The organism is Pantoea sp. BR_17 (assembly GCF_041955125.1).
Taxonomy (GTDB): Bacteria; Pseudomonadota; Gammaproteobacteria; order Enterobacterales; family Enterobacteriaceae; genus Pantoea; species Pantoea stewartii.
Genome location: NZ_JAVAXT010000002.1, coordinates 346,029 through 403,494 on the forward strand (window position 1 = coordinate 346,029; position 57,466 = coordinate 403,494).

Here is a 57,466-nt window from a genome sequence, read left to right on the forward strand (position 1 = left end):
CGCAAAGCCGCCGGAGAAAGCGATGCCGCGAAGCGCCGGGCCGATTACGTCTCGCTGCAACAGCAGCTTCAGCAGAACTCGCCTTACGTGGTGATGCTGCAGGGCGAGGTACAGGTAGCGCTGCGCAAGAACGTAACGCATGCGCAACAGGGCATTGGCGTGACGCTGCTGAATTTTGAAGAGGTGCAGAAGTAAATTTCCGGGCGGCAACACGCAATCTTTACTGACGGCTGCCGCCCCGCTGGCTATGCTTGACGCATGACTGACTATTTGTGAGTACTGCGCTATGACCGCTCCCCTGCTTATCGCCCAAACCCCTGACGTTCAACTGCATTTGCTGCCGCAGATGGCAAACCGCCACGGCCTGATCACCGGTGCGACCGGCACTGGAAAAACCGTGACGCTGCAAAAGCTGGCGGAATCCTTTTCGTCGATTGGCGTGCCGGTATTTATGGCGGATGTGAAAGGCGATCTGACCGGTGTGGCGATGGCAGGCCAGAGCAGTGAAAAGCTGCAGGCGCGGCTGGCCAACATCGGCGTGACCGACTGGCAACCGCAGCGCAATCCGGTGGTGCTGTGGGACATTTTTGCGGAGAAAGGCCATCCGGTGCGCACGACCGTGTCGGATCTGGGCCCGCTGATGCTGGCACGGCTGCTGAACCTGAACGAGGTACAGAGCGGCGTGCTGCAGATCATCTTCCGTATTGCCGACGATCAGGGCCTGCTGCTGCTGGATTTTAAAGACCTGCGCGCCATGACGCAGTACATCGGCGATAACGCGAAAAGCTTTCAGACGCAGTACGGCAATATCAACAGCGCCTCGGTGGGTGCGATCCAGCGCGGGCTGCTGGCGCTGGAAGAACAAGGCGCGGAGCACTTCTTTGGCGAGCCGATGCTGGAAATTAGCGACTGGATGCGCGTCGACGGCGACGGCAAGGGCATCATTAACATCCTGTCGGCCGAGAAGCTGTATCAGATGCCAAAGCTATATGCGACCAGCCTGCTGTGGATGCTGTCAGAGCTGTATGAATACCTGCCGGAAGCGGGCGATCTGGACAAACCGAAGCTGGTGTTCTTCTTTGACGAGGCGCACCTGCTGTTTAACGATGCGCCGCCGGTGCTGCTGGAGAAGATCGAGCAGGTGATCCGCCTGATCCGATCCAAAGGCGTAGGGATCTGGTTCGTGACGCAGAATCCGGCGGACATTCCGGATACGGTGCTGGGCCAGTTAGGCAACCGGGTACAGCATGCGCTGCGCGCTTTTACCCCGCGCGATCAGAAAGCGGTGAAAACCGCCGCCGAAACCCTGCGCGCCAATCCTGCCTTTACGACCGTAGAGGCGATCCAGGCGCTGGGCACCGGCGAAGCGCTGATCTCCTTTCTGGATGCCAAAGGCAGCCCGTCGGTGGTGGAACGGGCGATGGTGATCGCTCCCGGCTCGCGCATGGGGCCGGTGAACACGGACGAGCGCAACGGACTGATCAACCATTCTCCGCTGTCGGGCAAATACGACACGGAAATCGATCGGGAATCGGCTTACGAACGTCTGCAACAGGGCGTGCAGGCCGCCAGTGACAAGGCCAGTGCGCCCGAAGCCAAAGGCAATGCCATAGCGGTCGACGACGGTATTCTGGGGGGATTAAAAGACATCCTGTTTGGCAGCACCGGTCCGCGCGGCGGCAAGCGGGATGGCGTGGTGCAAACCATGGCAAAAAGCGCGGGACGACAGATTACTAACCAGATTATTCGCGGCGTGCTGGGCAGCCTGTTTGGCGGTCGCCGTCGCTAAAGGTTGGTGGCAACCTGGCTGCCACCTTAACGCTACTTGTGTTTCCAGCTGGTGGACACCGGGTTGGTGACGGTGTTCTTTTCCTGCGTGTAGGTGCCGTTCTGCTGGGCAATCGCCTCGCCGGTATCGACAATCGCGTTCTGGATAAACACGTTCTGCTTATCGCCGCGCACAAAGGTCAGCTGATGGAAGGCGGTCTTATTGCCCCAGTCGGTGGACGGCAGCGAGATAAAGCGCACCGTGAAGGTCTCATCATCGAACTTGCCCTGCATCACGTACACGCCGTAATGGTTTTCCCCCTGCGAGATGATTTTATAGGTGCCGTTGTCGTAGTAATAAATTTCGGCATCGGGGAAGGGTTTTTTGTCGTACATTTTACGGTAATGCAGAACCTGCTTAATGGTGGGCTTTCCGAAGCTGACGGTCAGATTTTTTCCATCGGCAGAGGTGGTCAGCCCTTCTGCGTGCGCGCCAATGCCACTCATTAACATCAACAGACTTGCGGTTGCCGTTGCGATTGCTTTCACGTGAATTCTCCTGGTCTGGTTCCATGGATAGGGTGCGTCAACGTACGGAGACTGCTCCCGAAATGTACACTGCTGTAACTGTTTATAAGAGTGGTAATTTTTAATGTTATTAGTTTTTAGGAACAGTCTGATCAGCACATCGCCCGACATGTTAAGACAGAGCGGTTTAGTACCAGACTTAACTGCGCTTTTCGGCCTGCATCGGGCAACGTTGACTTACTCAGCAGGCAAGCTGCTAAGATCAGGATATGGATAAACAACGCGAACTAAAACGGACCAAACGCCTGGCGCTTTCGCTGCTGCTGCTGGCCACCATCACTTTTGTTGTCACGCTGTTTCTGCCGCCCAACTTCTACGTCAGCGGTATCAAAGCCATTGCCGAAGCTGCGATGGTCGGGGCGCTGGCCGACTGGTTTGCGGTGGTGGCGCTGTTTCGCCGCGTGCCGGTGCCGTTTATTGCCCGTCATACGGCCATCATTCCGCGTAATAAAGATCGCATCGGTGAGAATCTGGGCCGCTTTGTGCAGGAAAAATTTCTGGATACCGATTCGCTGCTGAATCTGATCCGCCGCCACGATCCGTCGCACATGCTGGCGACATGGCTGAGCGCGCCCGGTAATGCCGATCGGGTCGGTCGTCATCTGTTGCAGGTGATGCGCGGCTTTCTCGATCTGACGGATGACGCACGCATCCAGCACTTCATGCGCCGGGCGGTGCACAAGGCAATCGACAAGGTGGATCTCAGCCAGACCGGCGCGCTGATGCTGGAAAGCCTGACCAAAAATAACCGCCATCAGGAGCTGCTGGATGCCGCGGTCGATCAGCTGCTGCGGCTGCTGGATAAACCCAGTACCCGGGAATTTATTGCTAACCAGCTGGTGCGCTGGCTGAAGCGCGAGCATCCCATCAAGGCCAAAATGTTACCGACCGAGTGGCTGGGCGAGCACAGCGCAGAACTGGTGGCGAATGCGGTGGATTCGCTGCTGGATGATGTGGCGCTGGATCAGGGCCATGAACTGCGGCTGGGCTTTAACCGCGCGGTAGATCGCCTGATTGAGAAGCTGAAAAACGATCCGGAAATGGCGGAACGCGCCGAGGTGATTAAAGGCTGGCTGAAAGACGATCCCACGCTGAACCGCTATATCGGCGAGCTGTGGGGCGATCTGCGCGACTGGCTGAAAGCGGATCTCAACAGCGAGGCGTCAAAAGTGCAGGACAAGGTCCGCCAGGCGGCGCTGTGGCTGGGCGAAACCCTCGCCGCCGATGAAGGGCTGCGCAGCTCGATGAATCAGCATCTGGAAGACGCTGCCCGCAGCGTCGCACCGGAGTTCGCGGCGTTCCTGACGCGCCATATCAGCGACACGGTGAAAAGCTGGGATGCGCGCGATATGTCGCAGCAGATCGAGCTGAACATCGGTAAGGACCTGCAGTTTATCCGCATCAACGGCACGCTGGTGGGCGGCACCATCGGGCTGGTGCTGTATCTGCTGTCGCAGATTCCGGCGCTGCTGCCGGTGGTGAAAGGCTGGCTGGCCTGATTTAACACTGCCCTGTTCTGCTTAATTCAACTACATGATTAAAGGGAGGTAAACATCACCTCCCTTAGATGCGGCCTGAACGTGATTTACCTGAAGGACTTCACGATAATTTCAAGCAGTTGCAGTAGTGCAACCATGAGCTTCAGAAAAACGCGAGCGATTTCTATCCATCTCATACGCTGGCTCCTGTGGTCAGGAGCACTTACAGCCTGCGTACCTTTCCGCTGCCTGTAACAGGCTGATTAGGTTGATAATGCATGATGTGCCCCTGGAGGTTAAGGCACTGACGGCACCACCCGTTGCAGCCAGGACTTGTCGGTCATGAAACGCATCTTTCACAGCACGATGCGGCCTCAGAGCACATCAACATCAACCTGGAAAAGCATAATAAAAACACTGTATAAATAAACAGAAAAATACAATGATTGCGAGCGAATCCTCAAACCAATCCAGTCAGAGCGTACAATAAAGCATCACCTGCTTGCACCATGCCGGATTAATTCGTATAGTTCAAAACGTTGATAATGCATGATGTGCACCGCACGCAATCGTGCTGACGTAAACAAAAAACCTCGCCTCACCCGCGGGGTTTTTTGTTGTCTGCGCCAGAGAATAAACGGCGGTTATGCCTGATCCAGCGTCGCCTGCGCCACGGCCATAAACTGTTTTACCCTGTCCCGGTCCACATCGTTCCACCAGACGCCGTCCACCTTGAGCGCGCTGGCCACAATCACGCCCTGGGTGCGTCCCAGAATCTGGCAGACATTGGCGGGCGTGACGCCCGAACCCACCAGCAGCGGTAAGGCGGTGGCGGCGCGGATCTCGTCGATTTCGTCCAGCGTGGCGCTGTCGCCGGTACGCTGTCCGGTGGCGATAACCGCATCGGCTTCAAAGAAATCAACGTCGCGGGTCAGTTCCTGAATGGAGCGGTCGGCGACTATCGCATGGCTGCCGTGTTTAACGTGGCTGTCGGCAAACACCCGAATATGTTCGGCACGTAGCTGGCTGCGGTAGCGCAGCGCTTTGGCGGCGGCCCCTTCAATAAAGCCTTCGTTGGCAATATACGCATTCGCCCACTGGTTGACGCGGATAAAATCCGCCCCGCCCGCCAGCGCGGTGGCAAAGGCAGGCAGCGCGGCGTTCGCCAGCACGTTAATACCCAGCGGTACGCCAAAACGTTCGCGCACTTTTTCCGTAATTACCGCCATGAATGCCGGGGTTTCCGGACCAATATCCTCGGGTTTTGAAAAGGGAATATCGCCATGATTTTCCACGATCAGGCCGTGAACACCGCCGAGAATATAGTTTTCGGCATCGCGTAAGGCGCGCTCAATGATCGCGCTGACGGATTTGCCGCGATATTTTGGCGAGCCCGGAAACGGGTCACAGTGAATCACGCCAATAACGGCTTTGGGGCGGGAAAATATCGCTTGTATTGCGTCATTTTTTTCTGCTGATATAGCAACCATCGCGTCTTTATCCTGTTCAGGAAAACACTATGCGTGTTTATGTGGCTGGTAATATTACTGTCGATGAAACCTGGTCTGTCACGGATATTCCGGCTAAGGGCGCCTCTGTGCATGGTTATCACCGTTCGCAGGATATCGGCGGTAAAGGCGCGAATCAGGCGATCGTATTATCCCGCTGCGGCATTGAGACGGTTTTACTTGCCGCGACCGGTCATGACAGTAAAGGAAACTGGATCCGTCAGCAGCTTATACACGAGCCGGTGACGTTACTGCCTGCACAGCCTGTTGCGGCCCTGAGTGATACCTCACTTATTTTAAACAGCGCCGACGGCGATAACGCCATTATTACCAGTACAGCGGCGGCTGAGGCGCTGGATATCACGACGCTCAGTCACCATCTTGCCGGCGCGCGTCCGGGCGATCTGCTGGTCCAGCAGGGTAATTTCTCGCCCGGGAAAACCCACGCGCTGTTCAGCCTGGCGAAATCCCTTGGTCTGATCACCGTCTTTAACCCTTCGCCGGTGCACGCCGGTTTTCGCGCCTGCTGGCCGCAGGTAGATATTGCGGTAGTGAATCAGCATGAAGCCCAACAGTTAGCGCCCGGTGCCGTTAAAACGTTAGTGGTTACTCACGGCAGCGCCGGGGCCTGGCTGATTCAGGGCGAGCAGCGGACGTTTTGCCCGGCGCAGCCCGCTCATGCCGTGGATACCACCGGTGCAGGCGATACCTTTCTTGCCGTGATGCTGGCATCCGCACTCCTCCGTGGGGGCGAGATTGATAAGTTAGCACTTACTCACGCCAGCAAGGCTGCCGCGCTGACCGTCAGTCGGCATGGCACACGTCAGGCCTTTCCCACCGCAGAGGAGCTCGCCGCGCTGCTCCAGGCAGGCGGCGAGTCAGCGGTTATTTAAACATCGCGCGATAGCTGTCCACGTTGGCCTTGGTCACCACCGTGGCCGGCACCAGAATGGTTTTCGACACGGTTTTGCCTGCGGTAATCGCGTTCAGAGCCTTCACCGCCTCTTCACCCATCTTTTTCGGGTCCTGTTGCAGGACAGCCGTGACATACCCGCCATCAATGCCGCTGATAGCTTTAGAGGTCAGATCCCAGCCAAAGACTTTGATGTCTTTCTGGCGGCCCTGGTTTTCCACCGCCGCAATCGCGCCCAGCAGGGCCGGTTCGCCGGTCGCGTAGATGGCGGTTAAATCCGGGTTGCCGGTGATCAGGTTTTCTGCCGCCGTCATCGCCGTATCCTGCACGTTCTGGCCATCAACCACATCCGCGACGGTGATGCCTGGATGACTTTTAATGGTTTCTTCAAACCCTTTTTGACGCTGGTTCTGCACGGCTGAATTCAGCGCGCCCACAATGCCCAGTCGCGCTTTGCCGCCCATATTTTTCGCCACGCAGTCGACAAAATATTTACCAATAATTTTGCCGCCTTCCAGGTTATCCACGCCCACCTGTGCCGCCTGTGGGCCCGCCGGTAATACCGCATCAATCGCAATGACCGGTATTTTGGCGGCGGCCGCTTCTTTAATGGCCGGCATAATGCCGTTGACGTCAATCGCGTCCACCATAATGCCCTTCACGCCCTGCTGAATATAATTTTCGATCGCGTCGTTTTGCGATACGGGATTATCGTTGGCGTTAAAGATCACTAAATTTTTACCGCTGGCTTTCGCGGCTTCCTGTGCGCCCTGATTCATCTGATTAAAAAACAGGGCCTGCTGATTAATCTGAACCAGCGCATACGTCGTGGCGGCGTGCGCCAGTGAAAATAACGAACCCGCAGACAGTAAGCCGGTAGCCAGCGCAACCGCGCGCAGTTTTCTGGTGTTAAATGCCATCATCATAAAATTCCTCGTCGGGAATGTGCGATAACCAGTCGATCTCCGCATCGTAATGCAGAGGGATTATTGTTGGCGGGCAAATATCGTCTGAATGGCTGATTCAGCCAGGACCTGAATAACCGACTTTCTGTTCGCCGTCCATTATGGTGAACTTGTGAAAGGGATTAATCGGGTTTGGGAGTGACTCCCGGGTCATGCGGTAAACTGTCTCTACCATTCGCTTCCGGCAAAATTTTGTCAAGCGATTATTTTATCGTCAGCGGTCAGGGAAAATACTGTATTCGCTGCGCGTAACTGTGTTACTGATAGCCGATTGCGGGCAAGATGGCAGAAGATATGAGTAAAAAACGGGTGTTGTTATCCGACGTCGCAGCGCTGGCCGGGCTGTCAAAAGCGACCGTATCCCGCTATATGAATCAAAGCATTATGCTGCCGCAGGAAACCATCGACCGGATTGAAGCGGCGATTCGTCAACTGGATTATCGCGGCAACAGCCTGGCACGCCGTCTGAGCAAGGGCGGCAGCGAAACCTTAGGGCTGGTCTTGCCCGATATTACCAACCCCTTCTTTGCCGAACTGGCCGATGCCGCCGAAGAAGCCGCCTCGGCCCACGGCTACAGCCTGGTGCTGTGCCTCACCCGCAACCATCCTGACAAAGAGAGCCAGTTTATTCGCTGGCTGGATACCTGCCAGGTGGATGGCCTGCTGTTTACCACTAACCATCCTGATAACGGCCTGTTACGCAAAGAAATTAACCGCCACCAGCGCATCGTACTGCTGGATGAAGACATTCCCGGCAGCGTGGTGCCCAAGGTCTTTGCCGATAACGTGCAGGGCGGCCGGATTGCCACCGAAAACCTGATCGCCGCCGGTCACCGCCATATCGCCTTTGTCGGCGGGCCGGATGAGCTGATGAGTGTGCGCGAACGCTATCAGGGCTTTTGCACCGCGATGACGCAGGCGGGCCTGCACGTGCCGCCCGAATGGGTGATGTACGGCGAATACCAGCGTGAATTCGGTGAGCAGGCGCTGGAACGGCTGTTCAGCCGCGATGAGCGCCCTACCGCTGTCTTTGCCGCCAGTGATTATCTGGTGCTGGGACTGCTGGATGGCCTGCGCGCACGCGGACTCACAGCCCCTGAGGCGCTGTCGCTGGTGGGCTTTGATGACGCGACCTATGCCGACTTTACCCAACCGCGCATTTCTACCATCCGCCAGCCCGCGCGGGAACTGGGCCGCACGGCGGTTCACATCATGTTGCGCATTCTGAATGACGACCTCGCCGTGCCCGCCGAAACCCGCCTGCCGGTGGAATGGGTGGCGCGCGATTCGATACAAATGTGTTAACAACGTCCCAAAATGGCGCAAAAGTGCACAGTTTTAGCGCAAATAACGCGCTTTTTAATTTCACAGCGTTATAGTGAGTAAACCGGTTTACCTGAAATTAACATTTAAATGTTTTGCATTACAAAAGGTTAGACCGTGAATGTCGCGCCTGTTCCCAGGCTGGCACGGAAGCTGCAATGTCGTACTCGGCAAACAAATATCGTTGTAGCGCGTTGTTCTGTATGTAATGACAAAGGGTTTATCTTGCAGGTAAACCGGTTTACAAGGGCGTAAACCGTGCCGGATAACCTCTTTTTACCCACAGAACAACTTTCCCGTTAGCGGTGATGGGAGTGATCACATGCAGCAAATACAACCTGCCCCGGCACGGGTAGAAATGGTGAATATTACCAAGACTTACGGCGCGATACGGTCCCTGCGCGGCGTCAATCTGCAACTGGCCCCGGGCGAAGTGCTGGGCCTGGTGGGCGATAACGGCGCGGGTAAATCCACGCTGACCAAAGTGCTGTCTGGCGCAGTCGTGCCCACCAGCGGCACGATTCGTATCGATGGTGAAGACCAGCATTTCAGTAACCCGGCGGATTCCCGCCGCTGCCATATCGAGATGGTGTATCAGGACCTGTCGCTGTGCGACACCGTCGATGTGGCGGGCAACCTGTTTATGGGACGTGAGCCGATGAAGTCGATTCTCGGCATTCCGTTTCTGGACGAAGAAAAAATGCACGCTGACGCACGGGAAATGCTGAAAGGCCTGGGCATTTCAATCCCCGACACGCGCTTACTGGTGCGCAATCTCTCCGGCGGTCAGCGCCAGGCGATTGCCATTGCGCGCGCCGCCGCCTTCGATCCCAAAGTGCTGATTATGGATGAGCCCACCGCCGCGCTGGCCGTCGCCGAAGTCGAGGCGGTGCTGGAGTTGATCCGTCGGGTCTCGGCGCGTGGCGTGAGCGTCATCCTGATCACCCATCGCTTACAGGATCTGTTCCTGGTGTGCGATCGCATCATGGTGATGTACGAGGGCACCAACGTAGCGGAGCGCCGCGTGGCCGACACGGATCTGACCGAGATCGTCAATTTGATCGTGGGTGAGAAGTTTGTCGCCCGCTCGGCCGCCGCGCACTGAGCGAGGTAACAGGATGACTATTATGAATCTGAGCAGTTCCCGTATGGCGCAACACTCGTTGCCGCGCCGCCTGCTGCACAACCACTCTGGCGTGGTGAGCATCGCGCTGTTTTTTGTGTTCTGCTGCGTGGTGTTCTCCCTGATCACTGGCAACTTTCTCAGCAGTGCTAACTGGCTGAATATCATTCGCCAGAGCGCGCCGCTGCTGATCGTCGCCACGGCGATGACGCTGGTGATCACCACGGGCGGCATCGATCTTTCCGTAGGATCGACGCTGGCGCTGGTCGGCGCGTTGTCGGCTATCGCGCTGAATAACTGGGGCCTGCCCTGGCCGGTGGTATTGCTGGGTGGCCTGCTGCTGGGCGCGCTGGTAGGAGCCATCAACGGCTTCTTTATCGCCTATGAAGGCATTCCGGCCTTTATCGTCACGCTGGCGACGCTGGCGGTAGTGCGCGGCGTGGCGCTGCTGATTACGCAGGGCTATTCCATTCCCATCCCTGCCGACAGCCCGTTCGCTTTTATGGGCCGCGCCTGGGTACTGGGCGTGCCGATGCCCGCGCTGATCGGCATAGTGGTGCTGATCGTCGGCCATATCGTGCTGAATCATATGCGCTTTGGTCGCTATGTCACGGCGATTGGCGCGAATGCGGAAGGCGCGCGCCGGAGCGGGATTAACACCAAAGCCGTGACCATGAAGGTCTACATCATCAGCGGCATGGCGGCGGCGCTGGCGGGCATGATCATCACTGCGCGTCTGGGCAGCGGCTCCTCCAACCAGGGCGAAGGCTTTGAGTTACAGGTTATCGCGGCGGTGGTGCTGGGCAGTACCAGCCTGTTCGGTGGTTTCGGTACCGTTATCGGCACGCTGCTCGGCGCGCTGTCGATTGCCATCATCCAGAACGGCCTGATTTTGTCGCACATCTCCCCGTTTTATACGCAGATCGCCACCGGTACGATTATTTTGCTGGCCATCTGGCTGAACACCCGCATTCTCAATCCGACGCGATCGGCGGCGAAAGGATAGTTGATGAAACATTCTATTTTTCGCCATCCCGATCCGCTGCCGCTGGGCATCAACAGCGGCTATGTGATGACCGTACTCGGTCCGCTGCCGGTGAGTGAAATGGGCGTGACGCTGATGCACGAACATATTCTGCTGGATGCCTCCGGCAAGTGGGTGCCGCCCTGCTGCTGTGGCGATCGTCACCTGGCGGAAATGCCGGTCAGCATCGAAAACCTGGGCGAGCTGTCGCTTAACCCGCTGATCAGCCGCGATAACTGTCAGCTGTTTGATGTGGATTTGGCGATTGAAGAGCTGATGAAGTTTCGGGCACTGGGCGGCGAGACGGTGGTGGATCCCACCAATATCGGCATTGGCCGTGACCCGAAAGCGCTGCAGCGCATCGCGCGCCTGACCGGGCTGAACATCATTATGAGCACCGGGCTGTATCTGGAGCCATCTCATCCGGACTGGGTCAAAACGATCAGCATCGAAGCGCTTGCTGACAAGCTGATTTACGACCTGGGCGGCCGGGAAGAGAAACCTGAGGTGCTGGCCGGTTTGATCGGCGAAATCGGCGTTTCCAGCCGCTTTACTCCCAACGAGGAGAAATCCCTGCGGGCGGCGGGCCGCGCCAGTGCCGCGACACGGGTGCCGGTTGAGGTACATCTGCCCGGCTGGGAGCGATTAGGCCATCGGGTACTGGATATTCTGGAAGAAGAAGGCGCTGACCTGCGTCACGTGGTGCTGTGCCACATGAACCCCAGCTTTGCCGATAAGCGCTACCAGCGCGATCTGGCGCAGCGCGGCGCCTTTCTGGAATACGACATGATCGGCATGAGCTATTACTACGCCGATGAGTCCGCGCAGTCACCATCCGATGAAGAGAATGCCCGCGCCATTCGCGAGCTGATCGATGACGGCTTTATCGAACAGATTTTGTTATCGCAGGACGTGTTCCTGAAAACCATGCTGACCCGCTACGGCGGTCACGGCTATGGCTACATCCTTAAACATTTTGTCCCGCGCCTGAAACGCCACGGCGTTAGCGGCGAACAACTTGAAACCTTACTGATTGCTAACCCACAGCGCGTTTTTGGTGGGTAAGGGAGAAGCGTAATGCAGAAGAAAATTTTACTGGTCGGGGAATCCTGGACAAGCACATCCGTTCACGTCAAAGGCTTCGATCAGTTTGCCACCGCCACCTGGCACAATGGCGCGACCGACTTTATGGCGGCGCTGGCCGACAGTGATTATGCCATTACCTACATGCCCGCTCATGCCGCCGCGACCGAGTTTCCGCTGACGCCTGCGGGGCTTCAGCAGTGGGATGCGATTATTCTGTCCGACATCGGCGCCAATACGTTGCTGCTGCACCCGGATACCTGGCTGAAGAGCCAGCGCACGGCAAACCGCCTGACGCTGATCCACGACTACGTGGCGGCGGGCGGCGCGCTGATGATGATTGGCGGCTACTTTAGTTTTCAGGGCATCAACGGCGGCGCGCGCTATCGCAACACGGCGGTCGAGAAGGTGCTGCCGGTGCGCTGCCTGGCCTGGGATGACCGCATCGAAAAGCCCGAAGGGGCCTATCCCAGCGTGACCGAATCTCACGCGCTGTTTACCGATATGCCGGGCGACTGGCCATGGTTACTGGGCTATAACGAAGTGGAAATGCACCCGGAAGGTAAACTGCTGGCGACCATTGCCGGAACGTCACATCCGTTGCTGGCGGTGCGCGAATATCAACAGGGCCGCTCGCTGGTCTGGACCAGCGATATGTCTGCCCACTGGCTGCCGCAGGAATTTGCTCAGTGGCCGGGTTATCGCCAGCTGTGGATCAACTGCCTGGACTGGTTAACGGTGCGCGGCTGATGAGCGAGAGCCAGACGCTGGCGCAGCAGCTGTTGCGCTTTGACACCATTAATCCGCCGGGCAACGAAGCAGCCTGCATGCACTTTCTGGCGGACTGGCTGGCGGAACGGAGCTTTGACGTCACCCTGTCCACCTTCGGCGAAAACCGCCTGAACCTTATTGCCAGCCTGCCTGGCAGCCAGCCCGGACCGCAACTGGGATTTACCGGCCATCTGGATACGGTTCCGCTCGGCAATGCCGACTGGCAGCACGATCCGTTCGGTGAAATTGTCGGGGATAAACTGTATGGGCGCGGTTCGAGTGATATGAAGGCCGCCGTTGCGGCCTTTGCCGTCGCCTGCGTTACGCACCAGCAGGCGATTCGACAGGGTTCCGGCGTGGTGATGTTAATTACCGGCGGCGAAGAAACAGGCTGCGATGGTGCGCGGGCGCTGATCGACAGCGCTGACCTGCCCGAAGTGGGCGCGTTGATCGTCGGCGAGCCCACCGCCAACTATCCGGTTATCGGCCATAAAGGCGCACTCTGGCTGCGCTGTGAAACCCGGGGCAAAACGGCCCACGGCGCGATGCCGGAGCTGGGTATCAATGCCATTTATCTGGCGGCGGACGCGCTGGGCAAAATTCAGCATTTCTCACCCGGCGCGCCGCATCCGCTGATGAAGCAGCCGACCCTCAATGTCGGCCGCATCGTGGGCGGCCTGAACATTAACTCCGTGCCCGATCGCACGCAATTTGACGTGGATATCCGCAGCGCCCCCAATCTGCAGCACGCCACCATTCGTCAGCAGCTTACAACGTTACTGGGCGACAGCGTAACGGTGACCACGCTGGTGGATCTGCCCGCGGTGCTGAGCGAAGACAACCAGGCCTGGATTCAGTCGGTTTATCAGCACTGCCAGCCGTTACATAATGCCCCGCTGACACCGCGCATTGTGCCCTACTTCACCGATGCGTCCTTGCTGCTGCCCGCGCTGGGCAATCCGCCCTGTATTATCCTCGGCCCCGGCGAGCCGTCGATGGCGCACCAGACCGATGAACACTGTCTGCTGAGCCGGTTAGCGGAAGCGGAGGTGCTGTATGGTGCGTTGATTCACGACTGGATGACGTGATGAAGAGATGATGCATGCGCGGAGCGGCGTCAGCCCCGCTTTCCTGAGTCTTAATCTTTTCCTATACGGCGGTTTTTTTCACTTCAAACCTTTCCGCCTTTACGCTGCGCCGACACGGTCTGATATGGACGTAAAAGCCATCAGGGATTTCCCCTCTATAATGATTGCGGTGTTTCAGGCCAGAGAGAACATGATGAGACGGCGAGCATGCGTGATAAAGCGTTATGTGTCTGCATATCCCGATCCCCTTTTCGTGGAGGCAGGCGACGTTGCGGTGGTCAGCCACTGTGATCTGGCATGGCGAGGCTGGCTGTGGATAATTTTGCCCGGTGGAAAAGCAGGCTGGGCACCTCAGCAATACTTTTCGCTACGTAGTCCAAATCAGGTTATCTGTCGGCAAACCTACAGTGCGCAGGAACTGACGGTCAGTCCCGGTGAGCAGGTGAGCGTAACGACATCGCTGAACGACTGGTACTGGGCTGAACGCGCATCGGGCGAGTGCGGCTGGGTGCCTGGAGAATGCATCAGGCTGTTGGATGACTGACCGATGCGTAGTAGCTGCAAACAAAAAGGCCGCCCGAAAGGCGGCCTTTTTCACGGCAGGCGCTTAACGCCGTTTCACCAGCATAAACAGACTGATGGCAAAGAAGACGAAGCTTGGCAGTATCGCGCCGAAAATCGGCGGCAGGCCGTAGACCAGGCTGAGCGGGCCGAAAATCTGGTCCAGCACATAGAACAGAAAGCCGAAGCTGATGCCGGTCACCACGCGAACGCCCATTGAAACGCTGCGCAGGGGGCCGAAGATAAACGACAGCGCCATCAGCATCATCACCGCAACCGACAGCGGCTGGAAGATCTTGCTCCACATGTTCAGGCGGTAACGACCGGATTCCTGGCCGCTCTGCTTCAGGTATTTACTGTAATCGTAAAGGCCGGTAATCGAGAGCGCATCCGGATCCAGCGCCACCACGCCCAGCTTGTCAGGCGTCAGATTTGTTTTCCATTCGCCGCCCAGGCTTTGTGAGCCGGTAATTTGTTTGGGATCGGTGAGGTTCGATTCATCCACCTGCGACAGCACCCACAGCTTTTTGTCTTTATCCCATTTGGCCGAGGCCGCGTAGCGAACATTCTCTAAGCGGCGCGCGTCGTTGAAGTTATAAATACTGACGCCATCGATCTCATCGTCGCCTTTAATGCGCTCAATGTAGATAAAGCTGTTGCCGTCTTTTGCCCACAGGCCGTTTTGTGTTGAAACCAGCGCGCCGCCGTAGAGCTGCTGCGCGCGGAAATTACGCGCCATCTGCTCGCCCTGCGGGGCAACGAACTCGCCGATAGCCATGGTCAACAGGACCAGCGGAATCGCCGTTTTCATCACCGACAGCGCCACCTGCATGCGGGTAAAACCCGCCGCCTGCATCACGACCAGCTCACTGCGCTGCGCCAGCGTTCCCAGTCCCAGCAATGCGCCTAACAGGGCGGCCATCGGGAAGAAGATTTCGATATCTTTTGGTACGCTCAGCAAGGTGTAATAGCCCGCATCCAGCGCGCTGTATGCACCCTGGCCGGTCTTACGCAACTGATCGACGAACTTGATGATGCCGGACAGCGAGACCAGCATAAACAGCGTGAGCAGAATGGTATTAAAGATGGTTTTACCAATGTAGCGATCAAGAACGCGAAACATCAGATCGATCCTCCGCGTGAAAAGCGCGCGCGAATCCGGCGCGCAGGCACCGTATCCCACAGGTTGAGCACAATCGCTAACGCCAGGTAGCTGAGGTTAACCACCCACATCCAGATGGCCGGATCCAGGCGGCCTTTGGCTCCACTTGAACGCAAAGAACTTTGCAGCAGGAAGAAAATCAGGTACAGCAGCATGGCGGGCAGCATGGACAGTACGCGCCCCTGACGTGGATTGACCACGCTGAGTGGTACCACCATCAGGGCCATCACCAGCACAGAGAACACCAGCGTCAGACGCCAGTGAAACTCGGCCTTAAATTCCGGCGTGTTGTTGGCGTAGAGCGTGCTCAGGGGAGCCTGATCCACATCGTTAGGATCCAGCGTCGCCTGCTTATAGCCTATATAGGCCTGGTAGTTGGTGAAATCCGTAATGCGGAAATCACGTAACAACGCTGTGCCCTCAAAGCGAGTACCTTTGTCCAGGGTGACGATCTGCGAACCGTCTTTTTCCTGTTGCATATGGCCGCTGTCGGCCAGTACGACGGACGGGCGGGCATTGCCTTTTGGCCGTAGCTGCGCCAGGAAGACATGGCCGAAATGGTTGCCTTTTACGTCTTCCACGAACAGCACATTATTGCCGTCGCTGGAGGTCTGGAACTGCCCGGCCGCCATGGCCGCTGCGCCGGGGTTGGCCTTGGCGTTTTGCGTAACCTGATCCTGATAACGTGACGACCAGGGGCCGAGCCAGATGACGTTAATCGCGGCCACAATCGACGTGAACAGCATCAGAATCATCGCCGCTTTGACCAGCACCGCTTTGCTCAGCCCGCAGGCGTGCATCACGGTAATTTCACTTTCCGTATACAGCCTTCCCAGCGTCATTAAAATCGCCAGAAACAGGCTAAGGGGCAGAATAAGTTGCGCCATTTCAGGCACACCGAGTCCTAACAGCGTCAGAACAAGGTTTGTCGGCACTTCGCCATCCACCGCAGCCCCTAAAATCCTGACCAACTTCTGGCAGAAGAAGATCAACAACAGGATAAACAGGATAGCCAGCTGGCTTTTGAGCGTTTCCCGAACCAGATATCTAATAATGATCACGCTTAATACGCCTGTGAAAACTTGTCTTTTTGCAGGAAAATCGCTAATTTCAACGCTTATTAGCCATTTTTCTTCATAAATGGCCGAAGCCAGCGCTAAAAATGTATACGAATTGCATGTGGGTGGTGAAAAAACAACATGTTGTCACCCTGATTCATTACGACCGTCGACAGCATGCTAGCATGTTGCACCGATTAATAAATGAGTCATGAATGCGCTACATTCTAGCGGCAGCTACGGCTGTTGTCTTTAAGATTCAGGAGAGTGCATGGAGTTCAGTGTAAAAAGCGGTAGTCCGGAAAAACAGCGCAGTGCATGCATTGTAGTTGGTGTTTTCGAACCGCGCCGTCTGTCACCGATTGCCGAGCAGCTGGATAAAATCAGCGATGGCTATATCAGCGCCCTGCTGCGCCGCGGTGAGCTGGAAGGTAAAGTGGGTCAGACGCTGCTGCTGCATCATGTGCCGAATATCCTGTCAGAACGTATTTTGCTGATTGGCTGCGGCAAAGAACGCGAGCTGGATGAGCGTCAGTACAAGCAGGTGATTCAGAAAACCATTAACACGCTGAATGACACCGGCTCGATGGAAGCCGTGTGCTTCCTGACCGAACTGCACGTCAAAGGGCGCAACACCTACTGGAAAGTGCGTCAGGCTGTCGAAACCTCTAAAGAGGCGCTGTATAACTTCGACCAGTTGAAGAGCAACAAAGCCGAACCGCGCCGTCCTTTGCGCAAGCTGGTGTTTAACGTGCCGACCCGCCGTGAGTTAACCAGCGGAGAACGGGCGATTCAGCACGGCCTGGCCGTTGCGGCGGGCGTGAAAGCGGCCAAAGATCTGGGCAACATGCCGCCGAATATCTGTAATCCGGCTTACCTGGCTTCTCAGGCGCGTCAGCTGGCGGATGCCTACAGTAAACACATCTCAACCCGCGTGATTGGCGAGCAGCAGATGAAAGAGCTGGGCATGAACGCCTATCTTGCCGTCGGGGCCGGTTCGCACAATGAATCCCTGATGTCGGTGATTGAGTACAAAGGCAACCCGGATACCGATGCACGCCCCATCGTGCTGGTCGGTAAAGGGCTGACCTTCGACTCCGGCGGTATTTCTATTAAGCCTGCGGACAGCATGGATGAAATGAAGTACGACATGTGCGGTGCGGCATCCGTTTATGGCGTGATGCGCATGGTCGCCGAGCTGAACCTGCCGCTGAACGTCGTGGGCGTACTGGTCGGCTGTGAAAACATGCCGGACGGCAAATCCATGCGCCCGGGCGATGTGCTGACCACCATGTCTGGCCAGACCGTTGAAGTGCTGAATACCGATGCCGAAGGTCGCCTGGTGCTGTGCGATGCCCTGACCTACGTCGAGCGTTTTGATCCGGAAGTGGTCATCGACGTGGCGACGCTGACCGGCGCCTGCGTGATCGCGCTGGGCCATCACGTCAGCGGCCTGCTTTCGAACCACAACCCGCTGGCCCATGAGCTAATCAGCGCGTCAGAACAGTCGGGCGACCGCGCCTGGCGCCTGCCGATGGCCGATGAGTACCAGGAACAGCTGGAATCCAATTTTGCCGATATGGCCAACATCGGTGGCCGTCCGGGCGGCGCGATTACCGCCGCTTGCTTCCTGGCGCGTTTTGCGCGCAAATATAACTGGGCGCACCTGGACATCGCCGGCACCGCGTGGCGCTCCGGCAAGGCCAAAGGGGCCACCGGCCGTCCGGTGCCGATGCTGTCACAGTTCCTGCTGAACCGTGCAGGTCTGAACGGCGACGACTAAACGCCCGGGCAACCGAACCAACCGGGGTGGACGCCATGTCGCCCCGCTTTTCTTTTAGCAGGCAATTCGATGAAAAACGCAACCTTCTACGTGCTGGAAACCGATGCATCCCGCGACGGCTTAACCGCTGTGGAAGCGCTGGTGTGCGATCTGGCGGAAACACGCTGGCGGGCCGGTAAGCGAGTGCTCATCGCCTGTGAAGATGAGCAGCAAGCCATTCGGCTGGATGAGGCGCTCTGGCAGCGCCCTGCCAATGCCTTTGTGCCACATAATCTGGCTGGCGAAGGTCCGCGCTACGGCGCACCGGTCGAGCTGGCCTGGCCGCAGCGTCGGGGCAATTCACCGCGCGACCTGCTGATCAGCCTGCTGCCGCAGTTTGCAGATTTTGCTACTGCTTTCCATGAAGTGATAGACTTCGTTCCTTATGAAGAATCGCTCAAACAGTTAGCGCGCGATCGCTATAAAGCCTATCGCAGCGTTGGCTTCCAATTGAATACGGCAACGCCACCACAGCCGCAAACGACATAGCAGAAATGGATAAGACATATAACCCGCAAGATATCGAGCAGCCGCTTTACGAGCACTGGGAAAAGCAGGGCTACTTCAAACCGAATGGCGACACCAGCCAGGAAAGCTTTTGCATCATGATCCCGCCGCCGAACGTCACCGGTAGCTTGCACATGGGTCACGCCTTCCAGCAAACCATCATGGATACCATGATTCGCTACCAGCGCATGCAGGGCAAAAACACCCTGTGGCAGGCCGGTACCGACCATGCGGGCATCGCCACGCAGATGGTGGTTGAGCGTAAGATCGCCGCAGAAGAAGGCAAAACCCGTCAGGATTACGGTCGTGATGCCTTTATCGACAAAATCTGGCAGTGGAAAGCCGAATCCGGCGGCACCATTACCCGCCAGATGCGCCGCCTGGGCAACTCTGTGGACTGGGAGCGTGAACGCTTCACCATGGATGAAGGCCTGTCCAATGCTGTAAAAGAAGTGTTTGTGCGCCTGTACAAAGAGAACCTGATTTACCGCGGCAAGCGCCTGGTGAACTGGGATCCGAAACTGCGCACCGCGATCTCTGACCTGGAAGTGGAAAACCGTGAGAGCAAAGGCTCCATGTGGCACATCCGCTATCCGCTGGCCAACGGCGCCAAAACCGCCGACGGGAAAGATTATCTGGTTGTCGCCACCACACGTCCGGAAACGCTGCTGGGCGATACCGGCGTAGCCGTGAACCCGGACGATCCGCGTTATAAAGATCTGATCGGCAAGTTTGTCATGCTGCCGCTGGTTGATCGCCTGATCCCAATCGTGGGTGACGAGCACGCGGACATGGAAAAAGGCACCGGCTGCGTGAAAATCACCCCGGCGCACGACTTCAACGACTATGAAGTGGGCCGTCGTCATAAGCTGCCGATGATCAACATCCTGACCTTTGACGGGGATATCCGTGAAAGCGCGCAGGTTTACGATACCAACGGCGAAGCCAGCACCGTCTACAGTGACGCGATCCCGGCTGCGTTCCAGAAGATGGAACGTTTTGCGGCGCGTAAAGCCATCGTGGCCGCGGTGGACGAACTGGGCCTGCTGGAAGAGATCAAACCACACGATCTGACCGTTCCTTACGGCGACCGCGGCGGTGTGGTCATCGAACCGATGCTGACCGACCAGTGGTACGTCCGCACGGCACCGCTGGCAAAAGTGGCCGTTGAAGCCGTTGAGAACGGCGATATTCAGTTTGTACCAAAACAGTACGAGAACATGTACTTCTCCTGGATGCGTGACATTCAGGACTGGTGTATTTCCCGTCAGCTGTGGTGGGGCCACCGCATTCCGGCCTGGTACGATAACGACGGCAATGTATACGTTGGTCGCACCGAAGACGAAGTGCGTAGCGAAAACGACCTGGCCGCCGATGTGGCGCTGCGCCAGGACGACGACGTACTGGATACCTGGTTCTCTTCAGGTCTGTGGACGTTCTCAACGCTGGGCTGGCCGGAAAACACCGAGGCCCTGCGGACCTTCCACCCGACCAGCGTGCTGGTCAGTGGCTTTGACATTATCTTCTTCTGGATTGCCCGCATGATCATGCTGACCATGCACTTCATCAAAGATGAAAACGGCAAACCGCAGGTGCCGTTTAAAACCGTCTATATGACCGGTTTGATCCGCGACGAAGAAGGCCAGAAGATGTCCAAATCCAAGGGCAACGTGATTGACCCGCTGGATATGGTTGACGGCATTTCGCTGGAAGATCTGCTGGAAAAACGCACCGGTAACATGATGCAGCCGCAGCTGGCCGAGAAAATCCGTAAGCGAACCGAGAAACAGTTCCCGAACGGTATTGAGCCATCCGGTACCGATGCGCTGCGCTTTACGCTGGCCGCGCTGGCATCAACCGGTCGTGATATCAACTGGGACATGAAGCGCCTGGAAGGTTATCGCAACTTCTGTAATAAGCTGTGGAACGCCAGCCGCTTTGTGCTGATGAACACCGAAGATCAGGATTGTGGTCAGAACGGTGGCGAGATGACGCTGTCGCTGGCCGATCGCTGGATTCTGACCGAGTTCAACCATACGGTGAAAGCTTACCGTGAAGCCCTGGACAGCTATCGCTTCGATATCGCCGCCAACATTCTGTATGACTTCACCTGGAACCAGTTCTGTGACTGGTACCTGGAGCTGACCAAGCCGGTGATGAACAGCGGCAGCGAAGCAGAACTGCGCGGTACGCGCCATACGCTGGTTCATGTACTGGAAGCGCTGCTGCGCCTGGCGCACCCGATCATTCCGTTCATCACGGAAACCATCTGGCAGCGCGTGAAAGGCCTGAAAAATATCAGCGATGACACCATCATGCTGCAGCCGTTCCCGCAGTTTGATGCGGCGAAAGAAGATGCCGAAGCCAAAGCCGACATTGAGTGGATGAAGCAGGCGATCATCGCGGTGCGTAACATCCGTGCGGAAATGAACATCGCGCCGAGCAAGCTGCTGGATGTGCTGCTGCGTGACTGCTCGCCGGCGGCCCAGCGCCGCGTTGAGGCCAACCGTAACTTCCTGTCACGCCTGGCGCGTCTGGAAAGCCTGACCATTCTGCCTGCGGGCGAGAAAGGGCCGGTTTCGGTGACCAAAATTGTTGAAGGCGCCGAGCTCCTGATCCCGATGGCGGATCTGGTGGATAAAGCCGCCGAGCTGGAACGTCTGGCGAAAGAGCTGGTGAAACTCGATGTTGAAATCGAGAAGATTCAGACCAAGCTGGCCAACGAAGGCTTTGTGTCCCGTGCCCCGGAAGCGGTCGTCGCCAAAGAGCGTGAACGCGTTGCCGACATGGAACAGTCCAAAGCGAAACTGATTGAACAGCAGGCGGTGATTGCGGCATTGTAATGCGTCGTAGTCCGATAGCTTGAACCTGAAGCCGGGCTTTGCCCGGCTTTTTTATTGCGCTGACTTTGTACCGGAATCCTGATGAGAACCACTGCCGATATTCAGCTGCGGCCCATTACTGCCGCCGACAATCCCCATATCGCCCGGGTCATCCGCGACGTCTCTGCGGAATTTGGCCTGACGGCGGATAAAGGCTACACCGTTGCCGATCCTAATCTGGACCAGCTGTTTGAGCTGTACAGCGCTGAACACAGCGCTTACTGGGTGGTGGAACATCAGGGGAAGGTGATGGGCGGCGGCGGCATTGCCCCGCTCGCCTGCAGCGCGCCGGATATCTGTGAACTGCAAAAGATGTATTTCCTGCCCGCTATCCGCGGCTTCGGCGTGGCGCGCGAACTGGCGCTGTTAGCCATGGATCATGCGCGCCAGCGGGGCTTTCAACGTTGCTATCTGGAAACCACCGGCAGCCTGACGCGCGCCATTAAGCTTTATGAATCGCTGGGCTTTGCGCGCATCGACCATGCGCTGGGCTGCACCGGCCATGGCGACTGCGAGTTCAGGATGCTGAAAACGTTGTAACGCCGTCAAAAAGCCGGGACGCCGCTGTGAAAGCGCAGCTCCGTGTCCGGCTCACTAATCAGCCTGGCCTCCGCTTCACCAATCGCCCGTACGCGCGCCGTAATGTCTTTGGGTGATATCTGTGCCGCCAGCGCCAGGTAATCCTGGTAATGGCGGGCTTCAGAACGCAGCAGCGAGATATAAAACTTCTCGAGTTCACTGTCCAGGAAAGGCGCCAGGCTGGCAAACCGTTCGCAGGAGCGCGCTTCGATATAGGCACCGCAAATCAGCTTATCCACCAGCGTATCGGGTTCGTGCGTGGTCACTTCGCGCAGCAGCCCTTTGGCGTAACGACTTGAGGTGATTTTCTCGTACACCAGACCACGCGACTGCATAATTTCCCACACCTGATAAAAGTGATGCAGCTCTTCTTTAATCAGCAGCACCATTTTCTCTACCAGATCGTCCGCCCACGGCAGCGCATTGCGTACGATGATCGTTTTAGTCAGATTTTTATGGGCGTTGATAAAATCGCTGTCGCCGTCTTCGCGAAAGATAAAATTCTCGTAAGGCCGCAGCCACGCCAGAATCCGGTCTCCACTTGGCTTGTCGGCGACATATTTGCGAATCAGCCAGACGGCGGTCTGTGCGGCTTTCAGTTCACACACCAGGTGGTCGGTCAGGAGCAGCGTGAGGTTTTCAGGTTTGCGCGCTTCATCAATCCAGGCCTGCGGCGTGCGGCAGTGTAAAAATTGCTGTATCGGTTCAAGTAAGGGTGCGTAATTCATGAATGTCAGACAGGGCCGGAAAACAGAAAAGGCGGAGCAGACTCCGCCCTCGTCAGATTAGTGGCGAATGCCGTTATCGTCTTCGTCGATGACATCGCCATCGTCTTCATCGTCATCCTGGGCATTCGGATCTTCAAAGTAGGTGCCCCAGCCGTCGTAGTCGACGTTATATTTTGCCACCAGATTCACCAGCTGCTCTACCTGCGCGTCGATCAGCTCCGCTTTCAACGCGCCTTCGCTGAGAATGTCCACGCACATGACGGTGGTGCCGTCTTCCAGCTCCAGCTCTTCCGGCTCGGTGACTTCATAGCCCAGCTTAAACGCGTCCACCGCCGCTTTTTCCAGCGAGTCAAAGTTATTACAGGAGAGATGGTGCTCAATGGTATAGAGCGCATCGGGATCGCTGCCATCCTCTAACAGTTCTTCGATGATCAGCCGCGTCTCTTCACGCTGCTCTTCCAACAATGCTTCAAATGCCATGGCGATATCCTCTCTGAGTTCGGCAATAAGTCATTATTTTCCCATACTGCCTGTCGCGCCACTACACAAAACAGAAAAGATTATTCTCGCCAGGGTTGAAAATGCATATTCATACGGTTAAATTGAATTTTAATTCATTACGAAACCCGTACCGGAGTGCTGTATGAGTCAGTTGTATCACCGTCATTTTCTCAGGCTGCTGGATTTTACCCCGGCCGAGATCGATTACCTGCTTGCCCTGTCTGCCGAATTAAAACACGCCAAAAAAACCGCCAGCGAAACCCAATACCTGAAAGGCAAAAACATCGCGCTCATCTTCGAAAAAGACTCGACCCGTACCCGATGCTCTTTCGAAGTTGCCGCCTACGATCAGGGAGCTAACGTCACGTATCTTGGCCCGAGCGGCAGCCAGATCGGCCATAAAGAGTCGATGAAAGACACCGCGCGCGTGCTGGGCCGCATGTACGACGGCATTCAGTATCGGGGTTACGGTCAGGCACTGGTGGAAACGCTGGCCGAGCACGCGGGCGTGCCGGTCTGGAACGGCCTGACCACCGAGTTTCACCCCACCCAGTTGCTGGCTGACCTGCTGACCATGCAGGAGCATCTGCCCGCTACACCGCTGAATAAGATGACGCTGGTATACGTTGGCGATGCCCGCAATAACATGGGCAACAGCATGCTGGAAGCCGCCGCGCTGGTCGGGCTGGATCTGCGCATGGTTGCGCCGCAAAGCTGCTGGCCGGAAGCCGGGCTGGTCGCAGAATGCCGTCAGGTCGCCGAAAAGACCGGCGGTAAAATCACCCTGACGGCGGATATTGCCGAGGGCGTAAAAGGTGCCGATTTTATCTATACCGACGTCTGGGTTTCCATGGGCGAAGCCAAAGCGGTGTGGGAAGAACGGATTGCCCTGCTGCGCGACTATCAGGTGAACCGTGCGATGCTGGCGCTGACAGGCAACCCGGCGGTGAAATTCCTGCACTGCTTACCGGCTTTCCATGACGATCAGACCACGCTGGGCCGCCAGATGGCAGAACAGTATGGCCTTAAAGACGGCATGGAAGTCAGCAATGAGGTTTTTGAGTCGGCACACAGCATCGTGTTTGACCAGGCTGAAAACCGGATGCACACCATCAAAGCGGTAATGGTCGCCACGCTGGGACAGCGCTAATCAGACAGACGCAAACGGTTACCTGTCACGCGATTTTTCCTTGATGCCAACCCGCGATGGCGTATAATGCGCCACAATTTGCCGGAGGAAACATGCAACAGCATCGTGGACAATGTGACGCGCTATCTCGCCTGACCGCAGGCGGCACCGCTGTTTCTTTCCGTCATCGAACCGATCTCAAAAAAGCCCCTTTCTAAGGGGCTTTTTTTTGTCCGCAATCCGGCCGCGCAGAGGAGAGAGCTATGGCTAACCCGCTATATCGCAAGCACATCATTTCAATTAACGATCTCAGCCGCGACGAGCTGGAGCTGGTGCTGCATACCGCCGCCCGGCTCAAAGCCAACCCTCAGCCGGAACTGCTGAAACACAACGTGATCGCCAGTTGCTTCTTTGAAGCCTCCACCCGCACCCGGCTGTCGTTTGAAACCGCCATTCATCGCCTGGGTGCCTCCGCCGTCGGCTTTGCCGATGGCAGTAACACCTCGCTGGGCAAGAAGGGGGAAACCCTGGCGGATACCATTTCCGTCATCAGCACCTATGTGGACGCGATTGTGATGCGTCATCCGCAGGAAGGGGCAGCCCGACTGGCCACGGAGTTCTCCAACGGCATTCCCATTCTGAACGCGGGCGACGGCGCGAATCAGCACCCGACACAAACGCTGCTGGACCTGTTTACTCTTCACGAAACCCAGGGTCGTCTCAGCAATCTGAACGTGGCCATGGTGGGCGATCTCAAATATGGCCGTACCGTTCACTCGCTGACCCAGGCGCTGGCCAAGTTCGACGGCAACCGCTTCTTCTTTATCGCGCCGGATGCGCTGGCAATGCCTGCCTATATCACCGATATGCTGGACGAGCAGAATATTGCCTGGTCGCGCCATGACAGCTTTGAAGAGGTGATGCCTGAGCTGGATATTCTCTATATGACCCGCGTGCAAAAAGAGCGGCTCGATCCCTCAGAATATGCCAACGTCAAAGCCCAGTTTATTTTACGGGCAGCCGATCTGGCCGGAGCCCGCGATAACATGAAAGTGCTGCATCCGCTGCCCCGTATTGATGAAATTACCCCTGACGTGGACACCACGCCGTACGCCTGGTATTTCCAGCAGGCAGGTAACGGTATTTATGCGCGCCAGGCCCTGCTGGCGCTGGTACTGAACAGCGACATCGCCCTGTAAGGAGTGAACAATGAGCCACGATAACAAACTGCAGGTCGAAGCCATCAAAAACGGCACGGTTATCGATCATATCCCGGCGCAGGTGGGCTTTAAGCTCCTGTCGCTGTTTCGCCTGACCGAAACTGACCAGCGCATCACTATTGGTCTGAACCTGCCGTCAGGTGAAATGGGCCGTAAGGACCTGATCAAGATCGAAAACACCTACCTGACCGACGATCAGATCAATCAACTGGCGTTCTATGCGCCGCATGCGACGGTCAATCGCATCGACGACTATGAAGTGGTGGCCAAGATCGCCCCGGCGCTGCCGGATCACATCGATCGGGTGCTTACCTGCCCGAACAGCAACTGCATCAGCCGCAGCGAGCCGGTGTTCTCCAGCTTCGCCGTCAAGCACCGCGCCGATGAGGTGCACCTGAAGTGCAAATACTGTGAGAAAGAGTTCGCCCGCCATGTCGTGCTGGGCCACTTTTAATCGTCCCGGGCGCGCCTATAATGGAACGCGTTCTGTTGCGGGCGGCATCGTTGCTGCCCCGGCCTTACTTTAAGGAGAAATGATGTCTCGTGAAATCAGTACGGAAAAAGCCCCTGCGGCCATTGGCCCTTACGTACAGGGCGTTGATCTCGGCAACATGATCATCACCTCGGGTCAGATTCCCGTGAACCCGGCCACCGGTGAGGTCGCCGATGATGTGTCTGCGCAGGCACGTCAGTCGCTGGAAAACGTGAAGGCAATCGTGGAAGCGGCGGGACTGACGGTAGGCGATATCGTTAAAACCACCGTGTTCGTGAAAGATCTGAATGACTTTGCGACCGTAAACGCCACCTACGAAGCGTTCTTTACTGAGCACAAGGCAAACTTCCCGGCGCGCTCGTGCGTGGAAGTCGCCCGTCTGCCAAAAGATGTGAAGATTGAAATCGAAGCGATTGCACTGCGTCGCTGATAAAACGCGTGCGCACCGGGTGCGCACGCGGCTTTCGGTCTGCCATCAAGCCAGGAATTTGCCCTGCTTACCGCCGACCGTTCACGGTGTGATCAGCCTTAAAAGCTTTGCCAGTTATCCTGTCCGCCTGTCGCCAGAGCCATCACGGGTTTGGGCGCAACAACGGTTGCAGGTTGGCGCTGAGGCGTCACATCAGCCGCCTGCTGGCCCGCGAGCGTAAACCTGCGCACCAGCGCAGCCAGGCCGTCGGCCTGCTCCTGTAGTGAGAGCGATGCGGCCGAGGCTTCTTCCACCAGGGCCGCATTCTGCTGGGTCACATCGTCCATCTGATTGACCGCCTGATGCACCTGCGCGATCCCCAGGCTCTGCTCTGTGGCCGCAGCGGCGATTTCGTTAACCAGATCGGTAACCTGACTGACCGCACCGCGCATCGTCTCCATATTCTGATTCACGTTATCCGCCTGGGACGTTCCCGATTCAATCAACGCATTCGACGACTGAATCAGCGTTTTGATTTCACGGGCGGCGGTGGTGGAACGCTGCGACAAATTGCGCACTTCCCCTGCCACGACCGCAAAGCCGCGCCCGTGTTCGCCGGCTCGCGCCGCTTCAACCGCCGCGTTCAGCGCCAGAATATTGGTCTGAAACGCAATGCCTTCAATCAGGGTGATAATGTCGCCCACCTTGCCCGCGCTGTCACGGATCGACGTCATGGTATCCAGCATGGTAGTGAGCGCCGCAGAACTGGTTTCGGAGAGGTTACGCGTATTTTCGGCCAGATTGCTCGCCTGGCGCGTGTTGTCGGCGGTCTGTCTGACGGTTTCGCTGATTTGCGTCATGCTGGCAGCCGTTTGCTCCAGCGAGGCAGCCTGCTCTTCTGTGCGGGCAGACAAATCCTCATTCCCTGCCGCAATCTGTGCCGACGCACTGCTGACGGACTGCGAGGCACTGCTGACCGCATACATTGCGGACGAAATACTTTCCATAAGACGATTATAAGAACGCGCCATGACACCGACTTCATCACGGCGGCTGTCATCGGCCTTCAGGGAAAGATCAAGCGTATTGCTGGCGCGTTCCATCAGCCCGCCCATGGCATTCAGGCTGCGGCGGACGCGCATGATGGTCAGTATCGTCAGCATCCCCAGGCCAGTAATCGCCAGGGCAATACCGGCGGCCATGCCCCATTTGGTCAGCCGATAAATATGTTGGTTTTGCAGGCGTAACGCTTCACCCATTTTGCTGTTAAATTCAAACTGATCGCGGTAACTGTTTTTTAGCTGGGTGATGGCGCCGCCAATGCCTTCATCATCACTTAACAGCGCCAGGCTGCGTTCATTCTGATGTGCCCGGGAAGCCGTGAGAAATGCCGGAAGATTTTGTTTAACGGCATCGATTAGCCGCAATGACTTTTCTGTCATCACCCGATCGTCGTCGTTGGTAATATCGTTATCGAAATAATATTTCGTCAGTGTCGAAATGTCCTCAATGCGTTTTTGAATAACCGCTTCGAGACTGGCCAGCTTGCCGCTCTCATCCTCTGTCTGATGACGATATAACGCCACAGAGAGGCGATTACTTTCATCCACCAGCCGGTTTAACACCTTGAGCGAATCAATCGTGTTTACCTGCACATATTCAAATCGCGCCTGAAAACCGGCGAGAAGTGAAAGCGTTACGATCCCCAGAATAATTAATGAACCTGCTAAAAGCGAAAAAGCCAGAGAAAGTCTTTGCGTCATATTCATTAAACCGAGCTCCTTTCTTTCCTCCGAGCCTATTCCCGAAGGAAGCCAGAAATTAATCGGCAATAATAAATAAAAATTTATTTCAATTTTTTTAAACCTGAATTCGATTTCAAGTTTAAATTAATTATTCATTGCCAAAACTTATCGAAAGTAAATAAACGACCGGACAAAAACAATAACAAAATAAACTATATTTTTTTGAATAGTAAATTTCTGGTGATACATCAAAAAAAGGCGTAATACCCTCGGGGCCAGCATAAAGGAGAAAAGCGGAACCGCGGGGACAGCGCGCCCCGCGGTTGTTGCATCAGGCGCGGGAGGACGGACGCCACAGCCACAGGAGGGTAATCGCCAGCGCGAATAAGGCGCCAAAGCCAATGCCGGTCGCCACGGCGGGGGCACCGGCGCGAATGGCCAGCGTATACAGCCCCAACATGATGAGCATGGCGGTGTTTTCAATCAGGTTCTGCACTGCAATCGCATTGCCCGCGCCGACGCTCTGTTGACCGCGTTCCTGAAGCAGCGCGTTGAGGGGTACAACAAAGAAACCGCCCAGCACGCCGATGATCATCAGCAGCAGGTAAGCATTCAGCAGGGCATGTTGCAGGGCGAAAATCACCACCATCACGCCGATCAGAACGCCCGCGGGCATACAGCGGCGCACGGTTTCCAGCGTCACCAGCTTTGCCGCCAGTGCCGCGCCCACCACAATCCCTACCGCGACCATAGCATTCAGCATGGTCGGCGTTTTGTTATCGCTGATGCCCAGCGCCACGGGTACCCACAGCACCAGCAGAAAACGCAGCGTTACACCTGCGCCCCAAAACAGACTGGTACCGAGCAGAGAAAAACGTGTTTCGGCATTGTTCCATAGCAGGCGCGTCGCGCGGAGAAAACGGCCCAGCATGGCCGCCACATTCCAGCTCTGCCCCGGACGCGCGGCGCGCAGTCTGGGAATAAACAGGTTCGCCACCACCGCCACCGCATAGGTCAGAGCACAGGCGGCCAGTGCGGCAACCAGATTCCAGTCCGACAGGATGCCGCCCGCCACCGAGCCCAGCAGAATAGATGCAATGGTGGAGGCTTCCATCAGCCCGTTGGCTTTAACCAGCTTTTCGCCATGCGCAATTTCAACCAGAATGCCGTACTTCGCCGGGGAGTACGCGGCAGCCCCGATTCCCACCAGGGTGTAACCCAGGAAAGGATTAAAACCGAAGCAGATCACCATCGCACCGAGCAACTTCAGGCTGTTGGCAAACATCATGGCCCGGCCTTTGGCAATGCTGTCTGCCATCTGGCCGACAAAGGGCGCAAGCAGAATATAAGTGGCAACAAACAGCATCTGCAGTACCGGCTGGCTCCAGTCGGGATAGAACTGGTTTTTCAGCAACGCCAGCGTGGCAAACAGCAGGGCGTTATCGCCGAACGCGGAGAAAAACTGCGCCACGATTACCGCTATCATGCCGCGCGACAGTAACGGCGCATCACGTTCTGGGATCATGCCTGGTCCTCTTCCGCCATTTTCTTCAGGGTGACATAGTCAGGTTTGCCACTGCCCAGCAGCGGCAGCTGTTTGACCACGCGGATATCGCGCGGTACGGCCAGATCCGCGGCACCCAGCGACCGGGCCGCCTTTTGCAAATCCTCACGCGCTAAGGCGCTGTCGGTAGTAAACAGCACTAATGCTTCACCCCGATTACCGTCGGGCCGCAGCGAGGCCGCGTGCTGTTTATCCGGCGACGCGCTCAGGGCGATCTGCTCGACCACTTCCAGCGAGACCATTTCCCCGGCAATTTTGGCAAAGCGCTTCGCCCGGCCCTGGATCTGGCAGAATCCGCCGTCATCAAAGCTGACGATATCGCCGGTATCGTACCAGCCCGCTTCCATCTGCCCTTCCCCGTTGTCCGCCGCCGGGGTTTCCAGTACGCCGGGATTCTCCACCCGCAGATAGCCTTTCATGATATTTGGACCACGCAGTTGCAGCCGCCCGCCCTGTTCAATGCCCGGCACGGACATCAGGCGCGAATCCATTCCCGGCAGAATACGACCTACCGTGTGCGCTTTGGCGGCCATGGGCACGTTGATGGCGACAACGGGCGCGCATTCGGTGACGCCATAGCCCTCCAGAATCCGGATGCCGTATTTTTCCATGTACAGCTGGCGCGTGTTCTCCTGCAGTTTTTCTGCCCCCGCGACCACATAGCGCAGACGGGCAAAGTCATAAGGTTGCGCAAAACGGGCGTAATTCCCCAGGAAGGTTGAAGTGCCAAACAGCACGGTACAGTTGCGGTCGTACACCAACTCAGGCACCACGCGGTAGTGCAGCGGACTGGGATACAGAAAGACCTGCGCCCCGGTCATCAGCGGCGTAAACAGCCCCACAGTCAAGCCGAAGGCATGGAACAGCGGCAACGCTGACATAAAGCGATCGCGTGGCGTAAAGTCGGCCACCGTGCGAATCTGCTCAACGTTCGCCAGCAGGCTTTTATGAGAATGCACCACGCCTTTCGGATGCCCTTCGGAGCCAGAGGTAAACAGCACCATCGCGGCATCTTCCGGCTGTTGCGTCACCTGCGCCTGACGCGGCACCAGCAAATGCGCCAGTATCCAGAGCTTATCCTGCAACGTGACGGTATCTTTCAGATCTTCCAGATAGATCCACCGCACCTCGGTCAGCGCCTGCGGCAGATGCCACAGGTTGCCTTTATCCAGGAACTGCCGCGACGTGAACACGGTCTTTACCTGTGACGCAGTCAGCGCCGCACGCAGGCCCGTTACGCCCGCAGAGTAGTTCAGCATGGCGGGCACGCGCCCACGTAATGATGCGCCCAGGATCGCCGCCGCCGTGACCGTGGCGTTGGGCAGCAGCAACCCGACGTAATCGCCAGGCTGGCTGTACCGTTCCAGAATGCGTCCAACGCCCAGCGCTTTTTTCAGCAGGCCGGTATAGCTGTCGGGTTTGAAATTCACGTCTTCGATGCACCGCTTAAACGCGCCATAGCGCTGACGGGCACTCAGAAAAGCCTCATACAGGGTTTCCCTGGGTCGCACCGCCATGCGTGCTTCCATCATAATATGGTGCAGGTGCTCACCGGCCAGCACGCGACGGTCGCGGGCGCGCTTCGCCTCGGGCATCGGAATGTGGGTGCCGGGTAAAATGCTCAGGGTAATACGGGGAAACAGGCGACGCTTGAAAACGCCCGCCAGGCGACCGAACGGCGTAAATTCTGCTCCTTCAATGCGCATCGGCACCACGGTCGCGCCGGATTTTGCTGCGACAAAGCCCGCGCCGCTGTAAATCTTCATCAGCGATCCGGTTACGGTAATGCGGCCTTCGGGGAAAATAACCACCGGGCGGCCGCTGTCGATGAGCCGCACCAGCTGCTTCAGCGCCATCGGCTTCATAGGATCGAGCGGCACAAAATCCGCATAGGGTTTTATCAGGCGTAAAAACCAGTGTTCGCTAATAGACGAGTAGATTGCAAATACTGGCTTAACGGGTAGAAACAGCGCCAGTAGCGCGCCATCCAGGAATGAGGTGTGATTGGGCGTAATCAACACTTTCTGCTTGCGCAGCTCAGCGGTATCGCCCCGCAGTTCAACCCGCCACAGCAGGCGAAAAAGCAGACGGAAAAAAGTGAATAACATGCCGGCTCCTTAGCATGGTGAAAACAGCCACTCACGATGCAGGATTTAGCGGTAATCGACAACTGATTATTGGCGGATGCGCCGGAGAAAGCTGATGCAGATCATGACAAGACCAGGCCAGATTTCAGGCAAAAAAAAACCCACGCATCTGCGTGGGTCGGTGTAATAACGACTGGCCTTGCCGGAGCAGTGCCCGTTTTCACACCCATCAATACCTCTGGGATTTCTATCCTCTCACCCTTTAGCCGGTCAGAGACAGGTGAAAAAAGAAAATGAATTCGCCGAAATGAAACGAGGTGTAAAAACATCCACACCTCGCTTACAGTTTGATTTGATTAGGATTTGTCTGAACCGTTATCCACAGGCTTACTGTAGATAGCATCGGGGGCGATATTCATGTGCTTCAGCACCGGCCCCATGATGTTGCCGAATACCGGCGCGGCCACGGAGCCACCAAAGTGATCGCCAGCGGTCGGGTGGTTAATCATAACGACCAGCGCCACCTCAGGATGGCTGGCGGGAGCAATGCCAGCGGTGTAGTTCACATAGCCGCCGTCATATTTACCGCTGCTGCCCATTTTCTCTGCTGTCCCGGTTTTGGTAGCCAGACGATAGCCGGGTACCGCCGCCTTCACCCCGGTCCCGCCCGGTAAGACGTCACTTTCCAGCATATGCACCACTTCTTTCACCGTTTCAGGATTGGCCACCTGCTTGCCCAGCACGGGTGGCGTGACCTTGGTGATCGACAGCGGACGATAAACCCCATAGGAACCCAGCGTGGCATATTCCCGGGCAATCTGAAGCGGCGTCACGCGTAAACCATAGCCGAAGGAGAAGGTCGCGCGTTCGATATCAGCCCAGCGCGTGCGGTGCAGCGGGAAGTAGCCGACGCTTTCGCCGGTTAAGCCCAGTCCGGTGGGTTTACCGAGGCCAAAGGCATAGTAGGTGTTCACCAGGGCTTCCGCAGGCATTGCCAGGGCAATATGCGAGACGCCGATGTCGCTCGATTTTTGCAGGATGCCGGTCATCGTCAGACGCGGCCAGTGCCCGACGTCACGGATCAGGTGGCCGTTCACGCGGTAAGGCGTGGTATCCAGTACAGAATCCGGTCGCACCAGGTGGCGCTCCAGCCCTTCCATCACTACCAGCGGTTTCACTGTCGAACCCGGTTCATAACTGTCGTTGATGGCGGTATTGCGCATCTGTGCCGGTGTGGCACCCTGGTAGTTGTTGGGGTTGAACGACGGATAAGAGGCCATCGCCAGAATCTCGCCGGTATCAATTTTGACCAGCACCGCCGCACCGGAGTCGGCCTTGTTGAGCAGCACGCCGTCACGCAGTTTGCTGTACAGCGTGTACTGGCTGAATTTATCAATGCTGAGCTGTACCGTCGGCGGCTGCGTCGGCGGCTGATAGCTAATCATCGAAATGATATTGCCGGCCGCATCCTGGCGATACACTTCTTTGCCCGGCTGACCCTGCAGCACTTTATCGAAGCCTTTTTCCAGGCCGTTCAGACCGTTATTGTCAGCACCGACGATGCCGATAAGCGGTGCCGAGGCTTCACTCATCGGATAGAAGCGGCTGTCGTCATAGACCTCACTGATGCCCTTCAGCTTGAGATCTTTGATGTCTTTGGCGATCCCCAGCTCCACTTTACGTCCCAGATAGAGAAAACGACGTTTAGGATTCGCGGTGATCTGTGACGCGACTTCTTCGGGCCGCATGCCCAGCGCCGCCGCCAGATAGGCCCATTTGGCGCTGGTAAAGTCGGGGTTACTTTCCAGTACGCGCTGCGGATCGGCGATCACGTCACGCGAGGGCACACTGAGTGCCAGTGCCTCACCATTGCGATCCAGTAAGGTGCCCCGGCTGGTGGGCAGCGTCACGGTACGCAGAGAGCGCTGATCCGCCTCATGCTCCAGCATCGGCTGATTCAGGAACTGCAAATCGGCCACGCGCGCCAGCAAAACGACCATGCAGGCCAATACGCCCAGACAAATCAGGCGAAAACGAAACGGGTTAAACGGGGCTTTTATCTGGTCTTTACCCAGTAATTTTTTTATCCGGGGCATAGCAATCCGCTGCGCTTAAAAAAAAGAGGTCAATCCAGCAGTTATAATCAAAGCGCGGGTGAAAACACAGGAAAACTGTGTATCAGTTCGTTATTGATCGTTTTCCTCGGGGCAAAAAAAACCTGCGTATCTACGCAGGTTGGTGTAATCAAAAAAATCAGTTGATGTTCACCCATCAATACCTCTGGGATCCTGACTGTAGCAAGCGGCGATCCCGTTCTGCCACGACAGAAACGCAACAGTTACCTGCAAAATGTAACCAGCCGTGTGATCCTTACGTATTTGTGCAAACGACATGTTTTTTGATGTCCACGAGGCAACTCATGGCGTTCGGCCCCTGGGTCAGTGACGAGGTGCCGATATCCAGCGTTAAGACATTCGGATTGCCCGCCCGATCAAACGGCTGCCAGGCGTTGCCAAAGCCGGGATCAAACCAGGCACCGGTAGAGATGATCACCACGCCCTGCTTCAGGCCGTCGGTTAAACGCACCCCAGCCAGAATCCTGCCGCGCGCATTGCTGACTTCAATCTCGTCACCATCGACAATGCCGCGCGCGTTCGCATCCTCAGGATGCATGTACAGCGTTTCATGGCCGGCGGTTTTATTGCCCTGCACGGTGGCAGTGGCATCCAGCTGACTGTGCAAGCGATCCGAGGGCTGAATGGAGATCATATGCAGTGGATAGTCCTGACTTGCCGGCGCTCCCAGCCATTCCCGCGGCTCACGCCATTCCGGGTGACCGGCCATATCCTCCAGCTGATAATCCGCAATGGTCTGGCAGAACAGCTCAATTTTGCCGCTGGCGGTCTGGATCGGATGCGCGAGGGGATCGGCGCGGAAGTCCGCCATAAAGACGTAGGGTTTACCGCCTTCGGGGATTTCAACGAAGCCGCGCTGCCAGAACGCCTCAAATTCGGGGAAAGCAATGCCGCGACGACCATGGGCGACGGCGCATTGTTGGTAAAGATGCGCGATCCACTGCATCTCGTTGCGCCCTTCCGTGAAGGTATCCCGATAGCCCAGTCGCTCGGCCAGATCCGCAAAGATATCAAAGTCGTTACGTGCCTGATGCTGGGGTTTAATCGCCTGATGCATCGCCAGCACAAAGCGATCGCGCGACGAGCCCCCGATATCATTGCGCTCCAGCGTGGTGGTTGCCGGCAGTACGATATCGGCCATCTGTGCAGCCGGTGTCCAGACGATATCCTGCACCACGACGGTATCCGGCTTTTGCCAGCCTTCCACCAGCCGGTTCAACTGCTGATGATGGTGGAACGGGTTGCCGCCCGCCCAGTGCACCATGTGAATGTCCGGGTAGTGCAGGGTTTCGCCCTGGAAGCTATAAGGCTGGCCGGGGTTAAGCAACATGTCACTGATGCGCGCCACGGGAATAGAGAGGCCCGACGGATTGGGTCCGGTACTCATCATCGGCGCGGGCCCTTCCTGGCGCGGATTGCCCACGCTGTTCATGGAGCCGTGACCAAATGAGAAGCCCGCGCCCGGCAGGCCTGGCTGTCCGAGCATGGAGGACAGCGCGATCATCATCCAGTAGGGCTGTTCGCCGCGATGAGCACGCTGGACAGAGTAGGAGCAGGTGATAAAACTGCGTTTGCCGATCAGCTGCTGCGCCAGTTGCACAATGCGCTCCGCCGGGACCGCGGTGATCCGGCTCGCCCAACCCGCCGTTTTGGCGATGCCATCGCTTTCGCCCAGCAGATAAGCACGCAGCTGCGGCCAGCCGGTGCAGTGACGGGCAAGGAAATCCTCGTCGGTCGCACCGCGCTGATAAATTTCATAACCGAGCGCCAGCATCAGCGCCACATCGGTATTCGGCCGGATCGGGATCCAGTCGGCGCGAACAAATTCAGGGCAGTCGTCGCGCATGGGGCTGATGTTGATGACGGGCGTGCCTTTCGCGGCCAGCTGTTCCAGCGCCGGTTTCAGGCTGTGCTGACCTGCGCCGCCGGAAGCCACCTGGGCATTTTTTAGCGCCAGTCCGCCAAAGGCGACAAAAATCTCGGCGTGTTCCACCACCTGCGGCCAGTCGGTGACGCGCCCGGTGAGCGGCATGTAGGTGCCCATAACATAAGGGAGGAAAAACTGCGCTGCGCCCCAGCTGTAGTTGCCTTGCTGATCGACCCCGCCGCCGCCCTGAAAATAGAAACGCCGTACCAGCGTGCGCGCATGGTTGACGCGCCCTGCCGATGACCAGCCGTAAGAGCCATTAAAAATGCCGGAGGCACCGTAGCGTTCACGAATGCGGCGATTTTCCTCAGCCACCAGATCCAGCGCCGTATCCCAGTCAACGGCGACAAAATCTTCGCGTCCACGCAAGGTGCGATCGCTGTTCTCGCGGGAGGTTAACCACGAACGCCGCACCATAGGCTGGCGGATGCGTTTATCCGAGTAGACCAGTTCAGGAATGGTGTTGAGCATGGGCGACGGATCGGCGTCGGCAAAAAAAGGTTCGCAACCGATGAGACGGTCGTTTTCGCTTACCGCGGTAAAGGCGCCCCAGTGCGCCAGATGTGGCACTTTTATTTTCATGGTCATCGCTTCGGCAGGTGTTGGGATAAGCAGCATACCATGGGCTGTGACCGTAGCAGAAGGCATCACCCATCGTCTGATTTTGCCCTGTTTGCGACCGCACTGGCATTCTGTTGGCTTGATGTACGTGCGCTTTTCCGTAACACTGGAGCGATGTGTAAACGTTTCCCCAAAATCAGGTAAACCCATGGCTACCATTAAGGATGTTGCCCGGCTGGCGGGTGTTTCTGTCGCCACGGTTTCCCGCGTGATCAACAATTCGCCTAAGGCCAGTGACAGTTCGCGCCAGGCGGTGAATCAGGCCATGGAATCGCTCCAGTACCATCCAAACGCCAATGCACGGGCGCTGGCACAGCAGTCAACCGAAACCCTGGGGCTGGTGGTGGGCGATGTATCCGACCCGTTCTTTGGCGCGATGGTGAAAGCGGTAGATGAAGTGGCAGGCCAGACAGGCAACTTTTTGCTGATTGGTAACGGTTACCATAATGAGCAAAAAGAGCGCCAGGCTATCGAACAACTGATGCGTCATCGCTGCGCGGCGCTGGTGGTTCACGCCAAGAAAATCCCCGACAGCGAGCTGGAAGTGTTGATGAAGCAGATGCCCGGCATGGTATTAGTGAATCGCCTGCTAAAGGGGTTTGAACAACGCTGTATTGCGCTTGATGACCGCTACGGTGCCTGGCTGGCCACGCGCCATCTGATTCAACTGGGCCATCAAAATATCGCGTTTATCTGTTCCACTCACACCATTTCGGATGCGGAAGACCGCCTGCAGGGCTATTACGATGCCCTGGAAGAGCACGGCCTGCCCTGCAATGACAGGCTGGTCGCCTGGGGCGAACCGGATGAAGTCGGCGGCGAGCAGGCGATGACGGAATTACTGGGACGCGGCAGAAACTTTACTGCCGTAGCCTGCTATAACGACTCCATGGCTGCCGGGGCGCTGGCGGTCTTAAGCGATAATGGCGTACAGGTTCCCGAAGCGATGTCCCTGATCGGTTTTGATGACGTGCTGGTTTCCCGCTACGTTCGCCCGCGCCTGACGACGGTGCGTTATCCCATCGTCACTATGGCGCAGCAAGCCGCCGAACTGGCGCTGGCGCTGGCTCACCACCAGCCCGTTCCTGAAGTGACCAATATGTTCAGCCCGACGTTAGTCCGCCGCCACTCGGTCAGCGGCCCGGCCACCTCGTCCTGAGTTCCTGCCTTGCCGCGACCTTTGGCGCGGCATGTGTTGATGGTGCAGGATGATACCCACCATTTTTTGCATCTTTTCTCTCTCAGTCTGTTCTGCGAAATAAGCCAGGCATTCGCGCTGCAGGAAGGCGGCAAGATGAGCCATCCCCGGGAACTTACTGTTGTCAGTGACCGTGATGGCGAACCGCAGACAATGCGCCTGCTGCGCGCAGGTCGCCAGCTTATTTGAAAGCATGGAGGAGGCGTTCAAGCGGCCGTACGAGTGCAATGACCGTCTCATCCTGCACCTGTGCCGCTGCATCCAGCTTCGCCTGCATCTGCGCCACCTCGCCCGCCCCAAAGGCCTGGTTACGTACATAGGCATCCACCATCGCCATGCCCATCACGCTCAGTGCATCAACCTGCCTGGCGCTGCCCGCCAGCGCATGGAGCGGCTGGGTGGCATTCAGTAGCGGCTGAACCTGCGAATAATTTTCGTGCCAGCGTTGTAACTGTGCACGAATCGCCGTCGCGGCGGCAGGATCGGTCCGGTCTTTAATCAGCAGGGCAACCTGCTTATCCAGCGCCCGGACGGTATCACTTTCAGCCGGTAAGACGTCCGCCAGGCGATTCAGCGGTTCAAAGTAGTTGTAATGCCCGGCCTGAAACTTGAGATGCTGACGCGTATAGTACTGTGCCGGTTCCAGCGCCTGGGCCAGCACGCGCAGCGGCTCGATATGGGTACTGTTGGCCAGCCGCATCATCTGTCGTTCCGTCTGATCGTGCTGTTGCAGGCCGACGGAGATCGTTGTCCAGCGATCCATCGCCGCCAGCCGTTGATACATGCTGTCTGGATCGGTCACGTTCTGCGCTGACCATAACCGTTCGGCCACCACAAAAGCGCGCGGCCAGAGTTTGGTATCAATGATCGTGCTGTTGACGTTTTCAGCCCACAGCGCGGCCTCGCCGCCCAGCAGGTTTTGCTGCTTCTGCCGCGCATCGGGCAGCACCGGCTGAATACCGGCTGGCACGGCATCAAGGCGTCGGCCTTCGGTGGCATAGCGTACGTTCCCCACCCGCATATACCCGCTGAGCTGGTTACCGGTCAGCGTCACCACGGGCTGGAACGGTCCCATCCACGTATCGACCTCGAACGTCAGACGATCGGGTGCCAGCCACGCAATTCCTTTCACCAGACGGCGCGACTTACCCGCGAAATCAATAAACCCGCGCCAGCCGTCACGACCTTTAATCAGCGTAAAGCTGCCCGTCACCGGACTGCCTTTTAACCGCGGCATAGAGAACGACCAGCTCTGCGCCTGGTCACCCGGCTGAATGACATCTTTGCCCTCAAGCCCCTGGGGATAGATTTCATTGCGATAGTGATAGCTGGCCGGTTGCGGCTGATCCAGATAGAACCCGGTGGAGAGAATGCCGCGATAGCCATTTTTGGCGACGGTACCCAGCGCATCCTGGCCCTGCCAGGACTGGATCAGAATGCTGTGAGGCAGATCCGGATGGGCGATCTCATCCCAGCCCACCATGTGTCGTTGATGTTTTTCGAGAATTTTTTCAAGGCGCTGATTAAAGTACGCCTGAAGCGCGTGACTGTCGGCAAGACCACGATCGTGCATAAATTGCTGAATGCGGGATGATGCCTGCCACTGGCTGGGATCGACCTCATCGCCGCCAATATGCACATACGGATCGGGAAAAATGGCGGCGACCTCCCCGATTAGCGCATCAATGACCTGGTAAACCTGCTCATTACTGGGATCCAGTAGCGGCTTAAAGACGCCCCAGCCGCGCTCCATCCGATAAGGACCGGGGGCGCTGATCAGTTCCGGCATCGCCACTGCCAGCGCAGAGGCATGTCCGGGAAAATCGAGTTCCGGCACTACGCGTACGCCACGTTCCGCCGCATACTGCACCACGTCGCGCATCTCTTCCTGGGTATAGAAAAGACCGTCGCTGGCGTTTTGTTGTAGCTGAGGATAGCGGCTGGAGGCGAAACGCCAGCCCTGATCGTCCGTCAGATGCCAGTGCAGCACGTTCATCCGTGCCGCCGCAATGCCATCAATCTGCCGCTTAATCGTTCTGACCGGCATGAAATGGCGGGCACTGTCGATCAGGATGCCGCGCCACGCAAAGCGCGGTTTATCCTGGATCGTCACCCAGGGAATGCGGGTGCCTTCAGGCGTGTTTTCAATCAGTTGCAGCAGTGTTTCCATGCCGCGCATCGCGCCAAAACGGGTAGTGGCCCGTAGCAGAACGCCGTCACTGTTGACGTTAAGCTGGTAGCTTTCATCGCTGTCTGGCTGCGGAATGGGATCGGTGACCGTTGCAATCTGCACGCGAATCGTAGGCGGGGTCACAGTCTGATCGGTGGGCAGTAAAGGCCAGCCGGTTTGTCGGGCAATGCGTGACAACCAGCGCGTTTCGGCACCGGGTAACCTGTCCCCCTCGATGCGCAAGGTGAGCTGTGGCGTCAACGTCAGCCAGCCTGCGTTGGCAGGTTGCTCTACCTGCTGTGGCCATGGCATTAACGGCAACGTGTCCGCTGCGGCAGAAAAGGACAAAGCACAACAACAGATAAGCACATTTCGGCGTAGCGACATTGGCACGGTACCCTGCAAGTCGATGGCAAAAAAGGTCGGTCACCAGAGTAATGTCATTTTGCGTGGCTGATCAAATCAGTCCGTCTGAAAAGGCGACCCCGGGGCGATTTTTTTGTCGTGCTGATTTTCTGCGCGTGTTTACGGCTTCTTTGTTTCAGGTCAAAACGAGACGAATTAATTCGCTGCAGTCACTACATGTTGAGCCTAAAATCCGAAACAACACCTATATGTAGTTAACGGAGAGAGCATGGCAACGGTGGTGATAAAGCGCGACGGATGCCGCGTAAGCTTTGATGCACAACGTATCGCAGCGGCCGTTATGGCGGCTGCGCGGGCAGCGAACGTCGACGATGCCGCATGGTGCGACGCGGTGGCCGGACAGGTTAGCGCACAACTGGTTGATCGTCAGGACGTCGACATTCAGGATATTCAGTGTGCGGTGGAAGAAACGCTGATGGCCGGACCTTATCCACAACTGGCACGGGCTTATATTGCCTATCGTCACGATCGTGACGTCGAGCGCGAACGCCGCAGCCAGCTGCATCATGCCATCCGTGGCCTGGTCGATCAGACCAATGCCGCCCTGCTTCATGAAAATGCCAATAAAGACAGCAAAGTGATCCCGACCCAACGCGATTTGCTGGCCGGGATTGTGGCGAAACATTACGCCCAGCAGCAAATCCTGCCTCGTGATGTGGTTCAGGCGCATGAGCGCGGCGAGATCCATTATCACGATCTCGATTACTCGCCTTTCTTCCCCATGTTTAACTGCATGCTGATCGATTTGAAAGGCATGCTGACCAACGGTTTTAAAATGGGTAACGCGGAGATCGAGCCGCCCAGGTCGATTGCTACCGCCACTGCGGTGACCGCGCAAATCATTGCCCAGGTTGCCAGCCATATCTATGGCGGAACCACGCTGAATCGAATTGACGAGGTGCTGGCACCCTATGTTGAAAAAAGTTTTGCCCGGCATAAAGAGGTAGCGCAGCACTGGGATATCCCGCAGGCGGAAGCCTATGCCCGCCAGCGTACCGAAAAAGAGTGTTATGACGCCTTTCAGTCGCTGGAATATGAGGTGAACACGCTGCATACGGCAAATGGTCAGACACCGTTTGTCACGTTTGGGTTCGGGTTGGGGACAAGCTGGGCCGCCCGTCTGGTGCAGACATCCATCTTGCGTAACCGCCTGGCAGGACTGGGTAAAAATCGCAAAACGGCCGTCTTCCCGAAGCTGGTGTTTGCGATTCGGGAAGGCGTTAACCGTCGTCCCGGCGATGTGAACTATGACATTAAGCAACTGGCGCTGGCCTGTGCCAGCAAACGAATGTATCCCGATATTCTCAATTATGATCAGGTCGTTAAGGTTACCGGCTCCTTTAAAACGCCGATGGGCTGTCGCAGTTTTCTGGGCGTTTACGAAGAAAATGGCGAGCAGATTCATGAAGGGCGCAACAATATCGGCGTCATCAGTCTGAATCTGCCACGTATCGCGCTGGAAGCACGGGGTGATGAGGCGCGTTTCTGGGCGTTACTGGATGACAGGCTGATGCTGGCGAAACGGGCATTGATGACGCGTGTTGCCCGGCTGGAAAAAACCAAAGCCCGGGTTGCGCCCATTCTTTATATGGAAGGTGCCTGCGGCGTGCGTTTGCAGGCAGACGATGAGGTGGGGTCGATTTTCCGCAATGGCCGCGCCTCCTTGTCTCTCGGTTTCATCGGCTTGCACGAAACACTGAATGCACTGAGCGGCGCCTCAGTCCATCCTTTTGATGATGCAACCTTGCGCGCCAAAGGCGTGGCCATCGTGGCACGTCTGCGCGCGGTGACCGACGCCTGGAAAGCGGAAACGGGCTATGGCTTTAGCCTCTACAGTACCCCCAGCGAAAACTTATGTGACCGTTTCTGCCGTCTGGATGCGGCTGAATTTGGTGTGATAAAAGGCGTGACCGACAAAGGTTATTACACCAACAGCTTCCATCTGGACGTTGAGAAGAAGGTGAATCCTTACGAAAAAATCGATTTTGAAGCCCCCTATCCGCCACTCTCCAATGGCGGTTTTATCTGTTACGGCGAATATCCCAATGTGCAGCAAAACCTTAAGGCGCTGGAAGACGTCTGGGATTACAGCTACGACCGCGTGCCTTACTACGGCACCAACACGCCAATTGACGAATGTTACGACTGTGGCTTCAACGGGGAATTCACCTGTACCAGCCGCGGATTTACCTGCCCGAACTGCGGCAATCACGATCCTGCACGGGTTTCGGTCACACGGCGGGTTTGTGGCTATCTGGGCAGTCCGGACGCGCGCCCGTTTAATGCGGGAAAACAACAGGAAGTGCAGCGTCGGGTGAAACATCTTAATAGCGGCCAGCTGGAATGATGCGCATCCATCGTTACTACGATGTCGATATCGTGAACGGCCCCGGCACCCGCTGTACGCTGTTTGTCTCTGGCTGCGAGCACCAGTGCCGCGGCTGTTACAATCAACGTACCTGGCGGCTGGATTCCGGGGTGCCGTTTACCCTGGCGATGGAAGAACAACTGCTGGCCGATCTGAACGACACGCGCATCCCACGACAGGGCTTATCGTTAAGCGGCGGCGATCCCCTGCATCCACAGAATGTGCCGCATATTCGTCGTCTGGTGAAACGCGTCAAACAGACCTGCCCGGGCAAAGATATCTGGCTATGGACCGGCTATGAAATGGCGTCACTGACGTCCGCGCAGCGTGAAGTGCTGCCCTGGATTGACGTTCTGATCGACGGGCGCTTTGAAGAGGCCGAAAAAGACGCCACCCTCTTATGGCGCGGCAGTCGTAATCAGCACATCTGGTATTTACGCTGAAGAGCGGGGTATCGCCCCGGATTCAATGAGGGTGACGCCGGCTTTATCCATGAAGGCCTGCTGATGCAGACAGCGGGCCACATCCTGTGCTGACACTGCACGCCAGTTGCCGGGCAACCAGGAAAACAACGGTGCCATCAGGCTTTCTCCGCGGCGTTTCTCTTTTCTTTCACCGAGCAATAAAGATGGCCGGACGAAAACCAGGCGTGCCCAGTTCTGGTGGCGCAGCGTATTCTCCATCTCACCTTTTACGCGGCTGTATAAAAAGGGCGAATGGCGATGCGCGCCGTGCGCACTCACCACCAGCATCTGCGTGGCACCCAGTCGTAAGCCATTCAATGCGGTGTCCACCACCAGCGTGTAATCCACATGAATAAAGGCCGCTTTACTGCCTGCCTGTTTGCGCGTGGTGCCCAGGCAGCAAAATACCGTGGTCAGTGGCCCATCCAGGGGCTGAAGCACATCGGTCAGATCGTCCTCAACCGGATTGATCACCTTGTTCATAACAGGCAACGCGCGGCGCGTCGGGGCGATAATCTCATCGATGCGAGGATCATCAACCAGTAAACGCAGCAGATATGACCCGACTAATCCGGTTGCGCCGGTCACTAATACGCGATTCATCTCAGAATTGTCCCTGTTTCATCACCAGCCGTGCAAAATCTGGTCAATGTGCGCCGTCTGGCTTGCTTTCCTGATGTCGGCAGCCAGGCTTAATGCGTATCAGGATAGCGCATTAAGCGCCTAACATGCCTACAGGAGGGTAAAGATGAGCACCAAAATTGCGGTATTGATCACCGATGAATTTGAAGACTCTGAGTTTACCTCGCCAGCGGAAGTGTATAAACGTGCTGGCTACGAGGTGGTGACCATTGAGGAGCAGGCGGGTAAAACCGTTAAAGGCAAACAGGGTGATGCTGAAGTGAAGATTGACCGCAGCATCGACGATGTCAGTGCGGCTGAGTTTGACGCGCTACTGCTGCCTGGCGGCCATTCACCTGACGCCCTGCGCGGCGACGACCGCTTCGTCGCTTTCACCAAAGACTTCGTGGCAAGCGGCAAACCGGTGTTTGCGATCTGCCACGGGCCACAGTTGCTGATCAGTGCCAATGGCGTCCGCGGCCGAAAAATGACCAGCGTAAAAGCCATTGCGGTCGACCTGATTAATGCCGGGGCTGATTTCCGCGATGAAGAAGTGGTGGTGGACAGTGACAAGCTGGTAACCAGCCGCACGCCGGCTGACCTGCCTGCTTTTAACCGTGAGTCCCTGCGCATTCTGGAAGCGCTGTAACGCGTTGGCGCCCTTTTCCGTCAGGGATCAGGGCGCACTACTCTTCCCGCAGCCAGGCAATCTTTTTGCCAAATCCCAGCGCGTTATCGGTCATTTTCAGCTCATCGAGCGTGATTTCCCACAGCGGAGAAGACACGCTGCGTGACATCGGGAAACGGCGCTGATAGGCATGGCGAGCTTCAACCGCCTCCTCCTCACGCAGTTGCCTGATGCGTCCACGATACTGCACCCCTTTTATCAGTAAGACCGTTTTCGGCTGACCATTGATCGTTCCGGCCACGTGAGGATTTTTGCTGGCCAGAAGGCCATGGCGTGTATCCGGTTCCGTCATCAGCCAGAATGCCATACGTGCCTCATCAAACACGTAGTAACAGTTTGCACACCACAGTTCATTTCCGGCACTGCAGCACAGTGACAGGACATGTTGCTTCTTCAGGTAGCGAATAAGATGGGAAAGATCAGACACAATCAACTCCGGATAAGGGCAACGGATAGCGCACGATGGGGAAGCGCGTTACACTGCCGGGCAGGCATTTCTGGGACAGATTATGAGTCAGCACTGGCAACTTTACCTGATAAAAACGGCCGCCGGTCTGTTATATACCGGCATCACGACCGACGTCACGCGCCGCCTTGCGCAACATGAGTGTGGTCGTGGAGCCCGGGCCCTGCGCGGAAAAGGCCCACTGGCGCTGGTTTATGCCTGCGCGGCAGGTGACCGCGCGCAGGCATCCAGGCTGGAATATCAGGTCAAGCAACTTCCCCGGCAACGCAAACTGCAACTGGTTGCCGAGCAACCGCAGAGTCTCGAAACCTGGCTTAGCGCAGTGCGTTAAAGGGGGCTGAATACTCAATGCGCCCTTCTGCGTCGTCGAAGGCATTATCGGCCAGACGGTAAACCTGGAAAGCGGCTTCACTGTCCGGCCAGCGACAGTGCAATCCCCGGCGCGCCGCAGGTTCAAATCCCAGCGGATGAAACAGCGCAGGCTCGCCAAGTACGACTACCGCGCTGTAACCAAACTCATTGAGCGTATCCAGACCTTCGTAAATGAGGCGTTTCGCAATGCCCTGTCCCCGTAAAGGTTCATCAACGGCCAGCGGCGCAAGGCCGACCCAGCCGCGATCCTCGCCCTGCATCGTGACCGGACTAAAGGCAGCATAACCCAGCACTTGTCCTTCATCATCGGTTGCCACGACGCCAAGCGTTAACAGGCCATCTTCGCGCAGTGCCTGTGTCAGTTCCGCCTCGGCCGATGTAGGGAAACAACGTCGGAGCAGTGCATCGATTCCGGCGGCGTCAACGCCAATTTCCGTTCGTATTAACATGAAACACCTGCGCGTGCCTGTGCGGCGTTCGCGTCCTGTTGCATCGTTGTTTCCACAATTGCAGCCATGTGCTGAATGGCGGTACGTAACCCTACGGGCATGGTGTCGAGTTCTATTGCATCCATTACGTTCTTAACCTCCAGTCCCAGTTCAGTATCCCCTTCAATCAGCAATCGACGCTGAAAGAAAAGCATATCAGGATCCGCTTTACGCGCGGCTACCAGCAACAAATCATTGGCATTGCCCCGGAACCAGACATCTGCTTCGGCATGCTGCAACACCTTCAGTCGGCCATCCTCTAGCGTGGTCATCCAGGTGAGATGCATATCAAGGATCTCAATGCCTAAAAAGCGTCCCTGAAGGAAGTCTAACTCACCTTCAGCCAAAACATGACGAAATTGCCAGTTTAAGAGTTGCTGCAAGAGGGGCTTCTTCAAGGTAAACGGGGCAATCTTCGCCGGTAAACCAATAATTTTAGGACCATTTTTCACTAAACTGGCTGAAAACCGCTGAAGCACGCTCGTCACTCCTGTTAAAAAAATTTTAGCTATATTGCCACAGACACCGGTTATCGCCGTCGGTGAGATCAATAAAACCAACAGCTGACCGATTAAAAATACGCCAGCCTCACGCATCAAAACGGCTTTCACTGCCCCAAATCAAGATTTGCGCAACGCGGCATGACTAGACTCGGGCTCCATCTGTATGTCGAGAGGATTGGGTATGGAGTTGCTGTGTCCGGCCGGGAGCCTGCCAGCCCTGCGCGCCGCCGTTGAGAATGGGGCCGATGCGGTCTATGTCGGGCTAAAAGACGATACCAATGCGCGTCATTTTGCCGGGCTAAACTTTACGGATAAGAAATTACGTGAAGCAGCCTGTTACTTACATCAGCATCGTCGCAAACTGCACGTTGCCATTAATACCTTTGCACACCCTGATAGCGTGTATCGCTGGCAGCAGGCCATTGATGTGGCGGCGGACTGTGGAGCGGATGCGCTGATACTGGCCGATATCGCCACGCTGGCCTATGCCCGCGAACGCTATCCACACATAGAGCGACATTTGTCCGTTCAGGCCTCGGCCACCAATCTGGAAGCCATCCGTTTTTATCACAGTCATTTCACTTTGCATCGCGTAGTGCTGCCCCGTGTTTTATCCCTCCATCAGGTAAAACAACTGGCGCGCAGTACGCCAGTCCCGCTGGAAGTATTTGCCTTTGGCAGCCTGTGTATTATGGCCGAAGGTCGCTGCTATCTGTCCTCCTGGCTCACAGGGGAATCGCCAAACAGCAAAGGCGCCTGCTCGCCGGCGAAGTTTGTGCGCTGGCAGCAAACGCCTGCCGGGATGGAGGTGCGCCTGAATGACGTATTGGTTGACCGTTACGGTGCGGATGAAAGCGCGGGTTATCCCACCCTGTGTAAAGGGCGTTACGAGATTGACGAACAGCGCTACCACGTGCTGGAAGAACCCACCAGCCTGAATACCCTGGAACTGCTGCCTGAGCTGCTGCGGGCGGGCATTGCCTCAGTGAAGATTGAAGGCCGTCAACGCAGCCCCGCCTATATTTCTGAGGTGGCGCGCGTCTGGCGTCAGGCGATCAATCGCTGTCAGGCCGCGCCGGATAGCTTTGACGTCAGCGAGAAATGGATGCAGACATTAGGGGCGCTGTCTGAAGGAACGCAAACCACGTTAGGTGCTTACCATCGTGACTGGCAATAAGGAGACAGAATGAAATATTCCCTTGGCCCGGTGCTGTGGTACTGGCCTGGCGACACACTGCAACACTTTTACCACCTCGCCGCCCAAAGCAGTGCCGACATCATTTACCTGGGCGAAACCGTATGCAGCAAGCGCCGCGCAACCTCGTTTGCCGCCTGGATGGATTTAGCGCGTGAGCTGGCTGCCAGCGGCAAGCAGGTTGTCGTGAGCACGCTGGCGCTGCTGCAATCCCCATCCGAACTGAAAGAGTTACAGCGTTATGTCGAAAATGGCGAGTTTCTTATCGAGGCCAACGACATGGGGACGGTCAACATGGCGGCGGAGCGCAAGCTGCCCTTTGTCGCCGGTCCTACCCTGAACTTTTATAACGCTGACACATTACATCTGCTGGTGAAAGAAGGTATGACGCGCTGGTGCCTGCCCGTTGAAATGCCACGAGACTGGTTGTTACCTCTGCTGGCGCAGTGCGAAACGCGCGGTATTCGCGAACAGTTTGAAGTGGAGGTGCTGGGCTATGGGCATTTACCGCTAGCCCTGTCAGCGCGATGCTTTACGGCCCGCTCGGAGAATCGTGCTAAAGATGACTGCGAAACCTGCTGCCGTCATTATCCGAACGGACGCAGGGTGCTTTCGCAGGAGCGACAACAGGTTTTCGTTCTGAACGGTATTCAGACGCTGAGTGGCTACTGTTACAACCTGGGCAACGATCTGGTAAGCATGCACAACTGTGTCGATATCGTGCGACTTTCACCACAAAGCGAGGAAACCTTAAGCCTTGTTGACCGTTTTCGCGACAACGAAGCGGGCCAGGCCCCGTTAGCGATCGAGAAAAACCGGGACTGCAATGGCTACTGGCGTAAACTGCCGGGGATGGTTTTACAGACCACCGACTGAAACGCACATACAGGCAACAGAGAGTGGGCGTAAAGCGTTTTAATATAGCGAATGTTGCGCAATACTTAATAGTGCAGGGTATGAAACCTGCGCTATAACCTCTGGAGTACCCATGTCTGAGAAAAAAAACGTTCGCCTCTCTGTACTCGATCTTGCCCCTGTTCCTCAGGGCGCTACGCCACGTGATGCGTTTCAGAATTCACTTGCGCTGGCACGTCAGGCCGAAGCCCTGGGATTTGAACGTTACTGGTTAGCTGAGCACCATAATATGACCGGCATCGCCAGCGCCGCCACAGCCGTGTTAATCGGCTATCTGGCCGCAAACACTACGACGCTGCGTCTGGGCTCTGGCGGCATTATGTTGCCCAATCACGCGCCGCTGGTGATCGCAGAACAGTTCGGCACCCTGGCGTCGCTGTATCCCGATCGCATCGATCTGGGATTAGGCCGTGCGCCAGGATCGGATCAGCGCACGATGCTGGCTTTACGTCGCAACCTGTCAGGCATGCAGGCCGATACGTTTCCGGATGATGTGGCCGAGCTGATTCACTGGTTTGATGCAGAAGCTGGCGCGCAGCCGCCTGTTCAGCCGGTACCTGGTTTAGGGATGAAAATTCCCGTCTGGTTACTGGGTTCCAGCCTGTACAGCGCCCAGCTCTCGGCCAAAATGGGGCTGCCTTTTGCGTTTGCCTCGCATTTCGCACCGGACCAGCTGTTTCAGGCTCTGCATGTTTATCGTGAAAACTTTACACCGTCAGCGCGCCTTGCTGAACCTTATGCTACCGTCTGCATTAACATCGTGGCGGCGGACACGGAAAGCGACGCCCGTTTTCTGTTTACCTCAATGCAGCAGCAGTTTATTAATTTGCGTCGCGGCAAGCCCGGTCCGTTACCTGCCCCGGTGCAGAATATGGACAGCCTCTGGTCGCCGTCAGAACAGTATGGCGTCCAGCAGGCTCTGAGCATGTCGCTGGTCGGGGACGTGGATAAAGTGCGTCACGGTCTGGCCTCGCTGCTGCGTGAAACGCAGGCCGATGAGATCATGGTTAACGGTCAGATTTACGATACCGATGCACGTCTGCACTCCTTTAAGCTGGCGATGGAGGCGGCACGCGGGCTGTAAACGCCTCGTTCTGTTTCGCGCCAGGTAAAAGGCAAAGACAAAAAGGGAAGCCTGCTGGCTTCCCTTTACTTATCTTGCTTCCCCGCTGTCTCAGCCGGTCTGCCCTGACAGGGATTTACCGCAAGGGCAAAAAAAAGGGAAGCCCGCAGGCTTCCCTTTTTATCATGCGAAATCGTCTCGCTTATGCGTCACGACGACGAGGTGCAGCAGCACCGTCTTCACGACGTGGACCACGACCGCCTTCACGGTTAAAGCTGCGTCCACCTTCACGACCACCTTCACGGCGCTCAGAAGAGAAACGACGGCCCTGACCTTCAGGACGAGGACCACGACGCTCGCCAGAACCTGAACGACGCTCACCACGGCCACCTTCATGCGGCTGTGCATCACCCAGCAATTGCATATTCATCGGCTTGTTGAGAATACGCGTACGGGTAAAGTGCTGCAGGACATCGCCCGGCATGCCTTTCGGCAGTTCGATCGTCGAGTGCGTACCAAACAGTTTGATGTTACCGATGTAACGGCTGCTGATGTCGCCTTCGTTAGCAATCGCGCCAACGATGTGACGAACTTCAACACCGTCATCACGGCCCACTTCAATGCGATACAGCTGCATGTCGCCAACATCGCGACGCTCACGACGTGGACGATCGCCATCACGGCTGTCACGTGGACCACGGCTGTCGCGACGATCATCACGCTCACGGAATTCGCGGCGCGGAGGACGCGGTGCGTCAGCAGGTACGATCAGCGGACGCTCACCCTGTGCCATTTTCAGCAGGGCGGCAGCCAGCGTTTCGATATCCAGCTCTTCTTCAGGCTGCATTTTGGTCAGCAGTGCACGGTACTGTTCCAGATCGCTGCTTTCCAGTTGCTGCTGAACTTTCGCGGCAAACTTAGCCAGACGACGCTGACCCAGCAGCTCTGCGTTTGGCAGCTCAACTTCCGGAATAGTCAGCTTCATGGTGCGTTCGATGTTGCGCAGCAGACGACGCTCGCGGTTCTCAACGAACAGCAGTGCGCGACCCGCACGACCCGCACGACCCGTACGGCCAATGCGGTGAACGTAAGATTCGGCGTCCATCGGGATATCGTAGTTAACAACCAGGCTGATACGCTCAACGTCCAGGCCACGAGCCGCAACGTCAGTCGCGATCAGGATGTCCAGACGACCATCTTTCAAACGCTCCAGCGTCTGCTCACGCAGGGCCTGGTTCATATCACCGTTCAGGGCCGCGCTGTTGTAACCGCTACGCTCCAGCGCTTCAGCGACTTCCAGAGTGGCATTTTTGGTACGAACGAAGATGATCGCCGCATCAAAATCTTCTGCTTCCAGGAAGCGAACCAGTGCATCGGTTTTACGGCCGTAAGCCGTCCAGTAGCTCTGGCTGATGTCAGGACGCGTTGTCAGGCTCGACTGAATACGCACTTCCTGCGGATCTTTCATGAAACGCTTGGTGATGCGACGAATCGCTTCTGGCATGGTGGCAGAGAACAGCGCGGTCTGATGACCTTCGGGGATCTGCGCCATGATGGTTTCAACGTCTTCGATGAAGCCCATACGTAACATTTCATCTGCTTCGTCCAGCACCAGACCACGCAGATTAGACAGATCTAACGTGCCACGCTTCAGGTGATCCAGCAGACGACCTGGGGTTCCCACAACAACCTGGGGTCCCTGGCGCAGAGCACGCAGCTGCACGTCATAACGCTGGCCGCCGTAAAGGGCAACTACGTTCAGACCGCGCATGTGCTTAGAGAATTCGGTCATCGCTTCAGCAACCTGAACCGCCAGTTCGCGGGTCGGAGCCAGCACCAAAATTTGCGGTGCTTTAATAGTCGGATCAATGTTGTTTAACAGCGGCAGAGAGAACGCTGCCGTTTTACCACTCCCGGTCTGCGCCATGCCTAACACGTCACGGCCCGCCAACAGGTGAGGAATACACTCAGCCTGGATTGGGGATGGCTTTACGTAGCCCATGCCGTTCAGTGATTCAAGGATGTCGGCGTTCAGGCCAAGGTCTGCAAAAGTGGTTTGAATATCAGTCATGTAGTACACGTGCCTCGTTGATTGCGGCGGCCAGTCTACATAACTCGTCGTGAAAACTTTCAGTCATTTTCATCAAAAAGTGTGAACCGGCTCAAATTAGAAGTTTTGACGAACAGAAAAGCCCTCATCCCTGAAGATGATGACTTGACAGGTTTACAGGCAAAAAAGTTCGTCAGCTATTGCTGGTCAGATTCTGATAAATCGTCTTGTGCCTGGCCGAGTAGCGCCAGTTCCAACAATGCGTATCGGTGTTCAACAAAGTTATTCACGTTGTTGGCGACCGCCAGTTTGAACAACGCTTCTGCGTTGTCCTTCTCCCCCAGACTTAGGTAATACTTACCTAAATAGAAGTTGGTTTCACTGAGATGTTCAGCGAGCGAGGTGTTATCCGTTGCGTCCGCCTTGAGACGTTCCATCAGTGTTGCTTCGCTGATGTCGCCCAGGTAGAACTCGACAATATTCCATCCCCATTGGTCCTTAACCGCTTTGTCGTAACGCTGTTTAAGCGCCACTTTTGCTTTGGCTGCGTCCATCTTGCTTTCAACAAGATAGAGCCACAAGCTACGGAAAGGATCGTTAGGATCGTCTTGATAAAACGCCAGCAGATCATCTTGCGCTAACTTGTATCGACCACCGTAATAGAGGGCGATACCACGATTTAAATGCGCATAGTTGTAAGTTGGATCAAGCTCAAGTACAGAATCAAACGCTTCATAGGCGGCATCATAGTTGCCCGCCTGCGTTAAGTATATACCAAGATAGTTAAACACTTCTGGCATATCAGGTCTTATAGACAGCGCTTGCGAAAAATCGTTCCGCGCTAATGCCCTCAGACCCAAACTATCATACAACACTCCGCGCTCATATAACAGCTGTGCGCGTTCATCATCGGTAAGGGCTCGACTGGCAAGAATTTGTTCCATGCGAGCCAGAATCACTTCCTGCTGCAGTGTGGGCTGTAAAGGTACTGCAAGAACTTCGTTCTTACGCCAATTGGAGTTGCTGCATCCTGCCAGCGTCAAAGCTGTCGCAACAAAACACCAGCGCAAAAAAGGCTTCATTTCCCACTCCCGAATACAAACATTGGGACAACCGTCCTGTTATCCGCCTGCTGTGCACAAGGATTCCTGCCCTCGCGATGACACAAAAGCCTCCCCCTGCCAGGCAAGGAGAGGCAAATCAGGAAAGACTTATTCAGCGTCAGGTGCGCTCTCAGCTGCAACAGCCTCAGGCTTGGTTTCTGTCGCTTCTTTGATGCTCAGACGAACACGGCCCTGGCGATCCACTTCCATCACCTTCACCGGTACTTCCTGACCCATCTGCAGATAATCCGTCACTTTCTCAACGCGCTTATCAGCGATTTGTGAAATGTGCACCAGGCCTTCTTTACCGCCGCCGATAGCAACGAAAGCACCGAAATCGACAATGCGCGTGACTTTACCGCTGTAAATGCGGCCCACTTCGATTTCAGCGGTGATCTCTTCGATGCGACGAATCGCTTCTTTCGCTTTCAGGCCATCAGTTGCCGCGATTTTCACCGTACCGTCATCTTCGATTTCGATGGTGGTGCCGGTTTCTTCGGTCAGCGCACGGATAACAGAACCGCCTTTACCGATCACATCTTTGATCTTATCTGAACTGATCTTGATGGTGTAAATGCGCGGTGCGAACTCAGAGATTTCCTGACGCGGCGTGCTGATAGCCTGCTCCATCACGCCCAGAATGTGCAGACGTGCACCTTTGGCCTGATTCAGCGCTACCTGCATGATCTCGCGGGTGATGCCTTCAATTTTGATGTCCATCTGCAGCGCGGTGATACCGTCACGGCTACCCGCCACTTTGAAGTCCATATCACCCAGGTGATCTTCATCACCCAGAATGTCAGACAGAACAACAAATTTGTCGTCTTCTTTTACCAGGCCCATCGCGATACCGGCAACAGACGCTTTAATAGGTACGCCCGCGTCCATCAGCGCCAGAGAAGCACCACAGACGGAAGCCATAGAAGATGAACCGTTTGATTCAGTGATTTCAGACACGACACGAACGGTGTAAGGGAAATCTTCCACTTTTGGCATTACGGCCAACACGCCGCGCTTCGCCAGACGACCGTGACCAATTTCACGACGCTTAGGCGAGCCCACCATACCGGTTTCACCTACTGAGTAGGGAGGGAAGTTGTAGTGGAACAGGAAGCTGTCGGTACGCTCACCCATCAGTTCATCCAGGTTCTGCGCATCGCGGGTGGTACCCAGCGTTGCGGTCACCAGCGCCTGTGTTTCACCACGGGTGAACAGAGCTGAACCATGGGTACGCGGCAGTACGCCGGTCCGCACGTCCAGACCACGAATCATGTCTTTTTCACGGCCATCGATACGCGGCTCGCCGTTCAGAATACGGGTACGAACAACCGTCTTCTCCAGGCTGTGCACGATATCACCGATTTCAGCCGCATCCAGGGATTCGTCTTCCGCCAGCAGCGCCGCGATGGTTTCGTCTTTGATGGCGTCAACTTGGGCATAACGCGCTTGCTTGTCAGTGATACGGTACGCATCGCTGATACGCGCTTCAGCCAGGGCCGCGACACGTGAAATCAGTGCAGTATTGGCCGCTTCTGGCTGCCAGTCCCAACGCGGCTTGCCCGCTTCAGCGACCAGTGCATTAATGTTTTCAATCACCACCTGCTGCTGATCGTGGCCGAACACCACAGCACCCAGCATTTGTTCTTCAGACAGGATTTCTGCTTCAGATTCCACCATCAGAACGGCGTTCTGCGTACCAGCAACCACCAGATCCAGACGTGACGTTTTCAGTTCGTCAGCCGTTGGGTTCAGTACGTACTGGTCATTGATATAACCCACACGCGCCGCACCGATTGGGCCATTGAAAGGCAGACCCGACAGCGCCAGCGCGGCAGAGGCACCGATCATCGCAACGATGTCTGGGTGAACCTGTGGGTTGACCGAAACAACGGTCGCAATCACCTGAACTTCGTTAACGAACCCTTCCGGGAACAGAGGACGCACCGGACGGTCAATCAGACGTGAAATCAGCGTTTCACCTTCGCTTGGACGACCTTCGCGACGGAAGAAGCTGCCCGGGATACGACCAGCAGCGTAAGTACGCTCCTGATAGTTAACGGTCAGTGGGAAGAAGTCCTGGCCTGGTTTGGTTTTTTTCTGGCCAACAACGGTGACAAAAACAGCGGTGTCATCCATGCTCACCATAACGGCGGCAGTCGCCTGGCGAGCCATCATGCCGGTTTCCAGCGTGACGGTATGTTGACCATATTGGAATTTGCGTACGATCGGATTAAGCAAAATCAAAGTCCTTAACATCGGGGCAGTGCTATCTTGAGCCTGCCATTAATTACCGATCTCCGTTGCATCCTCGCGACTAATGACAACCCTTAACCGCCCCTGCGGTAAAGCCTCTCATTAGCCGCGCGAACCTCTGCAAACAAAGATCACACCCAACAACAATACATGAGTTTGCTCAGGATTGCTGCGCATTGCTCGAAAAAAGGGGCCATAAAGGCCCCCTTTTCATGAAACTCGCACAAATCTGATCGCCAAAGGGGTTTTAGCACACATTTGTGGCATCCCAGACGATCCGATTTTAAGACTTAGCGACGCAGACCGAGGCTTTCGATCAGGCTGCTGTAGCGTGCAACGTCTTTACGCTTCAGGTAGTCCAGCAGCTTACGACGCTGAGATACCATGCGCAGCAGACCGCGGCGGCTGTGGTGGTCTTTTTTGTGCTCAGAGAAGTGGCCCTGCAGATGGCTGATCTGCGCGGTCAACAGTGCAACCTGAACTTCAGTTGAACCGCTGTCGTTAGCACCACGACCATATTTAGCAACGATCTCTGCTTTAGCTTCTACGCTTAGAGACATAATAAACTCCAGTTAAATGAATGTATGGGCGCCGATCTCTAATTCAGCATCCCGCTTTAAAGCCGCGCTATTCTACTCTTCGCCAGAAGGCAACGCAAATGCCCTTAATGAAAAGCGCACAACTTAATTCTGATACTCAACCACTAAACGGCGTGGAGCAATCCGGCCATCGTCGGCCACTTCTGCCATACCGATAAACTTGCGAGTTTCACCTTCGGTGACGCGAACCAGCCCCTGGTCAGGTGCCTGACTTGCATGCACCGGCTGGCCCTGTTTAAAGTAGGCCGCCACATCCTCTGACAGGTTGACCGCAGGAAAATCCGCAGCCGGACTGTCCATGGGCAGCAGCAGAGGATCGAGCTGTAACGCCAGATCGTCGCCTGAGGCGTTCGCCTCTGCCTGCAACGCCTGAAGCTGCTCCAGCGTGACCATTCTTTCGAAGGGATAGCGTGCTACCTGCAAACGACGCAGCATAATGACATGCGCACCGCAGCCCAGCTTTTCACCCAAATCGTCAATAATGGTACGGATGTAGGTACCTTTAGAGCAGTGAATTTCCAGCTCAAGCTCACTGCCCTGCCAGCGAATAAACTGCAAGTCATACACGGTGATCGGCCGGGGCTCACGTTCGATAGTGATGCCTTCGCGGGCATATTCATACAGTTTCCGGCCCTGATGTTTCAATGCTGAAAACATCGACGGCACCTGCATAATGTCACCACGAAAACTGTCCAGTGCGGTATCCAGATCGGCCTGGGTAAAGGTCACGGGACGGGTTTGTACCCGGTTCCCGTCCGCATCGGAGGTATCGGTACGTTCACCTAACCGGGCAATCACGCGATAACGCTTATCGGAATCCAGCAGATACTGCGAGAACTTGGTGGCTTCACCCAGACAGATCGGCAACATGCCGGTTGCCAGCGGATCAAGTGCACCGGTGTGTCCTGCACGGTTAGCGTTAAAAATGCGTTTCACCTTCTGCAGAACATCGTTAGACGACATGCCTTGTGGCTTATCCAGCAACAAAACGCCATGGACGTCGCGACCGCGACGACGAGGACGACTCATTACGCCTCCTCGTCATCATCCGTGGTTTCTGGACCACGACGCTCAACGTCTTTTTTCACCACGTTAGTCACGAGGTTGGACATGCGCATCCCTTCAATCAACGAGTTATCGTAGAAGAAGGTCAGTTCAGGCACGATACGCAGGCGCATGGCTTTACCCAGCAGCGTACGGATATAACCCGAGGCTTCTTTCAACGCTTTCAGGCCATTTTTTACGGCTTCTTCATCTTGATCGTTGAGGAATGTCACAAACACTTTGGCGTAAGCGAGGTCACGTGATACCTCAACACCCGAAACGGTCACCATCATGCCAAGGCGTGGATCTTTAATCTCACGCTGCAGAATCATCGCAATCTCTTTTTGCAGCTCCTGTGATACACGCTGCGGACGGCCAAATTCTTTCGCCATTTTTATTTCTCCCAAATAATTCGGGAGGCCAGCGGCCTCCCAAATTGCATCATCAACGCCAGGACTTAAGCGATGGTGCGTTTAACTTCAATCACTTCGAAGACTTCGATCATATCGCCGACACGAACGTCATTATAGTTCTTCACGCCGATACCGCACTCCATGCCGTTACGCACTTCGTTAACGTCATCTTTAAAGCGACGCAGTGATTCAAGCTCACCTTCGTAGATCACCACGTTATCGCGCAGGACGCGGATTGGGTTGTGACGCTTGATGTTACCTTCCGTCACCATACAACCTGCGATAGCACCAAATTTCGGTGATTTG

At 56.3% G+C, this 57,466-nt stretch carries 53 protein-coding genes (2 of these 53 only partly in view); 28 read left to right on the forward strand and 25 right to left on the reverse strand.

The genetic code is table 11. The features are described from left to right. Window positions 1–195: the end of an ABC transporter substrate-binding protein gene (locus RAC60_RS05175; protein WP_058707955.1), read on the forward strand. It extends 1,374 nt beyond the left edge of the window; 195 of the gene's 1,569 nt are visible here — the last part of the coding sequence; its start codon lies off the left edge, out of view; the stop codon is at window positions 193–195. A 91-nt stretch (window positions 196–286) separates the two neighbouring features. Continuing rightward, window positions 287–1,789, forward strand: coding sequence for a helicase HerA-like C-terminal domain-containing protein (locus RAC60_RS05180; RefSeq protein ID WP_058707954.1), 1,503 nt, complete (start codon window positions 287–289; stop codon window positions 1,787–1,789). Between the two features lie 32 nt (window positions 1,790–1,821). Here RAC60_RS05180 and RAC60_RS05185 read toward each other — a convergent pair whose 3' ends face one another. Next, the gene (locus tag RAC60_RS05185; protein ID WP_006121814.1) at window positions 1,822–2,316 is read right to left on the reverse strand and encodes a hypothetical protein; all 495 of its coding nucleotides are present in this window, start codon (window positions 2,314–2,316) and stop codon (window positions 1,822–1,824) included. A gap of 248 nt (window positions 2,317–2,564) precedes the next feature. Here RAC60_RS05185 and RAC60_RS05190 point away from each other — a divergent pair, with 248 nt between their 5' ends. Further along, window positions 2,565–3,854 (forward strand): DUF445 domain-containing protein, encoded by a 1,290-nt coding sequence (locus tag RAC60_RS05190; RefSeq protein ID WP_375092839.1) that lies wholly within the window; start codon window positions 2,565–2,567, stop codon window positions 3,852–3,854. A 623-nt stretch (window positions 3,855–4,477) separates the two neighbouring features. Here RAC60_RS05190 and RAC60_RS05195 read toward each other — a convergent pair. Beyond that, on the reverse strand, window positions 4,478–5,323 hold the full coding sequence (locus RAC60_RS05195; protein ID WP_058707952.1) for a BtpA/SgcQ family protein: 846 nt from the start codon (window positions 5,321–5,323) through the stop codon (window positions 4,478–4,480). A gap of 29 nt (window positions 5,324–5,352) precedes the next feature. On the opposite strand from RAC60_RS05195, the gene RAC60_RS05200 reads away from it, so the two are divergent. Continuing rightward, window positions 5,353–6,234: a PfkB family carbohydrate kinase gene (locus RAC60_RS05200; protein WP_058702600.1), complete on the forward strand. Its 882-nt coding sequence runs from the start codon at window positions 5,353–5,355 to the stop codon at window positions 6,232–6,234. Here RAC60_RS05200 and RAC60_RS05205 read toward each other — a convergent pair. Next, window positions 6,227–7,177 (reverse strand): substrate-binding domain-containing protein, encoded by a 951-nt coding sequence (locus RAC60_RS05205; protein ID WP_375092991.1) that lies wholly within the window; start codon window positions 7,175–7,177, stop codon window positions 6,227–6,229. The genes RAC60_RS05200 and RAC60_RS05205 overlap by 8 nt on opposite strands. 324 nt (window positions 7,178–7,501) lie before the next feature. Here RAC60_RS05205 and RAC60_RS05210 point away from each other — a divergent pair, with 324 nt between their 5' ends. From RAC60_RS05210 to RAC60_RS05240, 7 genes are all read left to right on the forward strand, one after another. Next, on the forward strand, window positions 7,502–8,524 hold the full coding sequence (locus tag RAC60_RS05210) for a LacI family DNA-binding transcriptional regulator (RefSeq protein ID WP_205959102.1): 1,023 nt from the start codon (window positions 7,502–7,504) through the stop codon (window positions 8,522–8,524). 376 nt (window positions 8,525–8,900) lie between these two features. After that, window positions 8,901–9,647, forward strand: coding sequence for an ATP-binding cassette domain-containing protein (locus RAC60_RS05215; RefSeq protein WP_161784123.1), 747 nt, complete (start codon window positions 8,901–8,903; stop codon window positions 9,645–9,647). Between the two features lie 22 nt (window positions 9,648–9,669). Further along, a complete protein-coding gene (locus tag RAC60_RS05220) occupies window positions 9,670–10,671 on the forward strand; it encodes an ABC transporter permease (RefSeq protein ID WP_161784121.1) in 1,002 nt (333 codons plus the stop codon). A 3-nt stretch (window positions 10,672–10,674) separates the two neighbouring features. Then, a complete protein-coding gene (locus tag RAC60_RS05225) occupies window positions 10,675–11,754 on the forward strand; it encodes a phosphotriesterase (protein ID WP_033739235.1) in 1,080 nt (359 codons plus the stop codon). 12 nt (window positions 11,755–11,766) lie between these two features. Then, window positions 11,767–12,522: a glutamine amidotransferase gene (locus tag RAC60_RS05230; RefSeq protein WP_375092843.1), complete on the forward strand. Its 756-nt coding sequence runs from the start codon at window positions 11,767–11,769 to the stop codon at window positions 12,520–12,522. After that, complete coding sequence (locus tag RAC60_RS05235) at window positions 12,522–13,631, forward strand: M20 family metallopeptidase (RefSeq protein WP_375092993.1); 1,110 nt, start codon at window positions 12,522–12,524, stop codon at window positions 13,629–13,631. Before RAC60_RS05230 ends, RAC60_RS05235 begins: the two co-directional genes overlap by 1 nt. Before the next feature lie 211 nt (window positions 13,632–13,842). Then, entirely contained in the window at window positions 13,843–14,175 is a 333-nt protein-coding gene (locus RAC60_RS05240) for an SH3 domain-containing protein (protein ID WP_243835878.1), read from the forward strand. 63 nt (window positions 14,176–14,238) lie between these two features. Here the strand turns inward: RAC60_RS05240 and lptG are convergent, their stop codons facing one another. Both lptG and lptF read right to left on the reverse strand, forming a co-directional pair. Next, window positions 14,239–15,315, reverse strand: a complete 1,077-nt coding sequence (gene lptG / locus RAC60_RS05245) for an LPS export ABC transporter permease LptG (protein ID WP_033739231.1) — start codon at window positions 15,313–15,315, stop codon at window positions 14,239–14,241. Next, the gene (gene lptF / locus RAC60_RS05250) at window positions 15,315–16,415 is read right to left on the reverse strand and encodes an LPS export ABC transporter permease LptF (protein ID WP_033739230.1); all 1,101 of its coding nucleotides are present in this window, start codon (window positions 16,413–16,415) and stop codon (window positions 15,315–15,317) included. Before lptF ends, lptG begins: the two co-directional genes overlap by 1 nt. Before the next feature lie 268 nt (window positions 16,416–16,683). On the opposite strand from lptF, the gene pepA reads away from it, so the two are divergent. The 4 genes from pepA (at window position 16,684) to RAC60_RS05270 (ending at window position 22,163) form a co-directional block, all read left to right on the forward strand. Further along, window positions 16,684–18,195 (forward strand): leucyl aminopeptidase, encoded by a 1,512-nt coding sequence (gene pepA, locus RAC60_RS05255; protein WP_033739229.1) that lies wholly within the window; start codon window positions 16,684–16,686, stop codon window positions 18,193–18,195. Window positions 18,196–18,264: 69 nt separating this feature from the next. Continuing rightward, a complete protein-coding gene (locus tag RAC60_RS05260) occupies window positions 18,265–18,723 on the forward strand; it encodes a DNA polymerase III subunit chi (protein WP_033739228.1) in 459 nt (152 codons plus the stop codon). Window positions 18,724–18,728: 5 nt separating this feature from the next. Then, the gene (locus RAC60_RS05265) at window positions 18,729–21,584 is read left to right on the forward strand and encodes a valine--tRNA ligase (RefSeq protein WP_375092846.1); all 2,856 of its coding nucleotides are present in this window, start codon (window positions 18,729–18,731) and stop codon (window positions 21,582–21,584) included. 81 nt (window positions 21,585–21,665) lie between these two features. Then, window positions 21,666–22,163, forward strand: coding sequence for a GNAT family N-acetyltransferase (locus RAC60_RS05270; RefSeq protein WP_185200018.1), 498 nt, complete (start codon window positions 21,666–21,668; stop codon window positions 22,161–22,163). Between the two features lie 5 nt (window positions 22,164–22,168). Here RAC60_RS05270 and RAC60_RS05275 read toward each other — a convergent pair whose 3' ends face one another. Together RAC60_RS05275 and rraB are read right to left on the reverse strand one after the other, a co-directional pair. Next, window positions 22,169–22,930, reverse strand: coding sequence for a tRNA-(ms[2]io[6]A)-hydroxylase (locus RAC60_RS05275; RefSeq protein WP_033739224.1), 762 nt, complete (start codon window positions 22,928–22,930; stop codon window positions 22,169–22,171). 57 nt (window positions 22,931–22,987) lie between these two features. Then, on the reverse strand, window positions 22,988–23,410 hold the full coding sequence (gene rraB, locus RAC60_RS05280; RefSeq protein ID WP_006121795.1) for a ribonuclease E inhibitor RraB: 423 nt from the start codon (window positions 23,408–23,410) through the stop codon (window positions 22,988–22,990). A gap of 163 nt (window positions 23,411–23,573) precedes the next feature. On the opposite strand from rraB, the gene argF reads away from it, so the two are divergent. The 4 genes from argF to ridA all read left to right on the forward strand — a co-directional run bounded on the left by argF (window position 23,574) and on the right by ridA (window position 26,703). Continuing rightward, window positions 23,574–24,581, forward strand: a complete 1,008-nt coding sequence (gene argF, locus RAC60_RS05285; protein ID WP_006121794.1) for an ornithine carbamoyltransferase — start codon at window positions 23,574–23,576, stop codon at window positions 24,579–24,581. Window positions 24,582–24,823: 242 nt separating this feature from the next. Beyond that, a complete protein-coding gene (pyrB, locus tag RAC60_RS05290) occupies window positions 24,824–25,759 on the forward strand; it encodes an aspartate carbamoyltransferase (RefSeq protein ID WP_006121792.1) in 936 nt (311 codons plus the stop codon). Window positions 25,760–25,769: 10 nt separating this feature from the next. Next, window positions 25,770–26,234 (forward strand): aspartate carbamoyltransferase regulatory subunit, encoded by a 465-nt coding sequence (gene pyrI / locus RAC60_RS05295; protein ID WP_006121791.1) that lies wholly within the window; start codon window positions 25,770–25,772, stop codon window positions 26,232–26,234. 82 nt (window positions 26,235–26,316) lie between these two features. Beyond that, window positions 26,317–26,703 carry a 2-iminobutanoate/2-iminopropanoate deaminase gene (gene ridA / locus RAC60_RS05300; protein WP_006121790.1) on the forward strand — a complete coding sequence of 129 codons (387 nt, stop codon included), beginning with the start codon at window positions 26,317–26,319 and terminating at the stop codon, window positions 26,701–26,703. Window positions 26,704–26,801: 98 nt separating this feature from the next. Here ridA and RAC60_RS05305 read toward each other — a convergent pair whose 3' ends face one another. The 5 genes from RAC60_RS05305 to RAC60_RS05325 all read right to left on the reverse strand — a co-directional run bounded on the left by RAC60_RS05305 (window position 26,802) and on the right by RAC60_RS05325 (window position 36,722). Beyond that, window positions 26,802–28,451, reverse strand: coding sequence for a methyl-accepting chemotaxis protein (locus RAC60_RS05305; RefSeq protein ID WP_375092850.1), 1,650 nt, complete (start codon window positions 28,449–28,451; stop codon window positions 26,802–26,804). Between the two features lie 307 nt (window positions 28,452–28,758). After that, a complete protein-coding gene (gene lplT / locus RAC60_RS05310; RefSeq protein ID WP_375092852.1) occupies window positions 28,759–29,952 on the reverse strand; it encodes a lysophospholipid transporter LplT in 1,194 nt (397 codons plus the stop codon). Next, entirely contained in the window at window positions 29,949–32,099 is a 2,151-nt protein-coding gene (gene aas / locus RAC60_RS05315; RefSeq protein ID WP_033739215.1) for a bifunctional acyl-ACP--phospholipid O-acyltransferase/long-chain-fatty-acid--ACP ligase, read from the reverse strand. The genes lplT and aas overlap by 4 nt, the downstream gene beginning before the upstream one ends. A 335-nt stretch (window positions 32,100–32,434) precedes the next feature. Then, a complete protein-coding gene (locus tag RAC60_RS05320; protein ID WP_375092854.1) occupies window positions 32,435–34,174 on the reverse strand; it encodes a penicillin-binding transpeptidase domain-containing protein in 1,740 nt (579 codons plus the stop codon). 274 nt (window positions 34,175–34,448) lie between these two features. Continuing rightward, complete coding sequence (locus tag RAC60_RS05325; RefSeq protein WP_039339105.1) at window positions 34,449–36,722, reverse strand: molybdopterin guanine dinucleotide-containing S/N-oxide reductase; 2,274 nt, start codon at window positions 36,720–36,722, stop codon at window positions 34,449–34,451. Window positions 36,723–36,909: 187 nt separating this feature from the next. On the opposite strand from RAC60_RS05325, the gene galR reads away from it, so the two are divergent. Then, window positions 36,910–37,920, forward strand: a complete 1,011-nt coding sequence (gene galR, locus RAC60_RS05330) for an HTH-type transcriptional regulator GalR (RefSeq protein ID WP_039338882.1) — start codon at window positions 36,910–36,912, stop codon at window positions 37,918–37,920. A gap of 39 nt (window positions 37,921–37,959) precedes the next feature. Then, window positions 37,960–38,148, forward strand: coding sequence for a hypothetical protein (locus RAC60_RS05335; RefSeq protein ID WP_375092856.1), 189 nt, complete (start codon window positions 37,960–37,962; stop codon window positions 38,146–38,148). On the opposite strand, the gene RAC60_RS05340 is transcribed toward RAC60_RS05335, so the two are convergent. Further along, complete coding sequence (locus RAC60_RS05340; protein WP_375092858.1) at window positions 38,141–40,516, reverse strand: beta-N-acetylhexosaminidase; 2,376 nt, start codon at window positions 40,514–40,516, stop codon at window positions 38,141–38,143. The two genes, RAC60_RS05335 and RAC60_RS05340, sit on opposite strands and share 8 nt — an antisense overlap. A gap of 247 nt (window positions 40,517–40,763) precedes the next feature. Between RAC60_RS05340 and nrdD the strand changes: the two genes are divergently transcribed. Together nrdD and nrdG are read left to right on the forward strand one after the other, a co-directional pair. After that, window positions 40,764–42,902, forward strand: coding sequence for an anaerobic ribonucleoside-triphosphate reductase (gene nrdD, locus RAC60_RS05345; RefSeq protein WP_375092859.1), 2,139 nt, complete (start codon window positions 40,764–40,766; stop codon window positions 42,900–42,902). Further along, on the forward strand, window positions 42,899–43,366 hold the full coding sequence (gene nrdG / locus RAC60_RS05350) for an anaerobic ribonucleoside-triphosphate reductase-activating protein (RefSeq protein ID WP_033739209.1): 468 nt from the start codon (window positions 42,899–42,901) through the stop codon (window positions 43,364–43,366). The genes nrdD and nrdG overlap by 4 nt, the downstream gene beginning before the upstream one ends. Here the strand turns inward: nrdG and RAC60_RS05355 are convergent. Further along, entirely contained in the window at window positions 43,358–43,990 is a 633-nt protein-coding gene (locus RAC60_RS05355; RefSeq protein ID WP_110267944.1) for an NAD-dependent epimerase/dehydratase family protein, read from the reverse strand. The genes nrdG and RAC60_RS05355 overlap by 9 nt on opposite strands. Window positions 43,991–44,135: 145 nt before the next feature. On the opposite strand from RAC60_RS05355, the gene RAC60_RS05360 reads away from it, so the two are divergent. Continuing rightward, window positions 44,136–44,657, forward strand: a complete 522-nt coding sequence (locus RAC60_RS05360; protein ID WP_006121777.1) for a type 1 glutamine amidotransferase domain-containing protein — start codon at window positions 44,136–44,138, stop codon at window positions 44,655–44,657. 37 nt (window positions 44,658–44,694) lie between these two features. On the opposite strand, the gene RAC60_RS05365 is transcribed toward RAC60_RS05360, so the two are convergent. Beyond that, entirely contained in the window at window positions 44,695–45,123 is a 429-nt protein-coding gene (locus RAC60_RS05365) for a YhbP family protein (protein ID WP_375092862.1), read from the reverse strand. A gap of 82 nt (window positions 45,124–45,205) precedes the next feature. On the opposite strand from RAC60_RS05365, the gene RAC60_RS05370 reads away from it, so the two are divergent. Beyond that, the gene (locus tag RAC60_RS05370; RefSeq protein WP_006121775.1) at window positions 45,206–45,493 is read left to right on the forward strand and encodes a GIY-YIG nuclease family protein; all 288 of its coding nucleotides are present in this window, start codon (window positions 45,206–45,208) and stop codon (window positions 45,491–45,493) included. On the opposite strand, the gene RAC60_RS05375 is transcribed toward RAC60_RS05370, so the two are convergent. Together RAC60_RS05375 and RAC60_RS05380 are read right to left on the reverse strand one after the other, a co-directional pair. Then, window positions 45,477–45,983 carry a GNAT family N-acetyltransferase gene (locus tag RAC60_RS05375; protein ID WP_058702611.1) on the reverse strand — a complete coding sequence of 169 codons (507 nt, stop codon included), beginning with the start codon at window positions 45,981–45,983 and terminating at the stop codon, window positions 45,477–45,479. The two genes, RAC60_RS05370 and RAC60_RS05375, sit on opposite strands and share 17 nt — an antisense overlap. Then, on the reverse strand, window positions 45,977–46,501 hold the full coding sequence (locus RAC60_RS05380; protein WP_006121773.1) for an SCP2 domain-containing protein: 525 nt from the start codon (window positions 46,499–46,501) through the stop codon (window positions 45,977–45,979). The genes RAC60_RS05375 and RAC60_RS05380 overlap by 7 nt, the downstream gene beginning before the upstream one ends. A 205-nt stretch (window positions 46,502–46,706) precedes the next feature. On the opposite strand from RAC60_RS05380, the gene RAC60_RS05385 reads away from it, so the two are divergent. The 3 genes from RAC60_RS05385 to RAC60_RS05395 all read left to right on the forward strand — a co-directional run bounded on the left by RAC60_RS05385 (window position 46,707) and on the right by RAC60_RS05395 (window position 49,719). Beyond that, window positions 46,707–47,702: a peptidase U32 family protein gene (locus RAC60_RS05385; RefSeq protein ID WP_375092997.1), complete on the forward strand. Its 996-nt coding sequence runs from the start codon at window positions 46,707–46,709 to the stop codon at window positions 47,700–47,702. Between the two features lie 9 nt (window positions 47,703–47,711). Continuing rightward, complete coding sequence (locus RAC60_RS05390; protein WP_375092864.1) at window positions 47,712–48,596, forward strand: U32 family peptidase; 885 nt, start codon at window positions 47,712–47,714, stop codon at window positions 48,594–48,596. 112 nt (window positions 48,597–48,708) lie between these two features. Beyond that, the gene (locus RAC60_RS05395) at window positions 48,709–49,719 is read left to right on the forward strand and encodes a luciferase-like monooxygenase (protein ID WP_006121770.1); all 1,011 of its coding nucleotides are present in this window, start codon (window positions 48,709–48,711) and stop codon (window positions 49,717–49,719) included. A 181-nt stretch (window positions 49,720–49,900) separates the two neighbouring features. On the opposite strand, the gene RAC60_RS05400 is transcribed toward RAC60_RS05395, so the two are convergent. The 8 genes from RAC60_RS05400 to infB form a co-directional block, all read right to left on the reverse strand. Continuing rightward, window positions 49,901–51,769: a DEAD/DEAH family ATP-dependent RNA helicase gene (locus RAC60_RS05400; RefSeq protein WP_058702613.1), complete on the reverse strand. Its 1,869-nt coding sequence runs from the start codon at window positions 51,767–51,769 to the stop codon at window positions 49,901–49,903. Beyond that, on the reverse strand, window positions 51,762–51,842 hold the full coding sequence (yrbN, locus tag RAC60_RS05405) for a protein YrbN (RefSeq protein WP_100208641.1): 81 nt from the start codon (window positions 51,840–51,842) through the stop codon (window positions 51,762–51,764). Before yrbN ends, RAC60_RS05400 begins: the two co-directional genes overlap by 8 nt. 103 nt (window positions 51,843–51,945) lie before the next feature. Beyond that, a complete protein-coding gene (nlpI, locus tag RAC60_RS05410) occupies window positions 51,946–52,830 on the reverse strand; it encodes a lipoprotein NlpI (RefSeq protein WP_033739194.1) in 885 nt (294 codons plus the stop codon). Between the two features lie 129 nt (window positions 52,831–52,959). Continuing rightward, entirely contained in the window at window positions 52,960–55,089 is a 2,130-nt protein-coding gene (gene pnp / locus RAC60_RS05415) for a polyribonucleotide nucleotidyltransferase (protein ID WP_006121767.1), read from the reverse strand. 305 nt (window positions 55,090–55,394) lie between these two features. Continuing rightward, the gene (gene rpsO / locus RAC60_RS05420) at window positions 55,395–55,664 is read right to left on the reverse strand and encodes a 30S ribosomal protein S15 (protein ID WP_006121766.1); all 270 of its coding nucleotides are present in this window, start codon (window positions 55,662–55,664) and stop codon (window positions 55,395–55,397) included. Window positions 55,665–55,787: 123 nt separating this feature from the next. Further along, window positions 55,788–56,732, reverse strand: a complete 945-nt coding sequence (gene truB / locus RAC60_RS05425; RefSeq protein WP_375092867.1) for a tRNA pseudouridine(55) synthase TruB — start codon at window positions 56,730–56,732, stop codon at window positions 55,788–55,790. Continuing rightward, window positions 56,732–57,139 (reverse strand): 30S ribosome-binding factor RbfA, encoded by a 408-nt coding sequence (rbfA, locus tag RAC60_RS05430; protein WP_006121764.1) that lies wholly within the window; start codon window positions 57,137–57,139, stop codon window positions 56,732–56,734. Before rbfA ends, truB begins: the two co-directional genes overlap by 1 nt. A gap of 65 nt (window positions 57,140–57,204) precedes the next feature. Further along, on the reverse strand, window positions 57,205–57,466 hold the final stretch of the coding sequence (gene infB / locus RAC60_RS05435; RefSeq protein WP_028723648.1) for a translation initiation factor IF-2. The gene runs 2,423 nt beyond the window's last position; only the last 262 of its 2,685 coding nucleotides appear in the window; its start codon lies off the right edge, out of view; the stop codon is at window positions 57,205–57,207.

What these genes read in the sequence shown, in the direction of transcription:
- RAC60_RS05180 (WP_058707954.1), top strand. Translation starts at nt 287, where the DNA reads ATGACCGCTCCCCTGCTTATCGCCCAAACCCCTGACGTTCAACTGCAT.
- RAC60_RS05190 (WP_375092839.1), top strand. Translation starts at nt 2,565, where the DNA reads ATGGATAAACAACGCGAACTAAAACGGACCAAACGCCTGGCGCTTTCG.
- RAC60_RS05195 (WP_058707952.1), bottom strand. Translation starts at nt 5,323, where the DNA reads ATGGTTGCTATATCAGCAGAAAAAAATGACGCAATACAAGCGATATTT.
- RAC60_RS05200 (WP_058702600.1), top strand. Translation starts at nt 5,353, where the DNA reads ATGCGTGTTTATGTGGCTGGTAATATTACTGTCGATGAAACCTGGTCT.
- RAC60_RS05205 (WP_375092991.1), bottom strand. Translation starts at nt 7,177, where the DNA reads ATGATGGCATTTAACACCAGAAAACTGCGCGCGGTTGCGCTGGCTACC.
- RAC60_RS05210 (WP_205959102.1), top strand. Translation starts at nt 7,502, where the DNA reads ATGGCAGAAGATATGAGTAAAAAACGGGTGTTGTTATCCGACGTCGCA.
- RAC60_RS05215 (WP_161784123.1), top strand. Translation starts at nt 8,901, where the DNA reads ATGGTGAATATTACCAAGACTTACGGCGCGATACGGTCCCTGCGCGGC.
- RAC60_RS05220 (WP_161784121.1), top strand. Translation starts at nt 9,670, where the DNA reads ATGAATCTGAGCAGTTCCCGTATGGCGCAACACTCGTTGCCGCGCCGC.
- RAC60_RS05225 (WP_033739235.1), top strand. Translation starts at nt 10,675, where the DNA reads ATGAAACATTCTATTTTTCGCCATCCCGATCCGCTGCCGCTGGGCATC.
- RAC60_RS05230 (WP_375092843.1), top strand. Translation starts at nt 11,767, where the DNA reads ATGCAGAAGAAAATTTTACTGGTCGGGGAATCCTGGACAAGCACATCC.
- RAC60_RS05235 (WP_375092993.1), top strand. Translation starts at nt 12,522, where the DNA reads ATGAGCGAGAGCCAGACGCTGGCGCAGCAGCTGTTGCGCTTTGACACC.
- lptG (WP_033739231.1), bottom strand. Translation starts at nt 15,315, where the DNA reads ATGTTTCGCGTTCTTGATCGCTACATTGGTAAAACCATCTTTAATACC.
- pepA (WP_033739229.1), top strand. Translation starts at nt 16,684, where the DNA reads ATGGAGTTCAGTGTAAAAAGCGGTAGTCCGGAAAAACAGCGCAGTGCA.
- RAC60_RS05260 (WP_033739228.1), top strand. Translation starts at nt 18,265, where the DNA reads ATGAAAAACGCAACCTTCTACGTGCTGGAAACCGATGCATCCCGCGAC.
- RAC60_RS05265 (WP_375092846.1), top strand. Translation starts at nt 18,729, where the DNA reads ATGGATAAGACATATAACCCGCAAGATATCGAGCAGCCGCTTTACGAG.
- RAC60_RS05270 (WP_185200018.1), top strand. Translation starts at nt 21,666, where the DNA reads ATGAGAACCACTGCCGATATTCAGCTGCGGCCCATTACTGCCGCCGAC.
- RAC60_RS05275 (WP_033739224.1), bottom strand. Translation starts at nt 22,930, where the DNA reads ATGAATTACGCACCCTTACTTGAACCGATACAGCAATTTTTACACTGC.
- rraB (WP_006121795.1), bottom strand. Translation starts at nt 23,410, where the DNA reads ATGGCATTTGAAGCATTGTTGGAAGAGCAGCGTGAAGAGACGCGGCTG.
- argF (WP_006121794.1), top strand. Translation starts at nt 23,574, where the DNA reads ATGAGTCAGTTGTATCACCGTCATTTTCTCAGGCTGCTGGATTTTACC.
- pyrB (WP_006121792.1), top strand. Translation starts at nt 24,824, where the DNA reads ATGGCTAACCCGCTATATCGCAAGCACATCATTTCAATTAACGATCTC.
- pyrI (WP_006121791.1), top strand. Translation starts at nt 25,770, where the DNA reads ATGAGCCACGATAACAAACTGCAGGTCGAAGCCATCAAAAACGGCACG.
- ridA (WP_006121790.1), top strand. Translation starts at nt 26,317, where the DNA reads ATGTCTCGTGAAATCAGTACGGAAAAAGCCCCTGCGGCCATTGGCCCT.
- RAC60_RS05305 (WP_375092850.1), bottom strand. Translation starts at nt 28,451, where the DNA reads ATGAATATGACGCAAAGACTTTCTCTGGCTTTTTCGCTTTTAGCAGGT.
- lplT (WP_375092852.1), bottom strand. Translation starts at nt 29,952, where the DNA reads ATGATCCCAGAACGTGATGCGCCGTTACTGTCGCGCGGCATGATAGCG.
- aas (WP_033739215.1), bottom strand. Translation starts at nt 32,099, where the DNA reads ATGTTATTCACTTTTTTCCGTCTGCTTTTTCGCCTGCTGTGGCGGGTT.
- RAC60_RS05320 (WP_375092854.1), bottom strand. Translation starts at nt 34,174, where the DNA reads ATGCCCCGGATAAAAAAATTACTGGGTAAAGACCAGATAAAAGCCCCG.
- RAC60_RS05325 (WP_039339105.1), bottom strand. Translation starts at nt 36,722, where the DNA reads ATGAAAATAAAAGTGCCACATCTGGCGCACTGGGGCGCCTTTACCGCG.
- galR (WP_039338882.1), top strand. Translation starts at nt 36,910, where the DNA reads ATGGCTACCATTAAGGATGTTGCCCGGCTGGCGGGTGTTTCTGTCGCC.
- RAC60_RS05335 (WP_375092856.1), top strand. Translation starts at nt 37,960, where the DNA reads ATGGTGCAGGATGATACCCACCATTTTTTGCATCTTTTCTCTCTCAGT.
- RAC60_RS05340 (WP_375092858.1), bottom strand. Translation starts at nt 40,516, where the DNA reads ATGTCGCTACGCCGAAATGTGCTTATCTGTTGTTGTGCTTTGTCCTTT.
- nrdD (WP_375092859.1), top strand. Translation starts at nt 40,764, where the DNA reads ATGGCAACGGTGGTGATAAAGCGCGACGGATGCCGCGTAAGCTTTGAT.
- nrdG (WP_033739209.1), top strand. Translation starts at nt 42,899, where the DNA reads ATGATGCGCATCCATCGTTACTACGATGTCGATATCGTGAACGGCCCC.
- RAC60_RS05355 (WP_110267944.1), bottom strand. Translation starts at nt 43,990, where the DNA reads ATGAATCGCGTATTAGTGACCGGCGCAACCGGATTAGTCGGGTCATAT.
- RAC60_RS05360 (WP_006121777.1), top strand. Translation starts at nt 44,136, where the DNA reads ATGAGCACCAAAATTGCGGTATTGATCACCGATGAATTTGAAGACTCT.
- RAC60_RS05370 (WP_006121775.1), top strand. Translation starts at nt 45,206, where the DNA reads ATGAGTCAGCACTGGCAACTTTACCTGATAAAAACGGCCGCCGGTCTG.
- RAC60_RS05375 (WP_058702611.1), bottom strand. Translation starts at nt 45,983, where the DNA reads ATGTTAATACGAACGGAAATTGGCGTTGACGCCGCCGGAATCGATGCA.
- RAC60_RS05385 (WP_375092997.1), top strand. Translation starts at nt 46,707, where the DNA reads ATGGAGTTGCTGTGTCCGGCCGGGAGCCTGCCAGCCCTGCGCGCCGCC.
- RAC60_RS05390 (WP_375092864.1), top strand. Translation starts at nt 47,712, where the DNA reads ATGAAATATTCCCTTGGCCCGGTGCTGTGGTACTGGCCTGGCGACACA.
- RAC60_RS05395 (WP_006121770.1), top strand. Translation starts at nt 48,709, where the DNA reads ATGTCTGAGAAAAAAAACGTTCGCCTCTCTGTACTCGATCTTGCCCCT.
- RAC60_RS05400 (WP_058702613.1), bottom strand. Translation starts at nt 51,769, where the DNA reads ATGACTGATATTCAAACCACTTTTGCAGACCTTGGCCTGAACGCCGAC.
- yrbN (WP_100208641.1), bottom strand. Translation starts at nt 51,842, where the DNA reads ATGAAAATGACTGAAAGTTTTCACGACGAGTTATGTAGACTGGCCGCC.
- nlpI (WP_033739194.1), bottom strand. Translation starts at nt 52,830, where the DNA reads ATGAAGCCTTTTTTGCGCTGGTGTTTTGTTGCGACAGCTTTGACGCTG.
- rpsO (WP_006121766.1), bottom strand. Translation starts at nt 55,664, where the DNA reads ATGTCTCTAAGCGTAGAAGCTAAAGCAGAGATCGTTGCTAAATATGGT.
- truB (WP_375092867.1), bottom strand. Translation starts at nt 56,732, where the DNA reads ATGAGTCGTCCTCGTCGTCGCGGTCGCGACGTCCATGGCGTTTTGTTG.
- rbfA (WP_006121764.1), bottom strand. Translation starts at nt 57,139, where the DNA reads ATGGCGAAAGAATTTGGCCGTCCGCAGCGTGTATCACAGGAGCTGCAA.